This is a genomic window from Leisingera sp. McT4-56 (assembly GCF_020514995.1).
In the GTDB taxonomy this organism is placed as follows: Bacteria; Pseudomonadota; Alphaproteobacteria; order Rhodobacterales; family Rhodobacteraceae; genus Leisingera; species Leisingera aquaemixtae_A.
Genome location: NZ_JAJALF010000027.1, coordinates 1 through 56,623, shown reverse-complemented (window position 1 = coordinate 56,623; position 56,623 = coordinate 1). Strand labels below are relative to the sequence as shown.

51 protein-coding genes (1 of these 51 cut by a window edge) are annotated in these 56,623 nt (G+C 64.0%); 25 read left to right on the top strand and 26 right to left on the bottom strand.

The genetic code is table 11. From position 1 onward, the window contains the following. The 4 genes from LHL23_RS21010 to LHL23_RS20995 form a co-directional block, all read right to left on the bottom strand. Positions 1–743, bottom strand: the 5' portion of a protein-coding gene (locus LHL23_RS21010; protein ID WP_226431432.1) for a CmpA/NrtA family ABC transporter substrate-binding protein. Its footprint begins 625 nt before the window's first position; 743 of the gene's 1,368 nt are visible here — the first part of the coding sequence; its start codon is at positions 741–743; its stop codon lies beyond the left edge, outside the window. Between the two features lie 266 nt (positions 744–1,009). Beyond that, positions 1,010–2,188: a CmpA/NrtA family ABC transporter substrate-binding protein gene (locus tag LHL23_RS21005; RefSeq protein ID WP_226431431.1), complete on the bottom strand. Its 1,179-nt coding sequence runs from the start codon at positions 2,186–2,188 to the stop codon at positions 1,010–1,012. Then, entirely contained in the window at positions 2,185–2,769 is a 585-nt protein-coding gene (locus LHL23_RS21000; RefSeq protein WP_226431430.1) for an ANTAR domain-containing response regulator, read from the bottom strand. Before LHL23_RS21000 ends, LHL23_RS21005 begins: the two co-directional genes overlap by 4 nt. Positions 2,770–2,894: 125 nt before the next feature. Continuing rightward, positions 2,895–3,857 carry a LysR family transcriptional regulator gene (locus LHL23_RS20995; protein WP_226431429.1) on the bottom strand — a complete coding sequence of 321 codons (963 nt, stop codon included), beginning with the start codon at positions 3,855–3,857 and terminating at the stop codon, positions 2,895–2,897. Between the two features lie 112 nt (positions 3,858–3,969). Here LHL23_RS20995 and LHL23_RS20990 point away from each other — a divergent pair, with 112 nt between their 5' ends. The 7 genes from LHL23_RS20990 to LHL23_RS20960 all read left to right on the top strand — a co-directional run bounded on the left by LHL23_RS20990 (position 3,970) and on the right by LHL23_RS20960 (position 9,958). Then, positions 3,970–4,440: a TRAP transporter small permease gene (locus tag LHL23_RS20990; protein ID WP_222480319.1), complete on the top strand. Its 471-nt coding sequence runs from the start codon at positions 3,970–3,972 to the stop codon at positions 4,438–4,440. Beyond that, entirely contained in the window at positions 4,437–5,735 is a 1,299-nt protein-coding gene (locus tag LHL23_RS20985) for a TRAP transporter large permease (RefSeq protein ID WP_222480317.1), read from the top strand. The genes LHL23_RS20990 and LHL23_RS20985 overlap by 4 nt, the downstream gene beginning before the upstream one ends. Positions 5,736–5,780: 45 nt before the next feature. Further along, positions 5,781–6,773, top strand: coding sequence for a TRAP transporter substrate-binding protein DctP (gene dctP / locus LHL23_RS20980; protein WP_222480315.1), 993 nt, complete (start codon positions 5,781–5,783; stop codon positions 6,771–6,773). 69 nt (positions 6,774–6,842) lie between these two features. Continuing rightward, positions 6,843–7,943: an NAD(P)/FAD-dependent oxidoreductase gene (locus LHL23_RS20975; RefSeq protein ID WP_226431428.1), complete on the top strand. Its 1,101-nt coding sequence runs from the start codon at positions 6,843–6,845 to the stop codon at positions 7,941–7,943. Then, positions 7,918–8,229, top strand: coding sequence for a (2Fe-2S)-binding protein (locus tag LHL23_RS20970; RefSeq protein ID WP_226431427.1), 312 nt, complete (start codon positions 7,918–7,920; stop codon positions 8,227–8,229). Before LHL23_RS20975 ends, LHL23_RS20970 begins: the two co-directional genes overlap by 26 nt. Further along, entirely contained in the window at positions 8,216–9,610 is a 1,395-nt protein-coding gene (locus LHL23_RS20965; protein ID WP_226431426.1) for an FAD/NAD(P)-dependent oxidoreductase, read from the top strand. Before LHL23_RS20970 ends, LHL23_RS20965 begins: the two co-directional genes overlap by 14 nt. Before the next feature lie 9 nt (positions 9,611–9,619). Continuing rightward, the gene (locus LHL23_RS20960) at positions 9,620–9,958 is read left to right on the top strand and encodes a RidA family protein (protein ID WP_226431425.1); all 339 of its coding nucleotides are present in this window, start codon (positions 9,620–9,622) and stop codon (positions 9,956–9,958) included. Positions 9,959–10,094: 136 nt separating this feature from the next. On the opposite strand, the gene LHL23_RS20955 is transcribed toward LHL23_RS20960, so the two are convergent. The 8 genes from LHL23_RS20955 to LHL23_RS20920 form a co-directional block, all read right to left on the bottom strand. Beyond that, complete coding sequence (locus tag LHL23_RS20955; protein WP_222480304.1) at positions 10,095–10,652, bottom strand: PqiC family protein; 558 nt, start codon at positions 10,650–10,652, stop codon at positions 10,095–10,097. 1 nt (position 10,653) lies between these two features. Next, entirely contained in the window at positions 10,654–12,738 is a 2,085-nt protein-coding gene (locus LHL23_RS20950; RefSeq protein ID WP_226431424.1) for an MlaD family protein, read from the bottom strand. After that, the gene (locus LHL23_RS20945) at positions 12,725–13,369 is read right to left on the bottom strand and encodes a paraquat-inducible protein A (RefSeq protein WP_226431423.1); all 645 of its coding nucleotides are present in this window, start codon (positions 13,367–13,369) and stop codon (positions 12,725–12,727) included. Before LHL23_RS20945 ends, LHL23_RS20950 begins: the two co-directional genes overlap by 14 nt. After that, entirely contained in the window at positions 13,336–13,953 is a 618-nt protein-coding gene (locus LHL23_RS20940; RefSeq protein WP_226431422.1) for a paraquat-inducible protein A, read from the bottom strand. Before LHL23_RS20940 ends, LHL23_RS20945 begins: the two co-directional genes overlap by 34 nt. Positions 13,954–14,181: 228 nt before the next feature. Beyond that, entirely contained in the window at positions 14,182–14,964 is a 783-nt protein-coding gene (locus tag LHL23_RS20935) for an arginine deiminase family protein (RefSeq protein WP_226431421.1), read from the bottom strand. 4 nt (positions 14,965–14,968) lie between these two features. Then, on the bottom strand, positions 14,969–16,573 hold the full coding sequence (locus tag LHL23_RS20930) for a 5-guanidino-2-oxopentanoate decarboxylase (RefSeq protein WP_226431420.1): 1,605 nt from the start codon (positions 16,571–16,573) through the stop codon (positions 14,969–14,971). Beyond that, a complete protein-coding gene (locus tag LHL23_RS20925; RefSeq protein ID WP_226431419.1) occupies positions 16,570–17,754 on the bottom strand; it encodes a pyridoxal phosphate-dependent aminotransferase in 1,185 nt (394 codons plus the stop codon). The genes LHL23_RS20930 and LHL23_RS20925 overlap by 4 nt, the downstream gene beginning before the upstream one ends. Continuing rightward, positions 17,754–18,395, bottom strand: a complete 642-nt coding sequence (locus LHL23_RS20920; RefSeq protein ID WP_226431418.1) for a TetR/AcrR family transcriptional regulator — start codon at positions 18,393–18,395, stop codon at positions 17,754–17,756. The genes LHL23_RS20925 and LHL23_RS20920 overlap by 1 nt, the downstream gene beginning before the upstream one ends. A 97-nt stretch (positions 18,396–18,492) precedes the next feature. On the opposite strand from LHL23_RS20920, the gene LHL23_RS20915 reads away from it, so the two are divergent. From LHL23_RS20915 to LHL23_RS20900, 4 genes are read left to right on the top strand one after another with little or no spacing between them, the layout of a single operon-like run. Then, the gene (locus LHL23_RS20915) at positions 18,493–19,290 is read left to right on the top strand and encodes an ABC transporter ATP-binding protein (protein WP_065267612.1); all 798 of its coding nucleotides are present in this window, start codon (positions 18,493–18,495) and stop codon (positions 19,288–19,290) included. A 39-nt stretch (positions 19,291–19,329) separates the two neighbouring features. Continuing rightward, entirely contained in the window at positions 19,330–20,094 is a 765-nt protein-coding gene (locus LHL23_RS20910; RefSeq protein WP_226431417.1) for a transporter substrate-binding domain-containing protein, read from the top strand. A gap of 9 nt (positions 20,095–20,103) precedes the next feature. Then, entirely contained in the window at positions 20,104–20,856 is a 753-nt protein-coding gene (locus tag LHL23_RS20905; RefSeq protein WP_226431416.1) for an ABC transporter permease, read from the top strand. Further along, entirely contained in the window at positions 20,853–21,614 is a 762-nt protein-coding gene (locus LHL23_RS20900) for an ABC transporter permease (RefSeq protein ID WP_226431415.1), read from the top strand. Before LHL23_RS20905 ends, LHL23_RS20900 begins: the two co-directional genes overlap by 4 nt. A 72-nt stretch (positions 21,615–21,686) precedes the next feature. On the opposite strand, the gene LHL23_RS20895 is transcribed toward LHL23_RS20900, so the two are convergent. Next, the gene (locus LHL23_RS20895; protein ID WP_226431414.1) at positions 21,687–22,028 is read right to left on the bottom strand and encodes a hypothetical protein; all 342 of its coding nucleotides are present in this window, start codon (positions 22,026–22,028) and stop codon (positions 21,687–21,689) included. A 179-nt stretch (positions 22,029–22,207) separates the two neighbouring features. Here LHL23_RS20895 and LHL23_RS20890 point away from each other — a divergent pair, with 179 nt between their 5' ends. The 6 genes from LHL23_RS20890 to LHL23_RS20865 are packed head-to-tail and all read left to right on the top strand — an operon-like array spanning position 22,208 to position 29,815. Beyond that, a complete protein-coding gene (locus LHL23_RS20890; protein WP_226431413.1) occupies positions 22,208–24,397 on the top strand; it encodes a NosR/NirI family protein in 2,190 nt (729 codons plus the stop codon). Between the two features lie 11 nt (positions 24,398–24,408). Next, a complete protein-coding gene (nosZ, locus tag LHL23_RS20885; RefSeq protein ID WP_019294814.1) occupies positions 24,409–26,316 on the top strand; it encodes a TAT-dependent nitrous-oxide reductase in 1,908 nt (635 codons plus the stop codon). A 2-nt stretch (positions 26,317–26,318) separates the two neighbouring features. Continuing rightward, complete coding sequence (locus tag LHL23_RS20880; protein ID WP_226431412.1) at positions 26,319–27,587, top strand: nitrous oxide reductase family maturation protein NosD; 1,269 nt, start codon at positions 26,319–26,321, stop codon at positions 27,585–27,587. Further along, positions 27,580–28,482: an ABC transporter ATP-binding protein gene (locus LHL23_RS20875; RefSeq protein WP_226431411.1), complete on the top strand. Its 903-nt coding sequence runs from the start codon at positions 27,580–27,582 to the stop codon at positions 28,480–28,482. The genes LHL23_RS20880 and LHL23_RS20875 overlap by 8 nt, the downstream gene beginning before the upstream one ends. Further along, the gene (locus tag LHL23_RS20870; protein ID WP_039186586.1) at positions 28,479–29,300 is read left to right on the top strand and encodes an ABC transporter permease; all 822 of its coding nucleotides are present in this window, start codon (positions 28,479–28,481) and stop codon (positions 29,298–29,300) included. The genes LHL23_RS20875 and LHL23_RS20870 overlap by 4 nt, the downstream gene beginning before the upstream one ends. Further along, entirely contained in the window at positions 29,297–29,815 is a 519-nt protein-coding gene (locus LHL23_RS20865) for a nitrous oxide reductase accessory protein NosL (RefSeq protein ID WP_226431410.1), read from the top strand. The genes LHL23_RS20870 and LHL23_RS20865 overlap by 4 nt, the downstream gene beginning before the upstream one ends. Before the next feature lie 13 nt (positions 29,816–29,828). Here LHL23_RS20865 and hisD read toward each other — a convergent pair whose 3' ends face one another. Both hisD and LHL23_RS20855 read right to left on the bottom strand, forming a co-directional pair. After that, positions 29,829–31,106 carry a histidinol dehydrogenase gene (gene hisD / locus LHL23_RS20860; RefSeq protein WP_226431409.1) on the bottom strand — a complete coding sequence of 426 codons (1,278 nt, stop codon included), beginning with the start codon at positions 31,104–31,106 and terminating at the stop codon, positions 29,829–29,831. 154 nt (positions 31,107–31,260) lie between these two features. Beyond that, positions 31,261–32,232 carry a LysR family transcriptional regulator gene (locus LHL23_RS20855; RefSeq protein WP_226431408.1) on the bottom strand — a complete coding sequence of 324 codons (972 nt, stop codon included), beginning with the start codon at positions 32,230–32,232 and terminating at the stop codon, positions 31,261–31,263. Between the two features lie 207 nt (positions 32,233–32,439). On the opposite strand from LHL23_RS20855, the gene LHL23_RS20850 reads away from it, so the two are divergent. The 3 genes from LHL23_RS20850 to LHL23_RS20840 all read left to right on the top strand — a co-directional run bounded on the left by LHL23_RS20850 (position 32,440) and on the right by LHL23_RS20840 (position 35,604). Beyond that, the gene (locus LHL23_RS20850) at positions 32,440–33,435 is read left to right on the top strand and encodes a taurine ABC transporter substrate-binding protein (protein WP_222480262.1); all 996 of its coding nucleotides are present in this window, start codon (positions 32,440–32,442) and stop codon (positions 33,433–33,435) included. Positions 33,436–33,535: 100 nt separating this feature from the next. After that, positions 33,536–34,342: a taurine ABC transporter ATP-binding protein gene (locus LHL23_RS20845; protein ID WP_174145832.1), complete on the top strand. Its 807-nt coding sequence runs from the start codon at positions 33,536–33,538 to the stop codon at positions 34,340–34,342. Next, entirely contained in the window at positions 34,339–35,604 is a 1,266-nt protein-coding gene (locus tag LHL23_RS20840) for an ABC transporter permease (protein WP_226431407.1), read from the top strand. Before LHL23_RS20845 ends, LHL23_RS20840 begins: the two co-directional genes overlap by 4 nt. A 70-nt stretch (positions 35,605–35,674) precedes the next feature. Here the strand turns inward: LHL23_RS20840 and LHL23_RS20835 are convergent, their stop codons facing one another. Beyond that, positions 35,675–38,110, bottom strand: coding sequence for a GcvT family protein (locus LHL23_RS20835; RefSeq protein ID WP_226431406.1), 2,436 nt, complete (start codon positions 38,108–38,110; stop codon positions 35,675–35,677). Between the two features lie 669 nt (positions 38,111–38,779). Between LHL23_RS20835 and LHL23_RS20830 the strand changes: the two genes are divergently transcribed. From LHL23_RS20830 to LHL23_RS20815, 4 genes are all read left to right on the top strand, one after another. Next, entirely contained in the window at positions 38,780–39,904 is a 1,125-nt protein-coding gene (locus LHL23_RS20830; protein ID WP_226431405.1) for an extracellular solute-binding protein, read from the top strand. A gap of 153 nt (positions 39,905–40,057) precedes the next feature. Beyond that, a complete protein-coding gene (locus LHL23_RS20825) occupies positions 40,058–41,170 on the top strand; it encodes an ABC transporter ATP-binding protein (protein ID WP_226431404.1) in 1,113 nt (370 codons plus the stop codon). Between the two features lie 12 nt (positions 41,171–41,182). After that, positions 41,183–42,103 (top strand): ABC transporter permease, encoded by a 921-nt coding sequence (locus tag LHL23_RS20820; protein ID WP_222480251.1) that lies wholly within the window; start codon positions 41,183–41,185, stop codon positions 42,101–42,103. Then, the gene (locus tag LHL23_RS20815; RefSeq protein ID WP_226431403.1) at positions 42,100–43,395 is read left to right on the top strand and encodes an ABC transporter permease; all 1,296 of its coding nucleotides are present in this window, start codon (positions 42,100–42,102) and stop codon (positions 43,393–43,395) included. The genes LHL23_RS20820 and LHL23_RS20815 overlap by 4 nt, the downstream gene beginning before the upstream one ends. Before the next feature lie 69 nt (positions 43,396–43,464). On the opposite strand, the gene LHL23_RS20810 is transcribed toward LHL23_RS20815, so the two are convergent. From LHL23_RS20810 to lpdA, 7 genes are all read right to left on the bottom strand, one after another. Next, entirely contained in the window at positions 43,465–44,469 is a 1,005-nt protein-coding gene (locus LHL23_RS20810; RefSeq protein WP_226431402.1) for a helix-turn-helix domain-containing protein, read from the bottom strand. A gap of 106 nt (positions 44,470–44,575) precedes the next feature. Beyond that, positions 44,576–47,428, bottom strand: coding sequence for an aminomethyl-transferring glycine dehydrogenase (gene gcvP, locus LHL23_RS20805; RefSeq protein ID WP_226431401.1), 2,853 nt, complete (start codon positions 47,426–47,428; stop codon positions 44,576–44,578). Between the two features lie 61 nt (positions 47,429–47,489). Then, entirely contained in the window at positions 47,490–47,855 is a 366-nt protein-coding gene (gcvH, locus tag LHL23_RS20800) for a glycine cleavage system protein GcvH (protein ID WP_222480243.1), read from the bottom strand. A gap of 21 nt (positions 47,856–47,876) precedes the next feature. Then, a complete protein-coding gene (gcvT, locus tag LHL23_RS20795) occupies positions 47,877–48,974 on the bottom strand; it encodes a glycine cleavage system aminomethyltransferase GcvT (protein ID WP_226431400.1) in 1,098 nt (365 codons plus the stop codon). A gap of 68 nt (positions 48,975–49,042) precedes the next feature. Further along, positions 49,043–50,413, bottom strand: coding sequence for an alanine/glycine:cation symporter family protein (locus LHL23_RS20790; protein WP_226431399.1), 1,371 nt, complete (start codon positions 50,411–50,413; stop codon positions 49,043–49,045). A 25-nt stretch (positions 50,414–50,438) separates the two neighbouring features. Continuing rightward, positions 50,439–51,383, bottom strand: coding sequence for a lipoyl synthase (gene lipA / locus LHL23_RS20785; RefSeq protein ID WP_226431398.1), 945 nt, complete (start codon positions 51,381–51,383; stop codon positions 50,439–50,441). 16 nt (positions 51,384–51,399) lie between these two features. Then, the gene (gene lpdA / locus LHL23_RS20780) at positions 51,400–52,782 is read right to left on the bottom strand and encodes a dihydrolipoyl dehydrogenase (RefSeq protein WP_226431397.1); all 1,383 of its coding nucleotides are present in this window, start codon (positions 52,780–52,782) and stop codon (positions 51,400–51,402) included. 173 nt (positions 52,783–52,955) lie between these two features. Here lpdA and LHL23_RS20775 point away from each other — a divergent pair, with 173 nt between their 5' ends. Then, the gene (locus LHL23_RS20775) at positions 52,956–53,570 is read left to right on the top strand and encodes a helix-turn-helix domain-containing protein (RefSeq protein ID WP_222480232.1); all 615 of its coding nucleotides are present in this window, start codon (positions 52,956–52,958) and stop codon (positions 53,568–53,570) included. An 80-nt stretch (positions 53,571–53,650) separates the two neighbouring features. On the opposite strand, the gene LHL23_RS20770 is transcribed toward LHL23_RS20775, so the two are convergent. From LHL23_RS20770 to LHL23_RS20760, 3 genes are all read right to left on the bottom strand, one after another. Next, positions 53,651–54,742, bottom strand: coding sequence for a sensor histidine kinase (locus tag LHL23_RS20770; RefSeq protein ID WP_226431396.1), 1,092 nt, complete (start codon positions 54,740–54,742; stop codon positions 53,651–53,653). Continuing rightward, positions 54,714–55,205, bottom strand: a complete 492-nt coding sequence (locus tag LHL23_RS20765) for a response regulator (RefSeq protein ID WP_222480228.1) — start codon at positions 55,203–55,205, stop codon at positions 54,714–54,716. Before LHL23_RS20765 ends, LHL23_RS20770 begins: the two co-directional genes overlap by 29 nt. A gap of 109 nt (positions 55,206–55,314) precedes the next feature. Further along, on the bottom strand, positions 55,315–56,046 hold the full coding sequence (locus LHL23_RS20760; RefSeq protein ID WP_226431395.1) for a response regulator: 732 nt from the start codon (positions 56,044–56,046) through the stop codon (positions 55,315–55,317). Positions 56,047–56,623: the final 577 nt, after the last annotated feature.

Below are 56,623 nucleotides of genomic sequence, written 5' to 3'. Positions count from 1 at the left end.
TCGTAATCGGTGATGACCGGAACGCCGATGCCCTTGAACACCGCCTGCTGGTTCCACGGCTCCCCCACGCAGTAGCCGGAGATCGTGCCGGCTTCCAGCGTTGCGGGCATCTGCGGCGGCGGAGTCACCGACAGGAACGCCTCGGCGCCGATCTGCCCGGTCACGTTTTCGGGCGAGTAGTAGCCGGGGCTGATGCCGCCGGCCGCCAGCCAGTAGCGCAGTTCATAGTTGTGGGTGGAGACCGGGAACACCATGCCCATGTTGAAGGGCTTGCCCTTGGCGTTGAAGTCCTCGATCACCGGCTTCAGATGGGAGGCGGAGATCGGATGGGCGATCTTGCCGTCTGCGTCTGTGGGCAGGTTCGGCTTCATCATCTCCCATACTTCGTTCGAAAGCGTGATGCCGTTGCCGTTCAGGTCCATGGAAAACGGGGTGACGATATGCGCCTCGGTGCCATAGCCGATGGTTGCGGCCAGCGGCTGGCCTGCCAGCATGTGGGCGCCATCCAGGGTGCCGTCGATCACCCCATCCAGCAGAACTTTCCAGTTGGCCTGGGCTTCCAGGGTGACGAACAGCCCCTCGTCATCGAAGAATCCCTGCTCATAAGCCACCGCCAGCGGTGCCATGTCCGTCAGCTTGATGAAGCCGAAGGTCAGCACATCCTTTTCCAGCTCCAGGGTGGCCGCCAGTGCCGGTCCGGTCAGGGCAGTTGAGGCCGCAAGAGCCATCATCAGTTGTTTCATCGGGTTGGTTCCTTTTCCTAGCTGTGTCCGGCGGCGGGCGCCGGAACAGAAAAAAGCCGCTGACACGCACCGCCGGGAGGAGTGGCGGTGGGTCGAGCGGCTTTGCTCAGTAAAACCCGGTCTTCGGGAAAACTCTCAGTCAGGCTCCGTTGCCTGTCTGATCCCAGACTGCCGGAAGGCCCGTCCCGCACCAACGGTTTCTTTGCGGGTGCAGCAAAAAATTCTGCATTGCAGCGTTGCGGCGCGGAAAGCTGCCTGATTTTTCATCAGTCCGCGGCCAGGGGATCAAAAACGCGGCCATCAAAAAACCGGTTCTGCAGCAAGCTGACAGTTTCCGATTCCCCTGCGGCCTGCAGGCCGGCGGTGATCGCACCTTCCAGTTTCGAAGAGGCGCCCGGCAGCTTCGCCCCGGTTCCCCGCAGGGCGGCACGGTAAAGGTCGCTGCGGAAGACGGACCCGGCAGTTTCCAGCGCCGCTTGGCGGTCCAGGCCGTTCCGCTCGGCAAGCTGCAGGGCGATCCATTGGGCCTGGCTGCGCCAGGGGAAGCCTGCCGCGCCGTTGTGAAACCCGATGAAGTCGAGCGCGTCCCGCTGCAGGCCCTGAGCGGAAACCGTGAACTTCCCGGAAAGCGCGCGTTCGATGATTTCGGCGGGCAGATCGAGATACCGCCGGGACGACAGGATTTCCGCTGCCAGCCCGCGGGAGGCGGGGTCGGCCAGCCAGCGCCCAGCGCGCCACAGTGCCCGGATCAGGCGGCCGGACAGGCCGGGTTCTGTTTCTGCCCAGCCGCTGCGGACGGCCAGCACCTTTTCAGGTGCAAAGGACCAGATCGCCCTGCCGGGAAGCAGAAGCGTGCCTGAGCCTTGCTCGACGGCAATCGACCCCCAAGGCTCTCCGACGCAGAAGGCGTCGATTTCACCGCGTTTGATCGCCTCTGCCATCCGCGGCGGCGGCACCGTCAGGATGCTGATGCCCCGGGGCGTTTCCGGCCCCAGCCCGCGCAGCCAGTATGTCAGCAGTTCGGTATGCATGGAGAAGGGAAACGGGACGCCGATCCGCAGGTCCGGGCCGGCTGCGGCGATCAGGGCCTTGCCCGCTGTCACGGCATCATCAAAGGAAAACCTGTGCCCCGCTTCCGCCATTTTGCGAGACAGGCTGTTACTGACACCAATGACGGTTCCATTGACGGAGAGCACGGACAGAACTGAAAACGGCGCACTGGCGCCGCCCAGGCCAAGCGCCGCGGCAACCGGAACCGGTGCAAGCATCTGTGCAGCGTCGACCTTACCAAAGGCCAGCATGTCCCGCAGCGACGACCAGGAGGGCGCGCGGTGCAGATCCAGCGTCAGCCGCTCCTCGGCGGCAAAGCCCATTTCCTGGGCGGCAATCAGCGGCGCCGCATCTGTCAGCGGGAGATAGCCGGCAGGAATGCGTGTCATGCTCATGCCAGCAGCCCCGCAGCGGTGACCAGCGCCTGCGCAACCTCGGCGACGCGCTTGTTCTGATCCATCGCGGCTTTGCGCAGCAGCGCGTAGGCTTCGTCCTCGCCAATGCCCCGGGCTTTCATGACCATCCCCTTGGCACGGTCGATGACCTTGCGCTCTTCCAGGGCGCGTTTGGCTTCGGCGAGCTCCGTGCGCATGCGCTGAAACAGCCGGAACCGGGCAATGGCGGCGTCCAGAACCGGTTTCAGCCGGGCCGGCTGCAGCCCGTCGACCACATAGGCCGAGACACCCGCCTCCACAGCGGCAGCGGACAGCCCGGCCCCGCTGCGGTCGGCGAACATCGCCACCGGCCGTTCCTTGGGTCCGGATGCCAGCGTCAGTTCCTCCAGCACGTCGCGGGAGGGGTTGGCGATGTCGATCAGGACGACGTCCGGGTCGCGCACCTGTATCTGGCGGGCAAGGCCCGAAGGCTCGGAGATGACCTGAATGTCGAAGTCCCCGGCACTGCGCAGCCCGTCCACGATCATGAACGCACGCTCACGGTCGGGTTCGACGACGATTATGGACAGGGCGTCTGGCATACGGCAGAGCATGATCTGTGCTAGCAAAACCTGTAAAGCCCGGCAGGCAGGCGCGGCCGGGAGGAAAGCTCGCCGTGCACAGAAAATGAGCGCTCCGTCCAATTCTTTTGCACTGGGCGAGGGTGCTAATGCGGCGGCACTAGGGGAACCCCGGCCTGCTGGCCGAGGCAGGTTTCCATTTCCGCCTGCATGTTTTCGATGGAGCTGCACAGCTGCGCCGTGAACGCCTTGGAGGTCAGCGACTGCGTTGCGTAGCCCGGGGTCAGAATCGATACGCCCGTCCCGATTCGCGGACGGAACCGGCGAATCGCCAGTTCAGTTTTGGTCTGGCGCTGCTGAAGACTGCTGTAGGCGGTGATCATGTCGCAAATCATGTAGCACATGCCCGCAGCAACGAATTGCAGGCCGGGTGCCCAGGTGCGCAGCTCCAGCCGCTTGTGGAACCCGCAGCCGCTTCTGTGAAAAGCGGCCTCTGTCTGGACTGTCAGGGGGTGCTTTTCGAACAGCACCGCCATCGGCTTGCCGTCCAGATCCTGCGGTGTGATTTCCGCGGCCTGCGCAAGCGGGTCGCTGGCCGGGACCACGCAGACGCATTCGAGATCGAAATCCATCTGCCGGACGGAGGGGCGCGGAGCCGGGGTTTCAGCAAAGCCGATGTCGAATTGCTGCGAGGCAATCAAGTCCTCGATCACGTCCGAGGACCGCATGATGAGAGAGACCTCAAGCTCATCCTTGCCTTGCAGAAAATCCGTTAGAATCCGCGGCATGAACAGCCCGGACGCCGCCGGGTGGCAGGCGACACGCAGCTTGCCGGCCTCGTGGCTGCGGATCTTGCTCACCGTGCGCTCGATCCGCTCGATGCGCTCCAGCACGGTTTCGCACTCCTCGAGAAAGAACCGGGCCTCCGGGGTTGGGATGAGTTTGCCCTGCTCACGGACGAACAGGCTGAAGCCCAGTTCGCCTTCCAGTGTCGAGATCATCGTGCTGACCGCCGGCTGGGTGCGCCCGACAGTGCGCGCGGCCTGGGAAATGGAGCCGCTGCGCATGACCTCTCGGAAGGTGAAGATTTGGCGGATTGAGAAGTTCATGTCAGGGGCATCAATTCAGTTTATGGAGTCACAGATATTTTGAAATTGATCTTATGGGGCTTGTCCAGCCAAATCCACCAAACCCGGCGAGGGGACGCCGGAAGGAGGACAGATGGACAAATTCTCAAAATATCTGCTGACAGGGCTGATCTGCCTGGTGGCCCTGGGCCAGTTCGTCCAGGTGGTCACACGCTATCTGCTGCAGATCCCGGTGATGGGGCTGGAGGAGACCATGCTCTACCCGACCATCTGGCTCTACATCCTTGGCGCCGTGAACGCCTCGCGCGAGGACACCCACATCCGCGCCAACGTGCTGGAAATCGCCATCAAGACAGAGCGCGGCCACACCGTGCTGGCGATCATCGGTGAAATCATCAGCCTGGCCGTCGGCCTGTGGCTGCTGAGCTGGGCCTGGGAGTACACCCAGTACGCCTGGCGGGTCTGGAAAGAGAGCCCGACGCTCTACCTGCCGACGTTCTATTCCGAAGTGGCTCTGGCGGCCGGACTGGCGCTGATGATGCTCTACACCGCGGTGCACCTGCTGCGCCATATCAATTCCCTGCGCGCCGGAGCCGCAAAATGATCGAGATCGCCCTTCTTGCCATCGCCGTCCTGGTGCTGACCCTGACCCTTGGCGTGCCGCTGCCCTACTGCTTCGGGGCCGCCCTGATGATCATGTATTTCCTGGGCGATGTGACCATGAAAGGCATGATGCTGTGGGGTTCCCAGCAGCTGGGCAACCCGGTGCTGCTGGCCATTCCGCTGTTCGTGCTGGCTGGCACCATCATGTCGGCCAGCGGCATTGCTGCCTCGCTTTTGAACTTCGTCAACGCCTTCATCGGCCATGTCCGCGGCGGCCTGGGCGTTGTGGCCGCGGTCAGCTGCGCCATCATCGGCGCGATCTCCGGCTCCGGACTGACCGGCATCGCCGCCATCGGCCCGCTGCTGATCCCCGAGATGGAAAAGCGCGGCTACCCGCGGGAATACGCAACGGCGCTGATTGCCAACTCCTCCATCCTGGGGCTGCTGATCCCGCCGTCTGTCACCATGATCGTCTATGGCTGGGTGACCGATACCTCGATCCTCGCCTGCTTCCTGGCGACCCTGGGGCCGGGCCTGCTGATCATGTTCAACTTTTCGGCCATGAACCTGTGGATGAGCCGCAAGTTCGACCTGGTGCTGGATGACGCGCCGAGCTTCTCGGAGCTGGCAGGCGATGTGGCGAAGAAGGGTTTCAACGCGACCCCGGCGCTCCTGATGCCGGTGATCATCCTGGGTGGCATTTACGGCGGCATCATGACCCCGACCGAAGCCGCCGCGCTGTCGGTGATCTATGCGCTGCCGGTCGGGTTCTTCATCTACAAGGGCCTGAAATGGGACAGCTTCCTGGAGGCCGGCAAGGAGGCCGCGACCGCCGTGGGCGCGATCATGGTGATGATCCTGTTCTCGATGATCCTGAGCCAGATGTTCGTCTACGAGGCGATCCCGCAGAAAATGGTCAGCGCGATCTTCGAGGTTACCGAGAACAAGGTGCTGCTGCTGATCTTCATCAATATCCTGCTGTTCCTGGTCGGCATGGTCGTGAACGACGTCACCGCCATCATCCTGATCGCGCCGCTGCTGCTGCCGCTGATGCAGGCGATCGGTGTCACCCCGGTGCAGTTTGCCGCGATCATGGGCGTCAACACCGCGATGGGCGGCGTCACCCCGCCCTATGCCTCGATCCTCTACCTCGGCGCGCGGATCGGCAATGTGAAGGTCACCAAGGTGATCCCGCCCGCAATGATCCTGATCCTGACGGGCTACGTGCCGGTGGTCTTCCTGACCTCGCTGTGGCCCGACCTGTCGCTCTTTCTGCCGCGTTTCTTCGGCTACTGACCCCACCCCTGACAAACACCAGACACCCTACGGAGGAGACTACCCATGAAACACTTTCTGACCGGCACCGCTGCTGCTGCCCTGATGTCGCTGGCGGGCCTCGCCTCGGCCGCGGACCTGAAGATGAGCCACGTGCGCCCCCAGGACACCACCATCGACAAGGAGCTGCGCGCCTTTGCAGCCCAGGTGGATGAGGCTACCGGCGGCGACGTGTCGATCAACATCTTCCCGGCCTCAGCGCTCGGCGATTACACCACCGTTCAGGAACGCATCAGCGTCGGCGCCATCGACATGGCGACCCAGCCCGCAGCCGCCGCGGCGGACCGCCGGATGCAGATCAGCTCGTTCCCCTATCTGGCCAACAACTGGGATGAGGCACGCAAGATCTACGGCCCCGGCGGCGCGGTGCGCAACGTGATGGCAGAGCTTTATGCCAAGCAGGACATCACCATGCTGGCGGCCTACCCGGTTTATTTCGGCGGCATTGCGCTGAACACCGACGCGGTCAACCCGGGCGACCCGTCGCAGTCCAACGGCATCAAGGTGCGGGTGCCCGGCATCAAGAGCTTCCAGCTGACCGGCGAGGCCCTGGGCTACATCCCGTCGCCGATCCCGTTCTCCGAGGCCTTTACCGCGATCCAGACCGGCGTGGTTGACGGCGTGATCGGCTCTGGTGCCGAAGGCTACTATGCCTCGTTCCGCGACGTGACCAAGGCTTATGTGCCCGCCAACACCCACTTTGAGGTCTGGTACATGATCATCTCCAACGGCTCGCTGGCTGAGCTGGACGCAGAAGATCAGGAAGCGCTGAAAGCCGCCGCGGCGGAGTTTGAAGCGCAGCGCTGGACTGTCGCCGAAGAGGACCAGGGCAAATGGGAGCAGCGTCTGGCCGATGAGCTGGGTGCCAAAGTAGTGGACCTCAGCGACGACGAACTGGCCGCGATGGCCGCCAAGGTGCGCGAGGACGTCTGGCCGGTGGTTCTGGAAGACGTTGGCGCCGACTGGGGTCAGGGCATTCTTGACCAGATCGGCAAGTAACCCCGTATCAAGGACCGGGGCGGCCGCGCGCCGCCCCGCACACAAAGCAATCCCCGGAGAATCGGCAGGATGGAAGCAGATTATGCAGTGATCGGCGGCGGCGTTGTCGGCCTGTCGGTGGCCTGGGGGCTGCTGAGGCGCGGCAAGAGCGTCACGGTGCTGGATGGCGATGACGGCGCCTTCCGGGCCAGCCGCGGCAACTTCGGCCTGGTCTGGGTCCAGTCCAAGGGCATGAAGCAGCCGCGCTATGCCAGCTGGAGCCAGCAGTCCGCCGCCGCCTGGGCAGGATTTGCTGCCGAACTGGAAGACGGCACCGGCCGCTCTGTCGGGCTGCAGCAGAACGGCGGCTATGACCTGCATTTCTCCGAGGAAACGCTTTACGCGACCGTTGCGCAATATGACACGCTGAAGGACAAGCTGGGCGGCAACTACCCCTACGAGGTGCTGGGCCGCAACGCGCTCAGCCGCGAGGAGCCGCATATCGGCCCCAAGGTGGCAGGCGCGATCCTGCATCACCAGGACGGCCACGCAAACCCGCTGCGGCTGCTGGTGTCACTGGCAGAGGACGTCCGGCGGCTGGGCGGCACGGTTCTGAACGGCAAGACCGTGACGTCGGTCGCTAAGCCGGATGCATTCAAGGTCCATTGCAGCGATGGCACCACTGTCACGGCCGGAAAGGTTGTGCTCTCGGCAGGCCTTGGCGCGATGGAGCTTGGCCCCAAGCTGGGCTTCAAGGCGCCGGTGCGGCCGCAGCGCGGCCAGGTGCTGATCACCGAGAAGCTGCCGAAGATGATCAACCGCCCCTCGCTGATTGCCCGCCAGGTGGACGAAGGCGGCATCCAGATCGGCGCCACCAACGAAGAGGTCGGGCTGGATGACGGGGTGACGCAGCCAGGCCTGTCCGGTTTGGCCGCCGAGGCGATCGCGGCCTATCCGGCGCTGGCCCGCGCGCAGCTGGTGCGCAGCTGGGGCGCCTTGCGCATCCTGTCGCCCGACGGGCTGCCGATCTATCAGGAAAGCCCCGAACTGCCGGGCGCCTACCTTGTCACCTGCCACAGCGGCATCACCCTGGCCGCGGCCCATGCGCTGTTCCTGCCCGACTGGCTCGAAGGCACTGCGGCCGCCCCTGATCTGGAGGTGTTCAGTGAAGACCGATTCCCCGTTTCTTGAGCTGGCAGGCGACGCGCCCCGGGTGCGGGTCTGGTTCGACGGGCAGCCGCTTGAGCTGCCCGCAGGCGCCAACCTGGCTGCCGCGCTGCTGGCCGCTGGCGTGCAGGTGTTCCGCCATACGCCGGTCTTCGGCGCGCCGCGGGCGCCGTTCTGCATGATGGGCGCCTGTTTCGAATGCCTGGTGGAGACCGGCGGCCGTGTGCAGCAGGCCTGTATGCTGGAAGTGGAAGAGGGCATGCGGATTGCCCGCCCGCATGAAGCGGAGGCTGGCAATGCAACAGTATGACTTGGCGATCATTGGCGCCGGCCCGGCTGGCATGGCCGCCGCAGCCGAGGCCGCGCAAACGGGCCTGAGCGTCACCCTTCTGGATGAGCAGAACCGCCCCGGCGGGCAGATCTACCGCGACGTGGACCGCGCGGCCGGACCGCGCGGTGCCATTCTGGGGCAGGAGTATCTGCACGGCGCAACCCTGACTGCGGGTCTGGGCCAATCGGGTGTCAGCCATTTGTCTGGCGCTGTTGTCTGGGCCATCGAGGACGGTTTTCGCATTTCCTTCACCCGGCATGGCCGGGCGGGGCAGGTGGAGGCGGAACGGATAATCCTGGCTACCGGCGCGCTGGAACGCCCGATGCCCGTCTCCGGCTGGACCCTGCCGGGCGTGATGACCGCAGGCGCCGCACAGATTCTCCTGAAGCAATCCGGCGTCCTGCCGCGCCGCGCCGTGCTGACCGGCAGCGGGCCGCTGCTCTATCTGATTGCAGCGCAGATGGTGCGTGCCGGCACGCCGCCGCTGGCCCTGGTAGAGACCCAGACCGCGGCCAGCCTAATGGCATCCGCCCGCCACCTGCCGGGTGCGCTGCGCGGCTGGCGCTATCTGGCCAAGGGCCTGAAAATGCTGGCGGAGATCAAACGAGCCGGCGTGCCGCGCTATACCGGTGCGGCAAGCATTGCGGTAACGGGCAGCACCCGGGCCGAAGCCGTGTCCTTCCGCAGCAAGGGGCAGGAGCACAGAATCGCGTGCGATACCGTCCTGCTGCATCACGGGGTGGTGCCGAACACCCAGGCCGCGCGTTCCATCGGGGTGCCGCATGCCTGGTCCGAAGCGCAGCAGTGCTTTGTGCCGGAAACCGGTACCTGGGGCGAGACCGGCAAAGACGGCGTCCTGATTGCCGGTGACGGTGCCGGCATCGGCGGCGCCATGGCCGCCGAATGTGCCGGGCGGATCGCCGCGCTGAAAGCGGTGGAAGAGCTGGGCCGGATCACCGTGCAGGAGCGCGACCGCCGGGCTGCCCCGCTGTTCAGCCAGCGCAGCCGGGAAACCGCAGTCCGGCCGTTTTTGGATGCGGCCTACCCGCCCTATGCAGGCGCCTTGCGGCCTGCGGACAGCACCATTGTCTGCCGCTGCGAGGAAGTCACTGCGGGCGATATCCGCAGCTATGCCAAGCTTGGCTGCCTGGGGCCGAACCAGGCCAAGGCCTTCGGCCGCGCCGGGATGGGGCCGTGCCAGGGCCGCTATTGCGGGCTGACGGTAACCGCACTGCTGGCCGAGGCCAACGGGCAGACGCCGGATGAAACCGGCTATTACCGGATCCGGCCGCCGATAAAACCCGTGACACTGGGTGAACTGGCTGCGATGGAAGACCCATCCGCCAATGCCGCTGAATAGGAGAAAATAATGATCGAACGGATCGACACCGGCACCCGCATGAGCAAGATCGTGAAGAACAACGGCGTAGCCTATTTGTGCGGCCAGGTTGGTGACGGGGCAGATGTGGCCGCGCAGACCCGCGCCTGCCTGTCCCGCGTCGAGGCGCTGCTGGAAAAGGCCGGGTCCTCGCCGAAGCAGATCCTGCAGGCGATTGTCTGGCTCGCCGACATGGAGGACTTTGCCGAAATGAACGCGGTCTGGGATGCCTGGGTGCCCGAAGGCCACGCCCCGGCCCGCGCCTGCGGCGAGGCCAAGCTGGCGCGGCCGGAACTGAAGGTGGAAATCATCGTGACAGCGGCCTGCTGATACGGGATTTCCAATGCTGTATTGATCAGCCTTGCGGCAGGCGCCCCCGCGGTCCGGAAACCGGACGGGGCGCCTGCTGGGCGCGCGGCCGCCCTTTAGGGGAGCCCCAGCGCCTGAACCTGTGCGGCAGCGGGCTCTAAAGGGACAGGGAGACCTGCCGGGCCAGTTCAGCCAGCGCATTGGCCAGCGCATCGGCGGTGGCAGACGGGCCCGTCCCGGTGACGGGTGTGTTGATATCAAACCGCTTCACAAGCTCCCGCACTGTGCCCTCTGGCGAGGAAACCGCGAACTGGCCGGACAGCTCGAAGATGCCGTCGGCGCGGGCATAGACCTGATCCACTCGCACATCCAGCCGCGCATCCGGGCCGGTGTTCAGCGGCCAGGGTTCAATGGCTGCGGCTGCGCCGGTGCGCTCGTTCAACCCGCGGGCCAGGGCAGCGGTCATGCCGCGGGCCGGGTCATCCGCCCATTGCGCGCCGTTCAGCGAAAAAAGTGCGCCGCCTTCACCCTCCGCGACGATGTCCGATGCCGCGGCGTAGGCGGGCAGGGAGACCAGCCGTACTTCGATCGTGCGGGAACGCAGGTTGGCGACGGTCTCGCCGGGGGCAGAGGAAATCAGATAGCGGGGATCGTTGCTCCCGGCGCAGGCCGCCAGAAGGGTAATGGGGAGCAGCAATTTCAGGGCTTTAATCATCTTATTTTCCAAACAGCAGGGAATTCGGGTCGCGTTCAATCTTGCGCGCCAGCTGGGAAACCGCACGGGCGGCAGTCCTGATCTCGCGCAACGCGTCCAGCGTTTCGGAGTTGAAGCTGGAGCGGGCGCCGTAGGAGGCGATCAGCGCCTCGGACTGGGCCACGAGGGCTTCCAGGCGGGCAGACAGCGCAGGCAGGCCTTCGGCGGCGGCGGCCACCGCGTCAGCCGCGCCGCGGGCAGAGGACATGGTGGCATTGGCGTTCTCGACCAGCCCGCCCTGGCGCATGTCTTCCAGCGTGGCCTGCATCTCCTCCAGCGCAGCGGTCAGGGCCGGGGGCAGGGCGCGGGCGCCCTCTGTGCCGATTACCGCATCGGCGCTGTCCATCAGCTGGCTGGCTGAGCGGATCAGTTCCTCGGCCTCCAGCGAATTCGCCTTGGCCGCCAGCGCCCGGAAATCGGCGACCAGCGCGGGCAGTTCATCCGACGCCGCGGCAAGGCTGGCGGCGGCCTGGCTGCCCTGGTCCAGGGCCGCGGTCAGTTTGGCCGCGGCCTTGCCCTGCTGCAGCTCTGTCAGCATTGCGCGCAGGTCAGCGACCGCGGCGTGCAATTCGCCGGGCAGGGCGCGGGTGCCGGGGTCGGTCACCAGGGCGCGGGCGTCTTCCAGCAAGGCGACGGCGGCCGCCGGGGTCTGGCGGGTGCTGTCGGCAGAGGCCAGGTTTTCGATGCTGGCCAGCGTCGCAATGACCTGCGCCATCAGCTCTTCGACCGGCAGCGCGTTGATGCGTTCCAGCATGCCTTCGGCGGTCGCGGTGAAATCCGGCAGGTTCGAGGGCGCGCTGGGCAGCTGCGGGAACGGTTCGGCGTTACGGGCAAATTGCGCGGGCGCCGCGTCTTCCAGCGTCACCAGCTCGACGATCAGCTCGGAGCTGAACAGGCTGGCAGAGGCCAGCCGGGCACGCAGGCCGCCTGTGACCGCCTGTTCCAGGAAATCGAGGGCCTCGGCCTCGCCGGAGCCGGGCGGCAGGCCCATCAGCGCGGGCTCAAGCAGCAGTTTGGCGATCAGCCGCACCTCAGTCTCGTCGCTGCCGCTCTGGATGGCGGCGTTGAGGCTGCTGACCTCGCCGACCCGGACGCCGCGCAGCTTGACCGCGGCGCCGCTGGCCAGACCCGCCACCGACTCGTCAAAGGCGACTGAGACGGCAACCCCGCCGGACAAGGTGCGGGCAAAGGCAGTGCGGCGGGCCGCGGCCTCGTCGGCGTGGATGTCGAAGACGGTGCCGGGACCAACCGCCTGCCCACCATCGAAAACGGAGTCGAACTCGATCCCGCCAGCCACCAGGGAGGCGATGCTGTCAACGTCCAGCGACAGCCCGCTGGGGCCGATCGAAACCGAGAAGCCGGAGCTGTCCCAGAACCGGGTGGCGGAATTGATGCGCCGGTCGTGGGGCGCGTCGATGAAGGCATCGACGACGATGCTGTCGCCGCTGACGGTCAGGCGCGGCTTTTCCAGCCGGCCGACCTCAATGCCGCGGAACAGCACCGGCGCTCCTTCGGAAATCATCCGTCCGTCATCGGTGCGCAGGGTAATTCGCCGGCCGCCACGGCCGGGCTGCGCCAGAGGCGGCCGGTCGGCGCCTTCAAAACTGGTTTGCGCAAGACCGGGGTTCTGGTCCCAGCTGCCTTCGATGTAGACGCCCGACAGCACCGTGCTGAGCCCCGAAATGCCGCGTGCTGACACTTCCGGCCGCACCACCCAGAAGGCGGCATCCGCATCCAGGTAGGGGGCGATGTCCTTGTCGATGCGGGCCTGAACGGAGACCTTGCTCAGGTCGCCGGCAAAGCCGACTTTTTCCACCCGGCCGATCACCACGTCGCGGTAGCGCACAGTGGTTTCATTGGCGGCGATGCCGGACGCGTTTTCAAAGCTGATGGTGATCAGCACGCCGCGGTCGGAATAGGCTTTCCAGGCTACCCCGAGGGAAACCGCCAGCGCCACCAGCGGCACCAGCCAGACCAGCGACAAATTGCGCCAGGGCGAGGGCCGCCGGGCGGAGATTTTCATCGGGGCGGGGTCAGGCGTGGTCATTCAAATTCTCGCTTTCCGCGTTCCAGATCAGGCGCGGATCAAAACTCTGGGCTGCCAGCATGGTGAAGGCAACCGACAAGGCAAAACTGACCGCAGCAGCGCCCGGCGCCACGGCGGCGGCAAAATCAAGCTGGACGAGGGCGGTCAGGATCGCCACCACAAAGACATCTATCATCGACCAGCGTCCGATAAATTCAACCACTTCATAAAGCACCAGGCGGCTATGGCTGCCAAGGGCTGCGGGCCTGCGGACGGAGATCGCGAGATAGGCGATGGCCAGGAATTTGGCCACCGGGATCACGATACTGGCAAAGAAAACAATCAGCGCAACGCCGTATGAGCCGTGGCTGAACAGCTCGGCAATGCCGCCGATCAGCGTGTTTTCGGAAGAACGGCCAAAAGTTGTCGTGCGCAGCATCGGGTAGAGATTTGCCGGAACATAGGCGATCATCCCCGCCGCCAGCCAGGCCCAGACGCGCTGCAGGCTGGCGTGGCCGGCGGGCTCCAGCGGGCTGCCGCAGCAGGCGCAGGCCCGGGCACCGCCGGGGTTGGCAGTGCCGCAGGCGCGGCAGCCGGTCAGCCCGGCGGCGGCGGCAGTCAGGAACGGCCGCGGGTTTTCAGCGTCTTCCATACGGTCAGCCTGCAAATGGAATTGTCGGTCAGGATGGTCACAATCAGCAGCGCGGCAAAGGCCCAGAAGGCCGGCCCCAGCCCGACCCGAGCCAAGCCGGAGACTTTGACCAGGGCCACCGCCACGCCGATGATGAATATCTCGGCCATCGCCCAGGGCTTCAGCCGCTCTGCCCAGCGGTAGGCCGCAGCGGCGTGCGGCGCCGGGTGCCAGCCCAGGGCCATCGGCGCCAGAGTGTAGATCAACGCGCAAAAGCGTGCCGCAGGCAGCAGCACGATCAGCAGGCCGGTTGCCAGCGACAGCGGTGCCATCGGTCCGCGTGAAAAGGCAAGCACCGCATCCAGCACCGAGGCCTGGTGCGACAGCCCCTGGGCCTTCAGTTCAAGAAACGGGAAGCCGGCCGCTGCGGCGAGCAGGATCAGCGCGGTCAGCGACAGCATCGCGATCCGGGTCATGGCGCCCGATTTCGGCGCCGCCAGCACCGTGCCGCAGCGGGCGCAGCGGGCCACTGTATGGGCCTTTACTTCCTGGTCGCGGTTCAGAACGTCACAGGTCGGGCAGGCAATAAGCTGATCTGGATCCATGTCTCTGAAGTCCGCTTTCACCGCTTGGAGCGCTGCGGCGCGAGGGCGCAGCCGCTGGCGCTCATGATCATGATAATGCGGATCATGGCAATCGGAACATGGCCTTCGTGCAGCGGGACAGGCCGCGGCGATCAAGGATAGGGGGCAGGCGGCGCTGGGGCGGGCTGCGTCAGAACGCAGGGCTAGGGGGCCGCGCAGCTGTGGTGCGGCTGCGCGGCAGAGCCAGGGTCAGAACCGCAGCGACAGGCAGGACATGCCGCCGTCCAGCTTGGCGCAGTCGGTGTTGTCGATCTCGACGATCTCGTACCCGGCATTGTCCAGCAATTCCGCCGTGCGCGGGAAGCCCGCCGCCATAAGGACAAGGTTGTTAAAACGGATGGCGTTGGCGGCCGCTTCCTCGCCGTCGGCCACATGCAGCACCCGGTAGCCTTCGAAACAGCCGGAGGCATCAAGGCGCTTGGTCGACAGAATCGTCTCGGCATCCATCAGCGAGCAGTCGGTCTTGAAATGCAGCACGCCCTCGGGGGTGAAAACTTCGCGCAGCGAATGGCCCCATTCGGCGGCAATTTCTGCCAGTTCGGCCACGCCTTCGGCGTCGGTGCGGTCGGAGCGGCCGACCAGGATCTCCTTGCCGGTCACCAGAATGTCGCCGCCCTCGATATGGCCGGGGCCGACGATTTCGCGGACGTCATCGTAGCAGGCGCGCAGGGTGGTGGCCATTTCCGCCACCTCACCCAGCCGAGACGGCGCGCCGGGACGCATCAGGATCGCCCCTTGCGGCAAGCAAAGGGCAGTGTCCTCGACGAACTGGGCATCGGGGAAAGCCACCAGCGGATCCAGTTCGATCACCTCGGCGCCGGTGCTGCGCAGCGCAGCGACATAGGCAGCGTGGGCAGCCAGCATGCTGTCGAGGCTGGGGTTGCCGATATCCTCGGCGCGCAGGCCCTTGGCGACGGTGGGGGCGGGGCGGCGGGTGATGGCGCGGGTGAACTCGAAGGTTGGGTTTCGCATTGGGTTACTCCTGGCCCTGAGAGGGGCCGGTTACGTCGATTTCGAGGATGGATGGGGTGCCGCGATTGCTGGCTTCCCGGAGCGCGGCGGCAATTGCCTGCGGTTCCATCGGCACGCGGGTGTAAGGGATGCCGAAAGAGGCGGCGGCGGGGCCGAACTCTGGCGGTGTGGGGTCGCAGCCGACCACGGGGACGTCCACGGCCTCCATTGAGGTTGCGATCTCGCCATAGCCGCGGTTGTTCCAGATCACGAAGGTGATGGGCAGGTTTTCGTCCACGGCGGCCATGATCTCCGGCAGCGAGAACTGGGCGCCGCCGTCGCCGGCAATGCAGATAACATGGGTCGAGGGATCGGCAATCGCGGCGCCGATCGCTGCGGGGATGCCATAGCCGAGCGCGCCATAGCCGGTAGCGGCATTGAACCAGCCGCCGGCTCGGTCGTGATCATAGTAGAGATTGCCGGCATAGATCGGCTGAGTGGAATCGCCGATCATCAAGGCGTTCGGCACCGCGTCGCGCATGGCGTTCAGCACCTCGACCTGCTGGCGGTATTCCGGGCCGATCTCTTCATACGCGGCGGCTCGGGTTCGGTTCGCGCGCTGGGCGCCCTGGCTTTGTTTGGGCGCAGCGGGCAGGGCTGCGAGCAGCGCGGCCGTAGCCTCGCCGGCGCGGGCGTGGATGGCGAGGTCTGTCTCGTGTCCGGCCAGCTGTTCGGCGCAGATGTCGACCCGGATCAGTCCGGCCATGTCAGCCATGCTGCCGGTGGCATACATGTCGTAGTCGGTCGGCCCGAGTTCGGTTCCCAGTGCCAGCACGCAATCGGCGTCTTGGATCAGCTCCCGGACCGCTTGCAGGCTGGGGCTTGCAGGAATGGTCAGCGGATGGCCGTGCATCAACCCGCGGGCGTTGACGGTTTGCACCACAGGCGCGTCGAGGCGTTCGGCCAGGGCCTGCAAGCCCCAGCCTGTGCACTTGGCACCCCCGCCAGCGAGGATGACAACTTTGGTAGCTCGTGACAGGCAGGCCGCTGCCTCGGCAATTTGGCCGCTGTCGAGGGGCGGCTGAGTGGAAGCCGGGGCGGGAAAGCCTTCCTGCGATGCTGTGCCTGCCACGTCCAGCGGGATCTGGATGTGGGTGGGGCCGGGGCGGCCAGCGGCAAAGGGGGCAAAGGCGCGGTCCATCGAGGCCTCCAGCTCATCGGGCCGGGCAACGTGTTCAGAGGCCAGCGCCACGGTCTTGGCCAGCGCGTGCTGATCCGGCAGCTCGTGCAGGTGGCCGTGGCCCTTGCCGAGCGTGGTGCTGGCGTTGACGCCGGAAACCACCAGCACCGGCACTGAATCCGCGCGGGCCTGGGCCATCGGGGTCAGTGTGTTCGTCAGGCCGGGGCCAGTGATGACAAAGGCCACGCCCGGCTGGCCGGAGACCCGTGCAAAACCGTCAGCCATGAAGCCCGCGCCTTGTTCGTGGCGGGGGGTGACATGACGGATGCCAGAGGCGGCCAGGCCGCGATAGAGCTCCACGGTGTGCACGCCAGGGATGCCGAACACGCAAGTGACGCCGCGTGCCTTCAGCCCGGCAACCAGGGCTTCGCCAACGGTTTTCGTGGTCATGCGGCGCCTCTTGCATTGCGGTTTGCGTGGGCGGCGATCCGGTCGAGCGCGGTGGCAAAACTGTTGTCGTCGATGGTGAGGGCGACCCGCACCCAGTTGCGAAGGCCGTCGCCGAAGGCGGAACCTGGCATTACCGCGACGCCGCTGTCCAGCAGGTCCCAGGAATAGGCGTCGCCGTCCATCCCGGTGGCGGAGACGTCGATCAGAGCAAACATGCCGGCTTCGGGCCGGTGGACGCGCAGGCGGGTCTCAGCGTGCAGGCGTTGTTCCAGCAGGGCGGCGCGGGCGGCAAAGCGGGCGGCCATCCCTGCGGCGACGGAAGAGCCCTCGCGCACCGCCTTTTCGGTCATGTCGGCGATAAAGGGCTGGTTGCCGAACAGCATGGTTTCCGAGACCGGCAGCAGGGCTGCACAGAAGTTGACAGGCCCGGCGCACCAGCCGCTGCGGAAGCCCGGCGCGGCGTGCGACTTGGAAATCGAGGAGACTGCAATCACCCGCTCCGCCAGGGCCGGATCGGAGAGAGGGGAGACAAATTCCGCGCCCTCAAAGACCAGGTGCTCATAAACTTCGTCGGAGATGATCCAGAGATCGTGTTTCACCGCCAGCTCGCCGATTTCCCGCAGGTCCTGCGGTGTCAGGATGGCGCCGGTCGGGTTGTGCGGGGTCGTCAGCAGGATGGCGCGGCTGCGCGGGGTGATGCGGGCGGCGATGTCGCTGGCCTGCATCCGGAAGCCGGCCTCGGGCCGCAGCGGCACCGGCACCATGCCGGCGCCGGACGCGCGGATCACGCCTTCGTAGGTGGCATACATCGGCTCGCCGACCAGCACCTCGGTGCCGGGTTCGGCCACGCCTTGCAGCACAGCATAAAGCGCGGTCTGGGTGCCGGGAAAGCAGAGGATGTTTTCCGGCCCGAAATCCCGCCCGCGGGTGGCGGTATAGGCCTCGGCCAGAGCAGCGCGCAGATGCGCCTCGCCGCGGCCGTCGGAATACCCGGTGCGGCCCGCGTGCATGGATTGCGCGGCGGCCTCGACCAGTTCCGGCGGGGTCGGCACGTCGGGTTCTCCGATGGTCATCTCCACCAGGTCGGCGCCGGCTGCTGCCAGTTGCCGTGCCCTTGCGTGCACTTCCCATTTGCCGCCGCCAAGCCCGGCCAGCCGTTCGGTGATTGCTGTCAGCCTCATCAGGTTTCAGCCTCCTGCTTCAAATCCAATCCAGTAATGGCGGCAACCGATTGCCGTCCGATTTCAACCAGTTCGCCAGCTGCGAAGGCATCCGGCAGGGCGCCGCCCTCCAGCCACAGCCCGTCGATCACCGCGTTGCAGGCAATCGCGAGCTGGCGCAGCCGGGCCGCCGGGGCGGGGCGCCCGGCCTCTTCCAGCGCGGCGGCGATCAGCGCCTCCAGCCGGTCGCGGAAGTAGGCATAGGTACGCTGGTGGGTTTCCTTCATCTGCGGATCGTTCTGCACCTTGTTGAGGAAGCTGGCCCAGAGCGCCAGCGCGCGCGGATCGACCACCGGCGGGGTCAGCGAGCCGTCGACAAAAGCCCTGAGACGCGCCCGGGCGCTGCCTGCCGCTGCCCCGGGTGCAAAGGTCAGGTCCGTCATCTGGTTCATATGGTGTTCATAGGCCGCGATGATCAGCTCTTCCTTGGAGCTGAAGTAATGCCGGATCAGCCCCTGTGTGACGTCGGCACGCTCGGCAATGCCCCGCACCGTGGCGCCGCGCACACCGTTCTCTGCCACCAGTTCCAGCGTGGCGAGAATCAGCGCTTCCTTCCGGGCTTCGGCGGATTCGCGTTTGAATTTGCGGCGCTCGTCGGTCACCTCAGCTCCTGTTTTTGTGCTGGCGGAGAAATTATACACTTGCATAATTACGCGAGTCGCGGCTTACTGCAATCGGAAAATTCGGGAAGACGCAAAGATGGACACAGCCGCAGCAGCCGCATCCTCGCCGGAGACAGACACGCGCCGGGAGGCAATCCGGGTCGAGGATCTGCACAAATCCTTCGGCAATCTGGAAGTGCTGAAGGGCGTGGATCTGACCGCCCATCAAGGGGATGTGGTGGCGATCATCGGCGGCTCCGGCTCCGGCAAGTCCACGATGCTGCGCTGCATCAATTTTCTGGAGACGCCGAGCTCAGGAAAAATCGTGATCGGCGGCGAGGAAGTGGCGATGCGGGGCGACGGCAGCCCGGCCAATCAGAAGCAGATCGAACGAATCCGGACCAAGCTGGCGATGGTTTTCCAGCAGTTCAACCTGTGGACCCATCGGACGCTGCTGGAAAACGTGATCGAGGTGCCGGTGCATGTGCTGAAGGTGCCCAAGGCCGAGGCTATCGCGCGGGCGCACGAACTGCTGAACCGGGTGGGGCTGGGCGGCAAGGAGGACACCTATCCTGCCTATCTGTCCGGCGGGCAGCAGCAGCGGGCGGCGATTGCGCGGGCGCTCGCGGTAGACCCGTCGGCGATGCTGTTTGACGAACCGACCTCGGCGCTGGACCCGGAACTGGTGGGTGAGGTGCTGACGGTGATCCGCGACCTGGCCGCCGAGGGGCGCACCATGCTGCTGGTGACCCATGAGATGAAATTCGCCCGCGAAGTCGCAAACCACGTTGTCTATCTGTACCAGGGCCGCATCGAAGAGCAGGGGCCGCCTGCCGAGGTCTTTGGCAATCCGCAATCAGACCGTCTGAAGCAATTTCTGAGCTCGGTCGCCTGATCCACTACCACCAAAATAAAAACCAACTGGGAGAATAATATGAAACTGAAAGCACTGCTTGCCGCGGCAACCGCGGCTGCCGCTCTGTCCGCTGGTGCGGCTGCTGCCGAACAGGTGAAAATCGGCATCGCCGCGGAACCCTACCCGCCGTTTGCCTCGCTCGACAGCTCCGGCAACTGGGTCGGCTGGGAGGTCGAGGTGATCGGCGCGGTCTGCGCCGCGGCTGAACTGGACTGCGTGATCACGCCGGTGGCCTGGGACGGCATCATTCCGTCGCTGACCGGCCAGCAGATTGACGCCATCATGGCTTCCATGTCGATCACCGAGGAGCGGATGAAGACAATCGATTTCTCCGATCCCTATTACAACACCCCGGCGGTGATCGTGGCCGACAAGTCGATGGACATCGCGCCGACGCCGGAATCGCTGGCGGGTAAAATTGTCGGCATCCAGGCCTCGACCATCCACCAGGCCTATGCGCAGGAATACTTCAAGGATGCCGAGCTGAAGGTTTACCAGACCCAGGATGAAGCCAACCAGGATCTGTTTGCGGGCCGCATCGATGCGACCCAGGCGGACAGCATCGCGATGGCGGATTTCGTCGGGTCCGACACCGGCAGCTGCTGCGAGATCAAGGGCGCGGTGGCGGATGACCCGGCGATCCTGGGCCGCGGTGTGGGTGCAGGCGTGCGCAAGGGCGACGACGCGCTGCGCGAGGCGCTGAACAAGGGCATCGCGGCGATCCTGGCCGACGGCACCCACGAGAAGATCACTGCCAAATACTTCACCACCAGCATCTACTAAGGTGCTGCCGTGACCGGACTGTTCGAACTACTGGGCCTCGGCGCCAGCGCAGAGCTGCTGTCGCTGTCAGGCTGGGGAGGCAACCTGTTGCGCGGGCTTGCCAACTCCCTGCAGATCGCCTTTGGCGCTTTTGGGCTGGGGCTGGGGCTGGTGATCGGGCTGTTCGGGGCCTATGGCAAACTCTACGGCGGGAAGGTCACGCGTGATCTTCTCGCCATCTACACCACGGTGATCCGGGCGGTGCCGGAACTGGTGCTGATCCTGATCCTCTATTACGTGGGCAGCGATATCATCAACAAGATCTCCGAGGCGATGGGCGGCGGCCGGGTCGAGATCAACGGCGTTGCGGCCGGCATCTGGGTGCTGGGAGTGGTGCAGGGGGCCTATGCAACCGAAGTCCTGCGCGGCGCCATCAAGGCAGTGCCGGTGGGGCAGATCGAGGCGGCGAAGTCCTATGGCATGCCGGCCTTTATGATCATGCGGCGGGTGACGATCCCGGCGATGATGAGCTTTGCGGTGCCGGGGCTGGCGAATCTGTGGCTGATTGCCACCAAGGACACGGCGCTGCTGGCGGTGGTCGGCTTCAATGAGCTGACGCTGGAAACCCGGCAGGCGGCGAGCAGCACGCGGGCCTATTTCACCTTCTTCCTGGCGGCCGGTTTCCTTTATCTGATGGTGACGCTGTGCTCCGGCGCGGTCTTTGCCCGGGTTGAGAAATGGGCACGGCGCGGCCAGCCCTCGCTGAAGGGGGGCGCGCGATGATCAGCCTGAAGGACCTGATGCAGCCGCACCGCATCGTGATGATGCTGGTGTTCGCGGGTATCGTGATCTGGTGCGCCATTGCGCTGCGCTGGGACTGGATTCCGAAATACGCGCCGCTGGCGCTGGAGGGGCTGTGGGCCACGGTGTGGATCCTGGCCGTCTCGACTTTATTCGGCTTCATGCTGGCGGTGCCGCTGGGATTGGCGCAGGCGGTGGGACCCTGGTACCTGTCGATCCCGGCGCGCACCTTCTGCACCATCATCCGTGGCACCCCGCTACTTTTGCAGATCTGGCTGCTTTATTACGGGTTGGGGTCGCTGTTCCCGCAGTTTCCCTGGATCCGCTCCTCCGAGCTGTGGCCCTACTTGCGGCAGGCCTGGCCCTATGCGGTGCTGGCGCTGACCCTGTCTTATGCGGGCTATGAGGGGGAGGTGATGCGCGGGGCGTTTTCCGGCGTTGCCAAGGGGCAGCTGGAGGCTGCGAAGTCCTTTGGCATGCCGCGCTTCACCATGTTCCGCCGGATCTGGCTGCCGCAGGCAGTGCGCAATGTGCTGCCGACCTTGGGCGGGGAGACTATCCTGCAGCTGAAGGCAACACCGCTGGTGGCGACAATCACGGTGATGGAAATTTATGCGGTTTCCTCGCGCGTGCGGGCCGATACTTTCATTGTCTATGAGCCGCTGTTGCTGCTGGCGCTGGTCTATATGGCGATAGCCGGCGTGATTGCCCTGGCCTTCCGCCGGCTTGAGAAAGGCTGAAGTGGCAAACATTTAACACGTTTTTCGGGCCGCTGGGAAATGGCCCGGAATTTCTGATTAATGTGACATACATCAAATAACGGCACTGAAGTTCCCTCTAGTGTCGGCGGCGAATGCAGCAAGAGAATCTTGTAACAGATGCCGCGCACCCTTTTCATATCCCCTGCTTGCCGCGCCGGCCTGTTCCGGCGGCTGGCGGGGCTGTGCGCGGTTTTCATGCTGGCACTGCAAGTGGCCTTTCCCGGTGCGGGGCAGGCGGCGAGCGGCGGTGAGTGGATAGAGATCTGCGGCGAGTTTGGCGTAGTAGAAATCCAGATCGCTGGCGAAGACAGCGAAGAGGGGCAGGATTGCCCCAAATGCAGCACCTGCGCCCTCTGCGCGGCTGAGACCGGGGCCGGGCCGGCAGACATTCATTCAGCTGGCATGAGCCGGGCGGCAGGCTGCACTGTGCTGCTGCCTGCGGGCACTGCGGTGCAGCCTAACCCGGCACAATACTGGCACGATGGCCGTGGGCCTCCGCTGGTCACTGAGATAGAATCCGAACGCGCATTCCGCGCGTCCGTGGCAGCCACTCAAAATAAGGGAGAGGCGCCATGGTCCTGACACGCGCCTTCCGGGGCTGGCTGACAGCCCTTGTGATAACGATCGCCGCCGTAATTGCCGCGGCGGCTGAGGCCGACAGCCTCGACAGCTTCCTGACAGAATTGACACCTGCAGACCTGGTGCCCGGCGCCGAGGCGTTTGGCCCGGTGCGCACGGATGTGCCGGTGGCACCGGTGCTGAAGGCGGGCGAGACCGTTGCCTATGCTTTCCTGACCTCCGATTTCGTCGGCACCACCGGCTACAGCGGCAAGCCGATCCATGTGGTGGCAGCAATTGACACCGATGCGGTGCTGACAGGCGTGAAGCTGGTCAAGCATTCAGAGCCGATCGTGCTGATCGGGATACCCAATTCCAAGATGGTCAAGCTGACCGAGAGCTATGCGGGTCTCGACCTGAAGGCCGAGGCGGCGGCGGGCGGCGATGCCCATGACCTCGACATCATCTCGGGTGCGACGGTGACGATCATGGTGATCGACGACAGCCTGGTGCGGGCGGGTATCAAGGTGGCCCGAGCGCTGGGGCTGGGCGGGCTGTCGCCGGTGCAGCCGGACGGGCCGAAGCGCGAGGTCGACATGGCCCGCGAGGAAGTCGCGGACTGGACCACGCTGGCGGGCGACGGGTCCGTGCGCCGGATGACGCTGGACGTGGGCCAGATCAACGCGGCCTTTGAGGCCACCGGCGATCAGCGCGCGATCAAGCGGCCGGAGCCGGGCGCGCCGGACGACACTTTCATCGACATGCATATGGCGCTGGTTTCCGTGCCCTCCATCGGCAAGTCGCTGCTGGGCGAGGCAGAGTATCAAAACCTGCGGTCCTGGCTGAAGGAAGGCGAGCAGGCCATCCTGGTGCTCGGGCGCGGCAGCTACAGCTTCAAGGGGTCCGGCTATGTGCGCGGCGGAATCTTCGACCGCATCCAGCTGATCCAGGGCGATGCCTCGGTGCGGTTCTTCGACCACCAGCACAAGCGGCTGGGGGAGCTCGCGACGGCGGACAGTCCCAGTTTCGGCGAGTTGGACCTGTTCAAGATCCCGGCAGATGCGGAGTTTGACCCGGCTGAACCGTTCCGCCTGCAATTGCTGGTGCAGCGGTCCGTCGGAGCGCTGGAGCGGGCATTCCTGACCTTTGACTTGGGTTACAATCTGCCCGAACAGTACCTGCTTCCCGCCGCGCTTGCGCCCAAAGTGGTGGAGGACGACACCGGCGAGGCAGCCGCCAAGGCCGCGCTGTGGCAACGGATCTGGAAGGACCGCACCCTCGAGATCGGGGTGCTGGGCGTGATGCTGCTGGTGCTGACCGGGGTGTTCTTCTTCCAGTTCCAGGCGACCGTGAACGCGCGCACCTTTTACTGGTTCCGCATCGGATACCTGACCGTCACCCTGGTGTTCCTGGGCTGGTACGCCAATGCGCAGCTGAGCGTGGTGAACCTGATGGCCCTGGCGGGCAGCTTGCGCGGCGGCTTTTCCTGGGACGCCTTCCTTCTGGACCCGCTGGTCTTCATCCAGTGGTTTGCGGTTGCTGCAGCGCTGTTGTTCTGGGGCCGCGGCGCCTATTGCGGCTGGTTGTGCCCGTTCGGCGCGCTGCAGGAGCTGACCAACAAGATCGCCCGAGCGTTCAAGGTGCCGCAGATCACCCTGCCTTGGGGCCTGCATGAGCGCCTTTGGCCTGCGAAATACATGATCTTCCTTGGCTTGTTCGGAATCTCAATGATCTCGATCCCGCTGGCCGAAACCTATGCCGAGGTTGAGCCGTTCAAGACCGCGATCATCCTGAAGTTCGTACGCGACTGGCCTTTCGTGGTCTTTGCCTTGGCGCTGCTGCTGGCGGGCCTGTTCATCGAACGGTTCTACTGCCGCTACTTGTGCCCGCTGGGCGCGGCGCTGGCGATCCCGGCGCGGGTGCGGATGTTCGACTGGCTGCGCCGCTACAAGGAATGCGGCAGCCCCTGCCAGACTTGTGCCAACGAGTGCCCCGTTCAGGCTATCCACCCAACCGGTGAGATCAACCCGAACGAATGTGTTGACTGCCTGCATTGCCAGGTTCTGTACCAATCCGAAGCCAAATGCCCGGTTGTGATCAAACAGCTGAAACGCCGGGCCAAGACCGGCAGCCCGGGTCCGGAGATTGCTCTGGGCAGGCCGCCTGCCAATCACCCCAACGCGAACAGGACAAAAGTTTCCTGAAGGAGGACGTTATGTCTGAAGAACTGAAAAACAAACTGCCCGTCACCCGCCGCGGCCTTCTGGGGGCCACCGCCTCCGGTGCCGTTCTGGCGGCCACTGGCGCCGGTTCCGCACTGCTGGGCGCGAAGCCCGCGCAGGCTGCCGGTTTCGGCCTGGAGCCGGGCGAACTGGATGAATACTACGGCTTCTGGTCGTCAGGCCAGACCGGGGAACTGCGCATCATGGGCGTTCCGTCCATGCGCGAGCTGATGCGGGTGCCGGTGTTCAACCGCTGCTCTGCAACCGGCTGGGGCCAGACTAATGAGTCCCTGAAAATCCTGACCGAAGGCCTGCTGCCGGAGACCAAGGAATTCCTGGCCGCCAACGGCAAGGTCACCTATGACAACGGCGACCTGCACCACCCGCATATGTCGTTCACTGACGGCACCTATGACGGCCGCTACCTGTTTATGAACGACAAGGCCAACACCCGCGTCGCCCGCGTACGCTGCGACGTGATGAAGTGCGACAAGATCATCGAGATCCCGAATGCCAAGGACATCCACGGCCTGCGTCCGCAGAAGTTCCCGCGCACCGGCTATGTCTTTGCCAACGGCGAGCACGAAGCGCCGCTGATCAACGATGGCCAGATCCTGGATGATCCGTCGCAATATGTGAACATCTTCTCTGCCATCGACGGCGACACCATGGAAGTCGCCTGGCAGGTGATCGTCTCGGGCAACCTGGACAACACCGACTGCGATTATCAGGGCAAATACGCCTTCTCGACCTCTTACAACTCGGAAATGGGCATGAACCTGGCCGAGATGACCGAGAGCGAGCTGGACCACGTTGTTGTCTTCAACATCAAGGCGATTGAAGAGGCAATTGCGGCGGGCGACTATCAGGAGCTGAACGGTGCCAAAGTCGTGGACGGGCGCAAGGAGTCCGGCAAGAACTTCACGCGCTACATCCCGATCCCGAACTCGCCGCACGGTGTGAACGCCGCACCCGACAAGAAGCACATCATGATCAACGGCAAGCTGTCGCCGACGGTTTCGGTCATTGATGTGGAGAAGGTCGACGCACTGTTCAGCGACAACGCCGATCCGCGCTCTGCCATTGTGGCAGAACCGCAGCTGGGCCTTGGCCCGCTTCACACCGCCTTCGACAACCGCGGCTATGCCTACACCACCCTGTTCCTGGACAGCCAGGTGGTGAAATGGGACATCGCCAAGGCGATCGAGGCCTATGCGGGTGCCGATGTGGATCCGATCATGGACAAGGTCGATGTGCAGTATCAGCCGGGCCACAACTCCACTTCCATGGGTGAAACTGCCGAGGCGGACGGCAAGTGGCTGATCTCGATGAACAAGTTCTCCAAGGACCGGTTCCTGAACGTGGGCCCCCTGAAGCCCGAGAACGAGCAGCTGATCGACATTTCCGGCGACAAGATGAAGGTGGTGCACGATGGCCCGACATTTGCCGAGCCGCATGACTCGATCCTTGTTCACCGTTCCAAGGTGAACCCGGCCAGCACCTGGCAGCGCAACGACCCGATGTGGGAAGACGCGCGCAAGCAGGCCGAGGCGGATGGTGTCGATCTGGACGACTATCAGGACACCATCATCCGCGACGGCGACAAGGTACGCGTCTACATGTCGAGCCAGGCGCCGAACTTCAGCCTGGAGAAGTTCACGGTGAAGCAAGGCGATGAGGTCACCGTCTATGTCACCAACCTGGACGACATCGACGACCTGACCCACGGCTTCTGCCTGTCGAACTTCGGCATCGCGATGGAGGTCGGCCCGCTGGCAACTGCCTCTGTCACCTTCAAGGCGGAGCGCCCGGGCGTGCACTGGTACTACTGCCAGTGGTTCTGCCACGCGCTGCACATGGAAATGCGCGGCCGGATGCTGGTCGAGCCGCGGAGCGCGTAACCATGAAACGGCTCCTGCCCATATCCCTGGTTGCGGCCCTTGCCGGCCTGGCGCCCGTCTGGGCGGCGGATTGGGATGTGCCCAACCGGGCAGGGGCCATCGCTGAAACACTGGCGCAGGCGGCGGATGGCGACACCCTCCGCCTCGCCCCCGGCGAATACGCCGAAACCCTGGTGCTGGACCGGCCTGTCATTCTGGACGGGCAGGGCCAGGCCACATTGGACGGGCAGGGCAAGGGATCGGTGATCACCGTGACCGGGCCGGGCGTGACCGTTCAGAACCTGACCGTTGTTGGCTCCGGCTCCTCGCATCAGGAGATCGACAGCGGCATCAAGCTGACCAAGACCGCAAAGGCGCCGCAGATCCTGAACAATGTGCTGCTGGGCAACCTTTACGGTGTGGATATTCACGGCGCCCGGGACAGCCTGGTGCAGGGCAACCGGATCGAGGGGCGTCTCGACCGGCACATGAACGCCCGCGGCAACGGGGTCTATGTCTGGAACGCGCCTGGCGCGGTGGTGGACGGCAACGACATCCGATTTGGCCGCGACGGGATCTTTGTGAACAGTTCCAAGAAGAACGCCTTCACCAACAACACTTTCCGCGACCTGCGGTTTGCCGTGCATTACATGTATGCCGACAATTCCGAAGTATCGGGCAATGTCTCGATCGGCAATCACCTGGGCTATGCGGTGATGTTCTCAAAGCGGGTCAAGGTGACCGGGAATGTGTCGCTGAACGACCGCGATCACGGGGTGATGCTGAACTATGCCAACCAGGGCGAGGTGCGCGGCAACTATGTGAAGGGCGCCAAGGACAAATGCACTTTCCTCTACAACGCGCACAAGAATGATTTCTCCGGCAACTGGTTCGAGGGCTGCGGCATCGGCATCCACTTTACCGCGGGCAGTGACGGCAACCGGATGGTCGGGAACGCTTTTGTCGGCAACCGGCACCAGGTGAAATTTGTCTCTACCAAATGGGTGGAGTGGAGCGAAGAAGGCCAGGGCAACTACTGGTCTGACTTTGCAGGTTTTGACGTCGACGGGAATGGTATCGCCGATGCGCCCTACCGTCCGAATGACAGCATGGACCATGTGCTGTGGACCCAGCCAGCGGCGAAACTGCTGATGGGATCGCCCGCGGTGCAGCTGGTGCGCTGGTCGCAGTCGGCGTTCCCGGCGCTGCTGCCCGGCGGGGTGATCGACAGCCACCCGCTGATGCGGCCAGAGCGGCCCGGGGCCGCCAGAAAGGTTGAACAAGATGGATAACGCAAACAGCCCGCTGCAGATCCGCGCGCTGGACAAGTTCCGCGGCAGAACCCAGGTGCTGCATGGCATCGACCTGGACATCGCACCGGGCGAGCGGCTGGCGCTCTTGGGCCACAACGGCGCGGGCAAGTCGACGATGATCAAGGCGGTGCTGGGCCTGATCCGGCATGAGGGCGGCAGCATCCGCATTTGCGGTGCGGCGCCCGGCAGCGCCGCGGCGCGGGCGGCCACTGCCTTTCTGCCAGAGGCGGTCAGTTTCCACCCGGCGCTCACCGGGCATGAACAGCTGGCGCTGTTTGCCCGCCTTTCCGGTGAACGCGCTGACATCGAGGGCCTCTTGGAACGGGTCGGGCTGGGCGAGGCAATGCACCGCCGCATCGGCGCTTATTCCAAGGGGATGCGGCAGCGGCTGGGGCTGGCACAGGTCCTGCTGGGCCGCCCGAAGCTGGCGCTGCTGGATGAACCCACCAGCGGCCTGGACCCGATCTCGCGCCAGGACCTCTATGCCATCATCAACGAGCTGGCGGAGCAGGGTGCGGCGGTGCTGATCGCCTCCCACGCGCTGACAGAAGTGGAGGCGCGCACCGACCGTATCGCCATTCTGCGCAAGGGTGTGAAGGTCGCGGATGACACGCTGGCGGGCCTGTCGGCCCAGGCCGGGCTGCCGGTCAAGCTGCGGGTGCAGGCCAGCGGCGCGCACGCCGACCGGATCGCAACAGAGACCGGCGGGCGGCGGATCAACGGCGCCTCGGTCGAGATCCTGTGCTCGCCGCAGCAAAAGATGGCCGAGCTGCGCAAGATCGCCGCCATGGGCGATGCGGTGGCCGATATCGACATGGTGCCGCCGCGGCTGGAAGACCTCTATCGCCATTACTCCGGGGAGGACCGCAAATGAGACGTGCCTTTGCCATTGCCCGCGCCGAGATGCTGATCCTGCGCCGCAACCGCTGGCTGTTCATGGCGACGCTGATAATGCTGGCCTTTGCGCTGGCGCTGTCCTTTGCCGGATCGGCGCCGACGGGAACGCTGGGGGTGGACATGCTGACGGTTTCGGTCGCCTCGATGACCACCCTGTCGGTCTACCTGGCGCCGCTCCTGGCGCTGATGATGGGGTTTGACGCGGTGGCAGGCGACCGCGACCGGGGCAGCCTTGCCCTGCTCCTGGCCTACCCCGCGGGGCGGGCCGAGATTCTGCTGGGCAAGCTGATGGCGCATCTGGCCGCCCTGGCTGTCGCCATGTGCATCGGATTTGGCGCGGCGGGGGCCGTTGCCGCATGGTTCGGCGGCGCGGGGGCGGAGAGCCTTATGGCGCTGGGTCGGCTGGTGCTGACATCGATCCTGCTGGGCGCCGTATTCCTGGTGCTGGGCTATGCGCTGTCGGCGCTCAGCAGCGGTGCAACAGCTGCCGCGGGTCTGTCTGCGGGAGTCTGGCTGGTGTTTGTGGTTCTTTATGACTTGGGACTGCTGGGGGCCGTGGTGATGGACAGCGGCGGGGTCTTTACCCAGAAGATTTTCCCCTGGGTGATGGTTGCCAATCCGGCAGATGCGTTCCGGTTGTGGAACGTGGCGGCCTCGGAAAGCGTGGCCCTGTCCAGCGGTATGGCAGGTGCAGCCAGTGCGCTGCCCGGCTGGGCCGCACCGCTGTCGCTGCTGCTGTGGCCCGCGCTGGGCTTTTTGCTGGCCTGTGCCGCATTCCGGAGGGTGGAGCCATGAAACGCCTTATCCTTGCGGCTGCGCTGGTCCTGTCCGCCTGCCAGGAGGAGGAGGCCAAGGCGCCGCCTGCACCGGTGGAGCTGACGGAGGCGGCGCTCAGCTACTTCTGCCAGATGAATGTCGCGGAGCACGGCGGACCCAAGGGACAGATCCATCTCAACGGTTTTCCGGCACCCCTGTTCTTTGCCCAGGTGCGCGATCTGGCGGCCTATGTGAAAAGCCCGGAACGGGATGCGGAGATCACCGCGATCTATGTGAGCGACATGGGCGCAGCGGCGAGCTGGGAACATCCCGGCACCGACAACTGGATTAACGCAAACGAAGCGCATTTCGTGGTCGGCTCCAACGTCGCGGGCGGCATGGGCGCGCCGGAGGTTGTGCCGTTCGCCTCGCCCGAGGCGGCCGCGCGGTTTTCGCAGCGCTATGGCGGCACCGTCGCCGGGTTCGAGGGTATACCTGACGAAGCCGTGCTGGGGCCGGTTGATCTGGACCAGCAGCTGGAGACCCCGTCCTGAGCGTGAAGCAGCTTCAGACAGTTTCGGGCTGCAGCCGCATCTCGGCGGCGATGGCGTGGCCTTCCATCCCTTCCATCCGGCTGATGCGGGCGGTGCGCTGGGCCAGTTCATGCGAGGCGGCGGCATTGCAGCGCTGCCAAGTCACGGTCTTGGTGAACTTGTGCACCGACAGCCCGCCGGTATAGCGCGCGGCACCGCTGGTCGGCAGCACGTGGTTCGGGCCTGAAGCCTTATCGCCGAAGGACACCGTGGTTTCCTTGCCCAGAAACAGCGAGCCATAGGCAGTGAGGCGCTCCAGCCACCAGTCCAGATCCTCTGCCTGCACCTGCAGATGTTCCGGCGCGTAACGGTCGGCCACCTGCGCGGCCTCTTCACGGCTGCCGCACAGGACGACCTCGGCGCGTTCGTGCCAGGCGCGATGAGCGGCAGAGAGATTGGGCTCGGGCAACTTATCAATCAGCGCCTGTGCGCGGGCCATGACGCCCTTGGCCAGCGGCTCGCTGGTGGTGACCAGCCAGACTGGGCTGTCGGCACCGTGTTCCGCCTGGCTGACCAGGTCCCAGGCGACCGTTTCAATGTCAGCCGTGTGATCGGCGATTAGAAGTGAATCGGTTGGGCCTGCAAACATGTCGATGCCGACCGGGCCGAACAGCATCCGCTTGGCCTCCGCCACGTAGGAGTTGCCGGGGCCGACCAGGATGTCGGCGGGCTGCGATCCGAACAGGCCCTGCGCCATGGCGGCAATGCCCTGCACCCCGCCCAGGTTCAGGATCAGGTCGGCACCGCTGAGGTCCATCGCATAGATGATCGCATCGGGGATGCCGGTGCCGGGGCGCGGTGGTGAGACGGCGGTGATATGGGGCACGCCAGCCACCTTGGCGGTGGTGATCGTCATCAGCGCGCTGGCGATATGGCTGTAGCGCCCGCCCGGCACATAGCAGCCGGCGCTGGACACCGGGATCTGCTTCTGGCCCGCAATCAGGCCAGGGATCACTTCTACCTCGCATTCGCCCATCGTGGCCTTCTGCGCCTCGGCAAAGCGGCGGATGTTGGCGTGCGCGAACCGGATGTCCTCCTTGAGCTGATCCGGCACCCGGTTGCAGGCGGCGCGGCGCTGGGCATGGCTCACCACGGCCGGGCCGGTCCAGCCGTCGAGCTTTTCGGCATAGCGGCGGGCCGCTTCCTCACCCTCCCGCTCGATATTGGCAAGCATCACGGCGACGGTGTCGCGGATGCCGCTGTTCTCGGCGGCGGGGCGGGGCTGGGCCTGTTTCAGATAGGTGATTGCCATTTGGGTCAGCTCATTTTCCGTTTGCGGGCCGCCGGATGTGCTGCAAGGGCACGGCGCGGGATGCGCCTAAAACAGCGCTCCAGCTGCCAAACCGTCAAGCTATGGCCGCCAGATTTCGAAAAACACGGATGTTTGTTTCTAATTGCCGGGGGGCCTAGGCGTCTTTGGCGGGCAGCGTCCGGAATTCTTCTCCCAGCCATGGGAAGCGCTGGCTGATCGGGTCGGTGAAGTGGAGGCGCAGGGATTTCTGCAGCGCCTCGTGGATCAGTTGCGAAGTGGCAGCGGGATAGACGCTGGTGGTGAACAGCGAGACCGTTCTGGCAAAGCTCTTGCCCGGAAAACGCACCACTTTGACCTTATCATGGAAACGCTGGGCGCGGTGGTAGCTGGCAGCGGTGGTGACAGTCCAGCCGCTGCCCTCGGACACCAGGCCGATGATCGACTGGTTGCATTCCAGCTCAAACCGGTTGGGCAGGGCGATCTTGAGGCGGCTCAGCTGGGTTTCGATCTGCTTGCCGATGGTGTGGTCGCGGGAATAGCGCAGGAAAGGCAAGGGCGCGTCTGCCTTGGTCAGCTCTTCGATGCTGCCGGTGTAGCCTGCCGGCACCACCAGGATGAACGGATCGCGCATCAGCGGGTACTCGATCAGATCGGGCAACAGCCCGGACGGGCGGGTGGCAACGCCTGCGTCCAGCTTCTGGGCCTGCAGCTTCTCGATGATCTCGTGGCTGGGGCGGGTGTAGTGGCGGAAGCTGCACCGGGGCAGCGCGGTGGAGAGGAACTGGAACAGCTCCGGGCCGACCTCATTGTCGAAATCATCCAGCAGCGCCATCCGCAGATCGGTGGCGTGCTGCCAGCTGCCGGAGCGGATTTCCGCCTCGCCGCGCCTCAGCGTCATCAGCCCGTCGTAGACATAGCGGGCAAAGACCACCCCGGCCGGCGTCAGCCCCATCGGGCGGCGGGTATGGTCCACCAGTTCTACGCCAAGGGCGTTTTCCAGACTGCGCAAGTGATTTGACACGGTGCTGATCGAAAGGCCGGTTTCCGCAGCGGCCTTCTGGATTGATCCCGACTTGGAGATCAGCTGGAATACCTCCAGCCAGCGCAGACTCAGCGTCTTTTGCATATGCCTTCCTCCCTTGCGGTTTGCATATGCTATCAGCAGCTGCACGCCATTACATCCGTAAAAAACGAAACTAAGTTTTACATTCGCCGGAAGAGTAACTTTATTCTACTGCCAAATTGCTTCCCGGATATGGTTTGCCGTGCAAAAATCCAAGCCTGAAGGCCCGCGGAGAACGGGTCCGGTGTATCAACTGGGAGAACTATTAATATGATCAAAAAGTATCTGCTTTCAACAGCCTGTGCAGCCGCGGCCGCGATTCCGGCGACCCAGGCTTCGGCACTCGACGAAATCACCGTGGCCTATTTTCTTGAGTGGCCGATGCCGTTCCAATTTGCCAAGGCCAATGGCACCTATGAAGAAGAGATGGGCGTCAAGATCAACTGGGTCTCCTTCGATACCGGCACCGCGATGTCGGCGGCGATGGCCTCAGGCGACGTGCAGATTGCCGTCAGCCAGGGCGTGCCGCCGTTCGTGGTTGCGACCTCTGCAGGGCAGGACATCCAGACCGTGGATGTGGCGGTCAGCTATTCGGACAATGACAACTGCGTTGTCGCCGAGGCGCTGGAGATCGACAAGGAAAACGCCGGTGAATTGAACGGCAAGAAGGTGGGCGTGCCCATCGGCACCGCTGCGCATTATGGCTTCCTATCGCAGATGGCGCATTTCGGGGTTGATGTCGGGTCGATGGAAATCGTCGACATGGCCCCCGCCGACGGTGCGGCGGCCTTTGCCCAGGGCAATCTGGACATGGTCTGCGGCTGGGGCGGCGCGCTGCGGCGGATGCTGGAGCACGGCAACGTTCTGCTGACCGGTGCCGAGAAGGAAGAGCTGGGCATTCTGGTGTTTGACGTGACCAGCGCGCCCGCGGGCTTCATCGCGGAGGAGGGCGCGCTTCTGAGCAAGTTCCTGAAAGTGACCGCAGATGCCAATGCAATGTGGAATGCGGGCGACAGCAAGGATGAGATGCTGCCGGTGATTGCCAAGGACGCAGGTATGGATCTGGCCGATGCCGAGGCCACCATCGCCACCTTCAGCTTCCCCTCGGCTGAGGACCAGCTGTCCGGGAAGTGGCTGGGCGGCGGCGCTCAGAGCTTCATGAAAGGCGTGGCGGATGTGTTCGTGAACGCGGGCAGCATCGAGGCAGCGCTCGACTCCTATGACGGTGCGGTGAACAGCGCGCCGCTGGAAGCTGCGCTGAACTGAGCTGGAAGAAACCGGCCATTCCGGACGGCCCGCCTGCCGGGCCGTCCGTTCCCGCGGTTGCAGCGCGGCTGCATACTGGCGCTAACAGGAAGGGGAAGCGATGTCGGGACTGGACATCAAGAGTGTCTCCATGCGTTTTGACCTGCCCAACGGCAGCTCGGTTCAGGCGCTGAAAGACGTTTCATTGAATTTGCAGGCGGGGGAGCTGCTGTCGGTGCTGGGCCCGTCAGGCTGCGGCAAGACCACGCTGCTGAACATTCTGGCCGGGTTCCTGGCCCCTACCGAAGGCGCGGTGGAGCTGAATGGCCATGTGGTGACCGGCCCCGATGCCGAACGCGGCATGGTGTTCCAGAAGGGCGCCTTGTTTGAATGGATGAACGTCCGCGACAATGTGGAATTCGGCCCCCGGATGAAGGGTATGGGCAAGGCGGAGCGGGAAAAAATCTCGGACCACTTGCTGGAAATCGTCGGGTTGCAGGACTTCAAGGAAAAGGCGGTTTATGAGCTGTCTGGCGGCATGCAGCAGCGTGTTGCGCTGGCCCGCTGCCTGGCGAATGAGCCGGACGTGATCCTGATGGACGAGCCGCTGGGCGCGCTTGACGCGCTGACACGGGAGAAAATGCAAGGCCTGGTGCTGAAGCTGTGGAAGGAGACCGGCAAGACCATCATCCTGATCACCCACTCGGTGGAGGAAGCGCTGCTGCTGGGCGAGCGGCTGATCGTGATGGCGCCGCGCCCGGGCCGCATTCACCGCGAATACCAGCTGCCCTTTGCTGAGCGCGGCGTGAATGCGGACCTGCGCGACGTCAAGAAATCCGAAGGCTTTGCCGAGACCCGCGATGAGATCCTCTCGATGATCTGGGAGATGGAAGAGGAGATCATGGGCCGGACGGAGCAAGTGGCATGAGCGTACTTCTGTTTTATATCGCGCTGTTTGCCGGCGCCTTTTTCCTGGTCCAGGTTATCCGCAAGGGGATGCAGTCGCGGCAGGACTTCACCAGCCTCAAGACCGTGACCTTCGGCGACGAAAGTGCGGTCACGCCGGACCGGGCGGCGTCGATCATATCGGTTCTGGTGATTTTCGTGATCTGGGCGGCGTTCACCGGCTCCAAGCTGTTCCCGATCCACGTCCCAGGGCCATTCACCGGTGAGACCACCTTCACCTACACGCTGGAAAACGCCGATGGCGCCACGGATGACGCCGATGTCACCGTGCGGGTCTTCGGGTTTGGCGAGGACGTCCAGAAGTTCGAGGTCGAGGGCGGCGGCGGCTTTGCCGCGAATGACGCGCTGGCGGCGCAAGCAGGGCGTTCGACCACGCTGCTGTTTGACAAGAACGACGAGGCCAAGCGCCGGGACGGCGCAAAGATCGTGGCGATCAACGGCGAGCCGATTGCGATTGGCGGCGCGGTCGACACCGGAGACGGCACCGTGACGCTGACTGGAAAGGGCGCGATCAGTTTTACCCCTGACAGCGGCATGCAGATGAACCCGATCTGGCTGCCGGCCCCGGAAACCGTGGTGTCGCGGTTCTTTGAGATCGCCAATGAGGGCTATCAGAACTTCTCGCTGTGGCAGCACCTGGGCTGGTCGCTGCTCAGGGTCGTGGCGGGCTTTGTGACTGGCGCCATCGTGGGCATCCCGCTGGGGTATGCCATGGGCCTGTCCGGCTGGTTCCGCGGCTGGTTCGACCCGATTGTCGAATTCATGCGGCCGGTACCTCCGCTCGCGCTGATCCCGCTGGTGATCATCTGGTTCGGTATCTGGGAGACGGGTAAGATCGTGCTGCTGTTCCTGGCAGCACTCTGGATCATGACCATTGCGGCGCGGGCCGGTGTGTCCGGAGTGAACATCTCGAAAATTCACGCGGCTTATTCGCTGGGCGCTTCCAAGTGGCAGATCATGCGCCATGTGATCGTGCCGAACTCGCTGCCGGAAATCTTCACCGGTGCACGGGTTGCGATGGGGGTTTGCTGGGGCACGGTTGTGGCCGCCGAACTGGTTGCGGCTCAAAAGGGCGCCGGCATGATGATCATCGCGGCCTCCAAGTTCCAGCTGACTGACATCGTGATCATGGGCATCGTGCTGATTGGCATCATCGGCTACGGCATCGATATTCTGATGCGCAAGGCAGAGAATTGGCTGGTGCCCTGGAAAGGCCGCAGCTGATCTGAGAGCAGCCGCAAAAGCAAAAAAGCGCCCGGGGAGTTCCCCGGGCGTTTTGCTGTTCAGGAAAGGATCAGCCGCGGATGCGGTCAAAGCCTGGATCGTATGGCGACGGGGCGATCACCTTAGCCGGGACCAGATCTCCGCAAAGGTCCAGCTGCATGGTGCTGCCGATTTCGGCCAGTTGCGGGTTCATAAACGCATAGGCAAGGTTCATACCCACCCGGTGCCCCCAGCCGCCGGAGGTGACGGTGCCCACAACCTTGTCGCCCTGCATCATCGAGGCGCCGCCATGGGCCGGGGAGTGGGTGGTGTCTACATTAAGGGTGACCAGCTTCTTGCGCGCACCTTCGGATTGGCGTTTCAGCAGAGCTTCCCTGCCGGTAAAATCACCCTTCTCCAGCTTCACGAACCGGTCCAAACCGGTCTCGAACGGGTCGAACTCGGTGATCAGATCAGCCTTCCAGTGCAGAAAGCCTTTTTCCATCCGCATCGAGTCCACCGCGCGGGCGCCGAAAAGCTTGAGGCCGTGTTCTTCCCCGGCTTTCCGCAGTGCCAAGTAGGCGGCGTAGAGCGAGGCGTTGGGGATGTGAATTTCATAGGCCAGCTCGCCGGAGAAGCTGACGCCCATCACTGTGGCAGGGGCAAAGCCGATGAAACATTCGCGCACTGACAGCCAGGGAAAGGCGTCACGGGACCAGTCTCCCCGGGCGCAGGCGGAGAGCACGTCCCGCGCCCGCGGGCCGGCCAGAACCAGAATGGTCTGGTCATTGGTGAGGGAGCGGAGCTGCACGTCTTCTCCAGGCCGGATGTGCTGGGCAAGCCAGTCCATGTCGTGGAATTCGCTGGCCGCGGCGGAGCCGTACCAGACCCGCTCCGGCCCGCGGTCGGTTGCGGGCAAGTTGGCCACCGTGGCCTCGCCCTTGACCATGCCGTGGTGGTTCAGAAGGTAGCCGAGGCCAACCCGGCCCGCACGTTTGATGACCGCGCCGCAGAACATCCGGTCGAGGAAGCTGTGGCGGTCTGCGCCGGTAATCTCGATCCGGTTGAAGCCGTTAACTTCACAGAGGCCCGCGTTGTTCTGAACGTTCTTCACTTCCGCCGCGACCACGTTGAAGGCCTCGTCGAAGCTGAAGGTGAGTGAAGGGTGAAAATCCGGCGCGGGCTTGATGTAGTCCACCCGCTCCCAGCCGTTCACCACGGTGAATTCAGCGCCCTCCGCGGCCATCACTGGCGTGAGCGGCGTGGTCTTGGCCGGGCGGCCTGCCGGCCGGTGCTCGTGCGGGAAATGGAAGCGGAATTCGTTCTGGTAGTCCTCGATGGCCTTCAGGGCGGACAGCTCCACGTTTGCGTGGCCCGTGAAACGGCGCGGGTCGATGCACCAGGTGTCATAGCAGGCCTCGCCATGCACGATCATCTGCGCCAAAAGCCAGCCATGGCCGCCGCCTTCGCCTAGGCCCGCGCGCAGGCCGATGGCGCAGAAGGCGTTGCGCTTGCCCGGGATCGGGCCAATGAGCGGAGCGCCGTCGATAGTATAGGTGATCGGGCCGTTCACGATGGCGCGGATGCCGGTTTCGCGCAGTGCGGGCATCCGCGCGAACGCACCCTCCAGCACATCCATCACCCGTTCCAGGTCGTCGGGGCACAGGGCGTTGACGAAATTCGGGTCGATCCCGTCCATGCCCCAGGTCTTGCAATCCTGTTCGTAGAAGCCGATCAGCAGGCCGTTCTTTTCCTGGCGGCAGTAATAGTCGGAGATCGGGCAGCGGATCAGCGGCATCCGGCGGCCGACCTCTATGATGCCGGGAATGTCTTCGGTCAGAAAATACTGATGCTCCATCGAGGCGACCGGGTGGTGCACCCCCATCATCGCGCCGACCTCGTTCACCCGGTAGCCGCAGGCGTTCACCACGATATCGCAGTCGATATCGCCGTGTTCCGTGTGAACGGTCCAGGTGTCGTCCTTGTGCTGGGTGAGGGCGGTGACCGGCGTGTTGCGGTAAACCTCGGCTCCGGCCTTGCGCGCGTGATAGGCCAGCGCCTGGCATAGCTGCGCCGGGTCGATGTCGCCATCCAGCGGGTCCCACAGCCCGCCCACCAGGTTGCCGGTTGAAATCAGCGGATGGCGGCGGGCGCATTCTGCCGCATCAATCACCTCGAAATGCACATCCATGCTGCGCGCCATGGAGGCGAAGTGGCGGTAGCCCTGCATCTGCGCCTCGGTGTTGGCAAGCCTTATGCCGCCGTCGCCGTGGTGGTAGTTGATCGGATACCCCGGGTCTTCGGCCAGTTTCTTGTAGAGCGCGATGGAATGGCTTTTCAGGCCGACCATGGTCTGGTTCATGCCGAAATTCGTCACCTGCGCTGCCGAGTGCCAGGTGGTGCCGCTGGTCAATTCGTTGCGTTCGACCAGAACAACATCGCTCCAGCCTTCCTGGGTGAGGTGGTAGAGGGTGGAGCAGCCGGCGATGCCGCCGCCGATCACCACAACCTTGGTGCGCGATTTCATGGATGGTCCCTCCCGCATAGATCCAGATTGACTAAGCGGCGTGGCGGCTGCGGCGGCAAGCCAGACAGGCGCATATTGCAGAAAATAGAAAGCAAGCTTGAACGAATTGCGAAGATGGAGCTGCAACGATCCGGCTTCGGGAGCAAGCGGCGGCAAAAAACACCGGGTCAGGTTGCGGTGCGGCTCGTCATTAGCGCAACTGGCACTCGGTCGCGGGTAAGACCGGAGAAGTCAGATAGCGCGTGAAATCCGGCGGCGGTTTCCGCTGCGGCAGGGACCGCGCCCGGCTTGCACCTGTCCATTTGTCAGGGCGCTCTGGCCCTGCTGGATGGCCCTTTTCCAGAGGCCCGTTTTCGTTAACCCCTGCCCGTGTCACGATGTTTTTACCTGCCTGTAGGAAACAGCTTTCTGCTGGCATGAGGCGCAGGAGCGTTGACGGCTTGCGCCTCGGCGCGCAAACTGCGCCCACAGCGATGGTTTCAGGTAAAGGTGCAGATGCCGTGGAGGATCTCTAAACGCGCCGAAACTGGCGCCATGCGAAGCGGATTGGCAAGTAAACTGGTCTTATCAATATCCAAAACTGTCACTGTCGAAGGCAGGCAAGCCTTTGCAAGGTTTCACAGTTGAAACAACAAGAACAATCAACAGTCCAATGGGAGAAGTTTAAGAATGACTGGAAAGAACACGGTTACCCGCCGCACTTTGCTGAAAAGCGCAGGCGCTGCAGCCCTGGCGGCACCGCTTTATTCCAAAAGCGCACTGGCGTCTTCGGGTGAAATCAACATTCTGATGTGGTCGGACTACCTGCCGCCGGAATTCATTTCGGGCTTTGAAGCCGCGACCGGCATCAAGGTGAATTACACCGGCATCGGGTCGAACGAAGAAATCATCAACAAGATGAAGGCCACCAAGGGCCAGGGCTTCGACATCGTGTCGCCGACCAACAACCGTTCGCTGCAGTGGGGGCCGCTGGAACTGCTGCGGCCTTTCGACATGAACAAGGTCAACATCGACGCAGTGAACCCGGCGATGGCCAAGATCGGCACCGACGCCTGGAACTTTGGCGGTGAAGGCGTGCACTGGCTGCCGCACATCTGGGGCACCGAGGGCATCGCCTACCGCACAGACCTGTGGCTGCCGGAAGGTGACGCGCCTTCCTACGGCGACGTCTGGTCGGAAGAGAATGCCGGCAAGACCATGGGCCGTGCGCATTCGATGATGCTGGGCGCGGGCCTCTACATGGAGCGCGCGGGCGAGATGGAGCCGGGCTCTATCTGGGCGGCCTACGACGACGAGGAAACCATGCGCAAGGTCTGGGGCCAGGTCACCGACTGGTGCGTCGCGCGCAAGGACCGGATCAAGCTGATCTGGAACGACGCCGACACCCAGAAAAACGGTCTCCTGAACGAAGGCGTGGTGGTTGGCCAGACCTGGGACGGCCCGCCGCTGGCGCTGAAGTCCGCGGGCGAGCCGGTGCACTACCAGGCGCCTGTCGAAGGTGCGATGGCCTGGGTCGACGGCATGTCGATGCCGGTCGGTGCCCAGAACGAAGAGCAGGTCTACGCCTTCATCGACTATGCCTACAAGCAGGAGCCGGCAGGCAAGGCGATTGACAGCCACGGCTACAACTCGCCGGTTCTCGGCGCGGACAGCTTCTCGGGCGATGTCTACAAGAAGAATTTTGCCGAAGCCTATCCGGGCGACTCGCTGGCCAACCTGAACCCCTGGCCGGCCGAGGCGCCGTGGTACGCCGATGTGCGCACCGAATTCGTCAACAAGTTCAAGAGCGCCTAAGCAGCGCGCTTGAGTAACCTGGCCCCCGGGGCACACCGGGGGCCAGCCGCGCATCTTGCGGCACCATTACATACGAACAGATACGGATAGCAGGTCTTGCGGGGCCGGTGGCGTGCCACCGGAATGGAGGTTTGCATCCTAGGGAGAAGCCAAATGAGTGCAGGGGTCGGCGTTGATCTCGAGAACCTCTGGATCCGCTTCGGTGACTTTGTCGCCGTGCGCGATGCCAATGTGAACATCAATGGGGGGGACTTCTTCTCCTTCCTGGGGCCTTCGGGCTGCGGTAAAACCACCATTCTGCGCGCGGTCTCGGGCTTCCTGGAGCCCAGCGACGGCAAGGTGCTGATCGGCGGCAACGACATGAAGGGGATCGGGCCGAACAAGCGCCCCACCGCGCTGATCTTCCAGAACCTGGCGCTGTTCCCGCTTATGAAGATCTGGGAGAACATCACCTTCTCGATGGAGATCAAGGGCGCCTCCGCCAAGGAGCGGCGCAAGCGTGCTGACGAGCTTCTGGACATGATCGCGCTGCCGGGGCAGGGCGACAAGCTGCCCTCCGAACTGTCGGGTGGCCAGCGCCAGCGGGTGGCCATTGCGCGCGCCTTGTGCGCCGAACCGGATGTGCTGCTGCTTGACGAGCCGCTGTCGGCCCTGGACCTGAAGCTGCGCCAGCACATGCGCACCGAGCTGCGCGAGATCCAGCAACGGGTCGGTATCACCTTCATCTATATCACCCACGACCAGGGCGAGGCGCTGACCATGTCCGACAACATCGCGGTGATGAAGGCGGGCGTGATCGACCAGATCGGCGACGGCAAGACTATCTACAATGACCCGTCCACCGCGTTTGCGGCGTCCTTTGTGGGCGAAAACAATGTCTTCCGCGGCAAGATCAAGCGGATCATGGGAGAGGAGGCGCTGATCCAGACCAACCGCTCCGGCGAGCTGGTGGCACGGATTTCCTCTGCCAACCAGGGCCGGATGAAGGAAGGCGACGCGGCCATGATGTTCATCCGCCCCGAAGCCTTTGCACTGGCGCCAGCGGGGGCATCGGGCGACCATTTCGTGACGGCCAAGGTCAATCACGAGGAATTCGAAGGCAATGTCTTCAACATCTTCATGGAAGGCGACGGCGGCAAGGAGCTGAAAGTCTCGATCCCCAACCTCGGCCAGTCCTTTGAGGATCACACCGGCCAGAACATCACCCTGGAATACGAGACGAAAAACGCCGTCATCGTGCCCGCGGGTGAGCTGGCCGCGGAATAAGGAGGCCACGCCATGCCAAGCTTCCTGAAGGAATTCTTCAAACGCAACGGCACCGGCATGGGCAGCCTGATGCTGGGCCTGGTCCTGTTCTGGACCATTGGCCTCATCATCCTGCCGCAGCTGTCGATGCTCGACTTCTCGTTCCGTCCCAACCTGCCGCCGCCAGAAATCGGCGGGCCCAAGGACGTCTACACGCTGGAGAACTACAAATACCTGATCTACGGCCCCGAGGGCGGCAGCCAGGACTATAACGCGGTGGACCTCAAGGTCTTCTTCCGCACCTTGGTGGCAGCGGTCTGCGTCACTGTCTTCAATCTGATCCTGTGCTACCCGATCGCCTATTACCTGGCCCAGACCAAGGGCAACCACATCCGCATCTTCGCGCTGATGCTGATCATCCCCTACTGGATCAACGAGATCCTGCGCGCCTTTGCGCTGCGCATCATCTTCGGCGAGACCGGGGTTCTGAACAACATGCTGGTGGGGCTGGGGATCTTCGACACGCCCTTCGACTTCATCCGCAATGACATCGCGCTCTATGCGGGCCTGGGCTACGCCTACATCCTGCTGATGATCTTCCCGATCTACAACGTGATCGAGAGCCTGGACCGCAACCAGATCGAGGCGGCGCGGGACATGGGGGCGAGCTGGACCAAGATCCACCGCCGGGTGGTCATCCCCTATGCCAAGCCGGGAATCTCCTCGGGCTGCACCATGGTGTTCATGCTGTCGGCAGGTGCTCTGGCGGCACCGCAGATCCTGGGCGGGCCGTCGTCCTTGTGGTTCACGCAGCTGATCTATCAGCAGTTCAATGACAACTCGGACTGGCCGCAGGGTGCCGCCTATGCGGTGGTGCTGCTGGTCACCTGTATCCTGCTGGTGCTGGCCGTCATGCGCCTGTTCAAGGTGAACATGGGGGATATCGGCAAATGAAGAACTTCACCTTTATGCGCCTGAGCCTCTGGGTCTACCTGGCGATCTTCTTTGCCTATCTGCTGGGCCCCCTGGTGATCATGTCGGCGACCGCCTTCAACTCGCCTTCGTTCCCGCGGATGACACCTTGGGAGTGCCTGACGTTTGAATGGTTCTCGGCGTTGTTCCAGGATGAGCGGATTTTGAACGGCATCTGGAACTCGATCCTGGTGGGGGCGGGCACGGTGGTGCTGTCGGTGGCGATGGGCCTGGCGGGGGCGCTGATGCTCACCCAGATCTGGCCTAAGCTTCGGGCGACCTACTATACCGTTATCATCGCACCGATCTTGATCCCCGGCGTCGTGCTCGGTATCTCGACCCTGGTGTTCTGGGACCGGATCAACCGGATGCTGGGACTTGGCGCCGATAGCTTCCTGTCGAACGGGCTGTTCCTGACCATCATCGGCCAGTCCACCTTTATCGCCAGCTACTGCATGCTGGTGCTGGTGGCGCGTCTGCAGCGCTATGACATCGCGCTGACCGAGGCGGCTCTGGATCTGGGTGCCACCCATGCCCAGGCCTTCCGCAAGGTGCTCTTGCCGTTCATGCGGCCGGCCCTTGCGAGCGCTGCGGTGCTGGCGTTCCTGGCAAGCTTCGAGAACTACAACACCACCACCTTCACCTTCGGCGAATACCCGACGCTGACCATCGAGCTGGCGCAGAAGGTCCGCTATGGCATCACGCCGGCGATTTCGGCGCTGGCCTTCATCATCGTGGTGCTGACGGTGTTTGCAGCGCTGTTCAATGAGGCCAGCATCCGCCGCAAGCAGCTGGTGGCCGAGGCACGCAAGAAGGCAACCGTGGAAGAGCTGGAAAGCGGCAAGCTGCGGCTGCCGGGCTTCCTCAGCTCCAATGCGGCGGCGGTGGCGCTGGTGGTCGTGGCCTGTGCGACGGTGGCGGTCGTTGGCACCGCGACGGTGTACAGCCCGGCGCAGTGCATTGCCGATGTTCAGGAGCAGAAACGCCTGGAGACCGAGGAGCGCATCCAGGAGCTGCGCCGCCAGCGCGAACTGCGCCGTCAGCAGCAGCTGGAAGAGCAGGGCGACGCCGCCCCGGCCCAAACCGCGCCCTCCACCGGCTCCGGCAACAACTCCGGCTTTGGCGGCGTGTTTGCCCCGGGCAGCCTGTCGGGCGACGGCGAGGCGGCGCCTGAAGCAGAGCAAGAGCCGCAAGGCAACAGCTCCGGCTTCGGCAATGTCTTTGACCCGAATGCCCTGTCGGGCGACGGCGAGGACAGCGGTTCCGGAAACTGAACTCCTCCGCCCTGAAACACCAAAGGCGGCCCGATGGGGCCGCCTTTTACGTTGCCGGGCTGGCTGCTGTCAGGCCAGGGAGCCAGCCGGATGGCGGTCTGCATAATACTGTTTGCGGAAGGCCTGCGGGCTGGTCTTGTACTCGCGCTTGAACCATTCCGTCAGGCTGCTGCGGGAGCCGAAGCCGGTGGCGGCGACGATCTCGGCCAGCGGCAGAGTGGTGTGCAGCAAGAGCTGGCGCGCCTTTTCAATGCGCAGCTTGCGGTAGGCCGCCAGCGGGCTGGTCTGCGCCTTCTGCTGGAACCGTCGCTCCAGCTTGCGCGGCGACACTCCGGCCTGCTGGGCGATGTCGCGGATCAGAAGCGGTTCTTCCAGGTTCTGCTGCATCAGGTCGAGGATCTTGACCACCAGCGCATCGCCGCCGGCGGTCTGGCGCAGCTGCAAGGAGACCTTCGACTGTTCCGAGGCCGGGCCAAAGGCGAGGCCCAGGTAATCGCAGACCGCATCTGCAATGAAGGCGCCGCGGTCGGTGCGCAGGAAATTGGCCAGCAGCCGCAGCGCGGCAAAGCTGCTGACGGCGGTGCTGATGCGGCCTGACGTGGTGGTCAGGGTGCCAGCCGGGGCGCAGATCATCTGCTCCTCTTCCGCAGCGGCAGCAAAGTTTGCATGCACCGCGGTCTCGACCGCGGCATTCAGGCCGGCTTCCGGCAGCAGGAAAATGGCGCTTCCAGCAAACAGGCAGCGATGCGCCTGGCGGCAGATCCGCTGCAGACTGGCTTTCTCGCCGGAGTTCAGCGGCCAGCGGCTGGAGATGCCGCCGAGGAAAATGACGGTCTGCGGCTTCCAGCCGTCCGGCACGGTGCGCATCTGTGACGCCAGATTGCGCACGGCGGTGCGGTAGCCGCTGTCGGGGAACAGATCGTTGGCGGCGCGGAAGACTTCGCAGATCATCTGGGCCGCGGCGGGCGAGTCCGGCTGCGGCAGAATGATTTCGACATCGTGAAAGCGGGCCAGGGCGGCGCTGTCAGCGGTTTGCCGGGAAGCTGGCACGGTCAGCGGTTCGAGACGGGACATCATTCTCTCCTCTGAGCGGGACATGCGGGGATGCAGCGGTAAAGTTAGGCTGCAGGGATGCCCCGCCGGACGCACCGGCGGGGCAGCAAGCCAGGACGTCCTGGGCTTACTCTTCTTCGTAGTCCGACATCGGCGGGCAGGTGCAGACCAGGTGGCGGTCGCCATAGGCGTTGTCCACCCGGTTCACCACCGGCCAGTATTTGTCGACGCCCAGGTTGCCCGGCGGGAAGCAGGCCTGCTCGCGGCTGTAGGGGCGGTCCCATTCGCCGACTAGGTCGCGCACCGTGTGCGGCGCGTGCTTGAGCGGGTTGTTGTCGGCGTCAATCTTGCCGTCGATGATGTCCTGTGCCTCCTGCCGGATCGACAGCATGGCATCGCAGAAGCGGTCCAGCTCATCCTTGGGCTCGGACTCGGTCGGCTCCACCATCAGCGTGCCGGCCACCGGCCAGGACATGGTCGGGGCGTGGAAGCCCGAGTCGACCAGGCGCTTGGCGATGTCGTCAACGGTGACTTTGCCTTCTTCGTCCAGCGGACGGGTGTCCAGGATGCACTCATGCGCCACACGGCCCGTTTCCGAGGTGTAGAGGATCTTGTAGGCATCCTTGAGACGGGCTGCGATGTAGTTCGCGTTCAGGATCGCAACCTTGGTCGCCTGGGTCAGTCCCGCGCCGCCCATCAGCAGGCAGTAGGCCCAGCTGACCGGCAGGATCGAGGGTGAGCCGAACGGAGCCGCCGAAACCGGACCCACAGCAGTGCCGTATTCCGGGTGGCCCGGCAGGTGCTCTTCCAGGTGTGCCTTGACGCCGATCGGACCCATGCCGGGGCCGCCGCCGCCATGCGGAATGCAGAAGGTCTTGTGCAGGTTCAGGTGCGAAACGTCGCCGCCGATCTTGCCCGGCTGGGCTAGGCCCACCATGGCGTTCATGTTGGCGCCGTCGATATAGACCTGGCCGCCGTGATCGTGGGTGATCTGGCAGACTTCCTGCACGGTTTCTTCAAAAACGCCGTGGGTCGACGGGTAGGTAATCATGCAGGCCGCCAGATTCGCGGAATGCTCGTCGGCTTTGGCGCGGAAGTCGGCGACGTCGATATTGCCGTTGTCGTCCGATTTCACCGGAACCACCCTGTAGCCCACCATCTGTGCCGACGCCGGGTTGGTGCCGTGCGCGGAGGTCGGGATAAGGCAGATGTTGCGGTGCGCTTCGCCCCGGGCCGCGTGGTAGTTGCGGATGGTCAGCAGGCCCGCGTATTCGCCCTGCGCACCGGAGTTCGGCTGCTGGGAAATCGCGTCATAGCCGGTGATCTGGCAAAGCTTGTCGTTCAGATCGGCGATCATCTGATGGTAGCCCTGCGCCTGGTCTTCCGGGCAGAAGGGGTGCAGGTTGCCGAATTCCGGCCAGGTGACCGGGATCATTTCGATGGTCGCGTTCAGCTTCATGGTGCAGGACCCCAGCGGGATCATTGCACGGTCCAGCGCCAGGTCGCGGTCGGCCAGGCGGCGCATGTAGCGGGTGATCTCTGCCTCGGCCCGGTTCTTGTGGAAAATCGGGTGGGTCAGATATTCGCTTTCACGCAGCGCATAGTCGGGCAGGCGGTAGGCGCGGTTCTTGACGCTGTCGTCTTTCTTCTCGATGCCAAAGGCACCCCAGACCGCTTCGATGGTTTCCGGGCGGGTCTGCTCGTCCAGCGAGATGCCGATGTGGCTGTCGCCGATCTTGCGCAGGTTCACGCCGCGGGCAACCGCTGCTTCCATGACAGTCTTCTGCAGCGGGCCGACCTCGACGGTGATGGTGTCGAAGAAGACTTCGGGCTGCACCTTGAAGCCATGCTCCTCGAGGCCTGCGGCCAGGCGCGAGGTCTTGCGGTGCACCGACTGGGCAATTGCCTTGATGCCGTCGGGGCCGTGATAGACCGCGTACATCGACGCGATGACAGCCAGCAGCGCCTGTGCGGTACAGACGTTGGAGTTGGCTTTTTCGCGGCGGATGTGCTGCTCGCGGGTCTGCAGTGCCAGGCGGTAGGCCTTGTTGCCGCGGGCGTCGACCGATACGCCGATGATGCGGCCGGGCATGGCGCGCTTCAGCTTGTCGGTGGTTGCCATATAGGCCGCGTGCGGGCCGCCATAGCCCATCGGAACGCCAAAACGCTGTGTGGAGCCGATGGCAATGTCAGCGCCCATCTCACCGGGCGACTTCAGCAGCGCCAGCGCCAGGATGTCAGCAGCAACAACGGCGATGCCCTTGTGCTCGTGGATGGCTTCGATTTCCTGAGTGAAATCACGCACATGGCCGTAGGTGCCGGGATACTGGAAGATCGCGCCAAAGACCGCGCCCGGGTCCAGTTCGTCCGGATCGGCAACCACAACGTCGATGCCCAGGGGCTCGGCGCGGGTCTGGATCACGGCGACGGTCTGCGGGTGGCAGTTCTTGTCGACGAAGAAGGCCGCGTTGTTCGCCTTGGAGCGCGAGCCGCGGTGCGCCATTGCCATGGCTTCGGCAGCAGCGGTGGCTTCGTCCAGCAGCGATGCGTTGGCGATGTCCAGGCCGGTCAGGTCGCTGACCATGGTCTGGAAGTTCAGCAGCGCCTCGAGACGGCCCTGGGAGATTTCCGGCTGGTAGGGGGTGTAGGCGGTGTACCAGGCCGGGTTTTCCAGGATGTTGCGCAGGATCGGCGCCGGGGTGGTGGTGCCGTAGTAGCCTTGGCCGATCAGCGAGGTCAGCACCTTGTTCTTGGAGGCCACCTGCTTCATGTGGAAGAGGGCGTCGCGCTCGGTCATTGCCGGACCCCAGTCCAGCGCCTCTTTCTGGCGGATGGCGGGCGGCACGGTGGCGTCGATCAGCTCGTCCAGGGTTTTAAAGCCGATCACCTGCAGCATATCGCGCATCTCGGTCGGAGACGGGCCGATATGGCGCCGGTTGGCGAAGTCATAAGCTTCGTAATCGGTAAGTTTGAAGGCCATGTCTATGGGTCCTTGTGAGGGGCAATGGACCCCGCCGGGCGGTCCGGCGGGGAAGGGGAGCTTAGCCGATCAGGGCCTTGTAGCCGTCCAGATCCATCAGATCGTCCAGCTGGGACGCGTCCGACAGCTTGATCTTGTAGATCCAGGCATCGCCTTCCGGGCTTTCGTTCAGGGCGCCGGGATTGTCGGCCAGGGCTTCGTTCACCTCGATCACTTCGCCGTCCAGCGGCGCATAGATCTCGGAGGCGGCCTTCACCGACTCGATGACGCCGATCTCGCCGCCCTTTTCGAACTCCTCACCCGCTTCGCGCTGCTCGACGAAGACAACTTCGCCCAGCTGGTCGGCGGCGTGCTGGGTGATGCCCAGGGTTGCCACGTCACCTTCGACGGTGATCCATTCATGCTCTTCAGAGTAATAGGTGGCCATGTTGACTCTCCTGATGATGTCTTAGCGTTTGTAGTTCTGAGTAACGAAGGGCAGGGCGACGATTTCTGCCGGCTGCGCCTTGCCGCGGATGATGAGGTTCACCTTGGTGCCTGCGGCGCTTTGATCTGCCGCAACGTAGCCCATGGCAACCGGGCCGCCGACGGTGGGGCCGAAGCTGCCAGAGGTGATGGCGCCCAGAGTATCGCCGCTTTCGCTTTGGATTTCCACGCCCTGGCGGGCGGGGGCGCGGCCTTCGGGCTTGATGCCGACCAGTTTCTTGGCGGCGCCTTCGGCCAGTTCCTTCTGGATGCGGGCAGCCCCGGGGAAGCCGCCTTCTTCTTTGCGGCGCTTCTGGATCGCCCAGGACAGCGACGCCTCGATCGGCGAAGTCGACTGGTCGATATCGTTGCCATAGAGGCAGAGGCCGGCTTCCAGGCGCAGGCTGTCGCGGGCGCCCAGGCCTGCGGGCTCGCAGTCGTCATGGGCCAGGAACAGTTTCGACACGCGGATCGCGTCGGCTTCCGGGATCGAGATCTCGTAGCCGTCCTCGCCGGTGTAGCCCAGGCGCGAGATGCGGCATTCGACGCCGCCGATCTCGGCAAGGGTGGTTTCCATGAACTTCAGCTCACGGGCGGCGGGGCACAGCTCGCCCACAACATCCTCGGCCTTGGGACCTTGCACGGCAACCAGCGCGCGGTCGAAGATCTCGGTCACTTCAACGCCGTCCAGGTTGGCCTGCATGTGCGGAATGTCCTGGTGTCGCAGGGCGGCGTTCACCACGACAAAGTAGTGGTCGCCGGCGTTGGAGACGATCAGGTCGTCCATGATGCCGCCGTCCTCGTTGGTGAAGAAGCCGTAGCGCGCCTTGCCTTCTTTAAGACCGGCATAGGCCTGCGGGCAGAGCGTTTCCAGCTTCTCGCCCACGTTTTCACCGCACAGGATCACCTGGCCCATGTGGGAGACATCGAACAGCGCGGCCTTTTCGCGGCACTGCTTGTGCTCGCCCATGATGCCCATGGGATACTGGACCGGCATTTCCCAGCCGGCGAAGTCGACCATCTTGCCGCCAAGCTCGACGTGCAGGTCATAAAGCGGGGTGCGTTTGGGTGCGTCGGTCATCCTGTGCAGCCTTTGAATTGTATGGTTTCGGGGTGGAGGAGGGCGCAGGACGCGCCCTCCCGGAGAGCTTATTCAGCAGCGTGGCTGGCTTCTTCCGATTTCCCGCCGGTGGCAAAGAACTCTTTTGTCACCTTGAAGACGATCGGGCTCAGCAGGGCCAGGGCGATCAGGTTCGGGATGGCCATCATCGCGTTCAGCGTGTCAGCCAGCAGCCAGATGAAGCCCAGGTCGGCGGTGGCACCGAAGTAGATCGCGACGATCCACAGGATGCGGTAGGGCAGCATGACCTTCACACCGAACAGGAACTCCATGCACTTCTCGCCATAATAGGACCAACCCAGGATGGTGGTGAAGGCAAAGATCGACAACGCGATGGCGATCAGGTAGCCGCCAAAGCCGGGCAGCGAAGTCTCGAAGGCCAGCGAGGTCAGCGCCGCACCGGATTCACCCGAGGTCCAGGCGCCGGAGGCGATGATCGCCAGGCCGGTGATCGAGCAGACGATGATGGTGTCGATGAAGGTGCCCAGCATCGCGATCAGGCCCTGGTTGACCGGACCTTTGGTCTCAGCCGCTGCGTGGGCGATCGGGGCGGAACCCAGGCCTGCTTCGTTGGAGAAGACGCCGCGGGCCACACCAAAGCGGATTGCCGCCCAGACTGCCGCACCGGCAAAACCGCCTTCGGCTGCCGATGGGGTGAAGGCATGGGTGAAGACCAGGCCGAACGCGGAGCCGATGGCGTCAGCGTTGACGACCAGCACGATCAGGCCTGCAATGATGTAGCTGACCGCCATGAACGGAACCAGCTTGCCTGCCACCGCGCCGATGCGGGTGATGCCGCCCAGGATCACGGCGCCGGTCAGCACCATCAGCACCACGCCGGTGACAGAGGTGTTGAAGCCGAAGTTGGTTTCCAGCACTTGCGCCACGCCGTTGGCCTGCACACCGTTGCCGATGCCGAAGGCCGCGATGGAGCCGAATACGGCAAAGGCAACGCCCAGCCAGGCCCATTTCGCGCCGAGGCCGTTCTTGATGTAGTACATCGGGCCGCCGACATAGTTGCCCTCTTCGTCGCGCTCGCGGTATTTCACGGCGCAGACGGCCTCGGAATATTTGGTGGCCATGCCGACCAGCGCGGTCATCCACATCCAGAACAGCGCGCCGGGGCCGCCGAGGAACACGGCGGTGGCGACGCCTGCGATGTTGCCGGTGCCGATGGTGGCCGACAGCGCGGTCATCAGCGCGTTGAACGGGCTGATCTGGCCTTCGCCTTGGCCTTCACGGCCTTTGAACAGCAGGCCAAAGCCCATGCCCAGTTTCAAGATCGGCATGAACTTCAGGCCGACCTGAAGGAAGAAGCCGACGCCCAAAATCAGGGCCAGCATGGGTACGCCCCACACAATCCCGTTTATGTCACCGACAAAGTTTGTTAACGCTTCCATGGGTCTCCTCCCGCTTGCGTTAAGGTTATTTGCCCTTTGCCAAGGCCATCTGACGGGCCTCTTTCAGGGCGGCAAAATCTTCATCCGCGTGGAACGAAGAGCGGGTCAGCGGTGTCGCTGACACATGCAAAAAGCCCTTGGAACGCGCGATCTGTTCCAATTGCGCAAATTCCTCCGGCGACCAGAAACGGTCGATCGGGTGGTGTTTGGGGGTGGGCTGCAAATACTGGCCGACGGTCAGGAAATCGACCTGGGCCGCGCGCAGGTCGTCCATCACCTGGCGCACGTCTTCCAGTGTTTCGCCGAGGCCGACCATGATGCCGGACTTGGTGAACAGCTGCGGATTGGCGCGCTTGGCGTCATCCAAGAGCCGCAGCGAGGTGTAATAGCGCGCGCCGGGGCGCACGCGTGGATAAAGCCGCGGCACGGTTTCCAGATTGTGGTTGAACACATCCGGCGCCGCCTCGAACACCGTCTGCGCCGCCTCGCCCTTGCCCAGGAAATCCGGGGTCAGCACCTCGATGGTGGTGCCCGGGTTCTGGTGGCGGGTGGCGCGGATCGTCTGGGCGATATGCTCCGCCCCGCCGTCCGCCAGATCATCGCGGTCTACGGAGGTGATCACAACATGGCGCAGGCCCAGCTTCTTGACCGCCGCTGCCACCCGGCCCGGCTCAAACGCATCCAGAGTGTCCGGCTTGCCGGTGGTCACGTTGCAGAAAGAGCAGCCGCGGGTGCAGATCTCGCCCATGATCATCATGGTGGCGTGGCGCTTCGACCAGCACTCGCCGATGTTGGGGCAGGCGGCCTCTTCGCAGACAGTGGCCAGATCATGTTCCCGCATCAGTTTGCGGGTCTCATAGTATTCCGCGCTTTCGATCTTTTTCTTGCGGATCCACTGGGGTTTGCGCGGGATGGCGCTGTCGGCCTTGTGGGCCTTTTCCGGGTGGCGGGGGCGCAGCTGGATCGTCATCTGGCGGACCTCCGGATCAGGCGTGAATGGCGCGGCCAAGCGCGTCGAGGCAGGCTTCCTTCACCGCTTCGCCCATCGCAGGGTGCGCGTGGCAGGTTCGTGCAACTTCCTCGATGGTAGCGCCTTTGGTCATTGCCAGCACCAGCTCGGCAATCAGGTCGCCGCCATGTGCGCCGCAGATATGGGCGCCGAGGATCTTGCCCTCCGGCGTTGCCAGCACCTTCACCGCACCGTCAGTTTCACCGGTCGAGCGGGCGCGGGAGTTGGCCATGAAGGCAAATTTGCCGGAGATGTATTCGGTGCCCGCCTCTTTCAGCGCTTCCTCGGTCTGGCCGACGGAGGCAACCTCCGGATCGGTGTAAACCACGCCTGGGACGGTGTTGTAATCCACATGGCCGCGTTCGCCTGCCAGAATCTCGACACAGGCAACGCCGTCTTCCTCGGCCTTGTGCGCCAGCATCGGGCCGGGCACGCAGTCGCCGATGGCATAGATTCCGGGCGCCGAGGTTTGGAAGGTTTCATCCACTTCGATGAAGCCGCGTGCGTTGATCGAGACCCCCAGGCCTTCCAGGCCGAGGCCGCGGGTCACCGGGCGGCGGCCGATGGCAACCAGCACCTTGTCCGCCTCGATCTGCTCCTGGCTGTCCTTACCGACGCGGTCCACGGTCAGGGTCAGGCCGTTTTCGCCTTTTTCGACAGCTTTCAGCGCGCGGCCCAGCTGGAACTTCAGACCGCGCTTGCTCAGTGCGCGCTGGGACAGTTTGGCGATCTCGCCATCAATGCCGGGCAGGATGCGGTCAAGGTATTCCACCACCGTCACCTTGGAACCAAGGCGTGACCAGACCTGACCGAGTTCAAGCCCGATCACGCCGGCGCCGATCACCACCAGATGCTCCGGCGCGGCTTCCAGCGCCAGCGCTCCGGTGCTGCTCAGCACGTCCACCTCGTCGATCTCCACGCCAGGGAGGGGGCTGGGTTCCGATCCGGTGGCAATCAGAATGTTCTTGGCTGTGTAGGTATCGTCCCCCACTTGCACCTGGCCGGGTGCTGGGATGCTGGCCCAGCCTTCGATGTGGTCGACGCCGTTCTTCTTGAACAGGAAGGCGATGCCCTTGGTCAGGTCACCGACAATCTTGTCCTTCCGGGCCATCAGCACGCCCAGATCCAGGGTGGCGCCCTCAACCGCAATGCCATGCGCGGCAAGGTGGGACAATTCGGCATATTTGCCCGAGGAAGTCAGCAGCGCCTTGGAGGGAATGCAGCCGACGTTCAGGCAGGTGCCGCCCAGAGAGCCGCGGCCTTCGACGCAGGCAACCTTCAGGCCCAGCTGCGCCGCGCGGATCGCTGCGACATAACCGCCCGGACCGGCTCCGATCACGATCAGATCATATGCACTCATGTGGTTTCTCCTCCGAAAAGCGGTCCAGGACCGGCACGTGTCCCGTCGTATGCGACGCTGTGTTCCCTATAGGAAACTTTTTCCCTTTTGCAAACGAAAAGTATGATCGCGGAAATTTTGACCCGCAGATGCATCAAAGCTAAGGTATTTGCGGATCAGGAGATTTCGCATAAATGGAACCAATTCCCTCTGAAGAAACAGGACTGGGTCCCGACACTGCCGAGGCCCCGGACGGGGAAATTCTCGGCAAAATGATTCGCGACGCCCGCAAGGAGAAGGGGCTGACGCTGGAGGAAGCGGCCAAGGCTGCGGCCATCGGAAGGTCCACCTTGTCGAAGATCGAGAACAACCAGACCCGCCCAAGTTTCGAGATCATCCGCCGCCTGATGCAGACGCTGGAGCTGGAAACGCCGCAGCTGTTTGTGCAGTCCAGCCAGAGCGGTGTCACCGGGCGACGGGATTTCACCCGCACCGGCGAGGGTGAGCACAAGGAAACCACCACCTACGACCACGAGCTCTTGTGCAGCGAGCTGACCAGCAAACGCATGGTGCCCTATATCAGCACCATCAAGGCGCGGGATGTGACCGAGTTTGACAATTGGGTGCGTCACCAGGGGGAGGAGTTCATGTTCGTACTGAGCGGCGAGCTGATCCTCTACACCGAACACTACCGGCCTCTGCGCATGGGGCCGGGCGACTCGGTCTATTACGACAGCGGCATGGGCCATGGCTGTGTCTCGGTCAGCAAGGAAGACGCCAGGGTCCTCTGGGTGTCGCTGGAAGGGTAGGCGGCTGGTCCCTGAGGTGCGGGTGCGCCAGAGGCAGCGGGCCGCAGCGGGCCTCGGTCGGCCAAGACACGCCGCCGCAGTCAGGCAGGCTCACGGGCCTGACTGGTGTCCAGGCTGATCGTGAAACGGATTGTCGTGCCGTTTTCCCTTTGCAGGTCGCACCAGATCAGCCCCTTGTGGCGCTTGGCGATCTTGGCGCAAGTTGCCAGACCGAGGCCGGTGCCGGGCTGCTCGCTGCCGCGCTGCAGGCGTTTGAACGGCTCAAAGATCCTTTCCCGGTACTCCGGCGGCACGCCGATCCCGTTGTCTGCGACAGAGATCATCACGCCCGGATGGGCCGGTTCGGCGGTCACGGTGATTTCAGGTGTCCTGCCGCCGCTGTACTTGATGGCGTTGCCGATCAGGTTCTGCAGCAGCTGGACGATTTCCGGCGGAAAGCACAACACGCTCAGCCCGCCAGATTGCCAGTCGATCCGGGCGCCGGATGCCGCCAGGTCCTGCGCCAGAACCGCACGCAGGCTGTCGAACAGGCTGTCGACTGTGACACGCTCTGCCCGGCCTTCGCTGTGCGGGTTGATATGGCTGGCCAGGCGTTCGATCAGTTCTGAGGTTTTGTTCACGGATTTCTTCATCAGGTCGAACTGCCGGGCAACCTCGTCCAGGTCGCCTTCAAGGTACTCCTCCTGGATCTGATCGCTCAGGAACTTGATCGCCCGCAGCGGCGCCCGCATGTCGTGAACCAGCACGTCGGAGAACAGCCGCAGCTCATTTTGCTGTTCCTGGATCCGCCACCGCATGTCCGCGACTTTCAGCCCGTTTGCGATCATCCGCTTGAGCGCTTCCGCGCTGAGAGCCGATTTGGGGATGTAATCGCTGGCCCCGGCCAGGATGACGCTTTTTGCAATCTCCTCGTCTCCGTGGCCGGTGGTCATGAACAGAACCGCCCGCGGCCAGGTTTCATTGAGCCGGGCAATCAGATCAAGCCCGGTGCCGTCCGGCAGGAGGTAGTCCAGGAAGATCACGTCAGCCGGGCGCCCGGCACGGCTCAGCGCCTGTTCCCCGCTTTCAGCTTCGGTGATCCTTGCGTCCTGGTGCACCTGCTTCAGCAGCCTGCGCATCAGTTTCCGGTCACCGGCGTCATCGTCAACGATCAGGATGTTGAGAGCCGTCATCGGATACCTTCTTAATGTGAATTTCTGGCAGTTCGACAATGCGCCAGTAGCTGTCGAGTGTTGTCATGAGGTCGGAAAACATCTCGCCAGCCTTGGACTTGAGAATGTAGCCGGCGACATTGTTGGCGTAGGCGTCAGAGATATCGCGCTGGTCGTCCGAGGTCGTCAGCACAATGAACAGAATGTCGTGCAGAACCGGGTCGGCACGGATTTCCCGCAGCAGTTCGATACCGTTCTTGCGCGGCATGTTGATGTCGCTCAGCACCACAAAATGCGGCGGCGGAACCTGGCTCATCTCTCCGCGCAGGAAGGCCAGTGCCTCGACCCCGTCCACAAACCGGGTGATCGGATTGGCGATTTTCGCCCGCTCGAAAGCCCGGCGCAGGGCCTTTGCGTCGCCGTCGTCATCCTCCACCAGGATGATGTTCAGGGCGGGACGGGTGGCGGTAGGCGAACGTTGCATCTCTTTTCCATTGCTTGTTGCAGGCCGCTTCAGCGGCCTGGCCCGGCAGGGGGCTCCGGGCAAATCCTGCGGTGCTGCGGCCTGGCAGGCTGCCGGGAGCCGCAGGCCGCTATTGAAGCAGGTTCGGTGAAACGCGGGCGGTAACGTGCCGGGTGTCTTCGATCACGCTGTCCAGATCGTCCATGAACGCCACCAGGTCCTTGCAGCTGCGCTCAAGCATCGAGACATCCGACAGTACTGATGGCGGCACGCTGTCATCCTGCCGTGCCTGCGACTTGACCACACGGACCCCCGCAAGTGTCCGGCTCAGCAGCAGCCTGAGGTCGGGGCCGCAGCCAACGATGAAGCGCTGGAAGATCCGTTTCAGCTCCTTTTCCGATGCCCGCGCGCTGGACAGCTGGCCGTAAAGCGCCCGCCGTTCGATGGCCGAGGCAATGGATTTGATCAGGGCGTCCGTGGACAGTTCTTCCTTGACGATGTAATCCGCGCAGCCCCGCCGCATCGCCTCGACAGCAATGGAATAGCTGGTGACGCTGGTCAGCATGATGGGAACCGCTTGAACCTGCTCTTCATGGGTCAGCAGCAGCTTCAGCGCGTCCAGGCCGGTGTCCATGCCCAGGTTATGGTCCAGGAACACCAGGTCGAACTGCTCCCGGTCAAGCAGCAGGCTCATTTCATCCAGATTGGCAGCCTCAAAGAATTCAGCTTCCATCCCGGCCTTCCGGCACAGCTTCTTCAGGCGCAGCCTGTCAATCTCGTCGTCATCAACCGACAGGATGTTCAGGACGACGGGCTGCATGAACGGCGGTGCGGCCACGTCCGTAAAATGGTTGTTACTCATCCAGATACCCCTTTAAATTTGCACTGTTCCCGGATCCGGGATTAGACAGAGATATACACCTATAGGTAGTGTTTAGTCATGTGCATCTCTTTAAGGTTTATTATCTTAGGGGATTTACTTAAAGAAAACTAAGTAATTGCAGAGGCTTGCCTTATTTTGCGGTGCCTATGCGATGGCCCGCAGGAATTTGCGAAAACTTTATGTGGCGGGAGGCCGCCGGTCGCCACCGGTTCTGGCGCCGCCAGACTGTTGAAAATTTGTACTAAATGAAGGGGCGGAGCGGCTGCTCGTGCAGGACCAGACGGGGGCCCGGCCCGGGTTTTCTGCAGCTTTGCCATTTGGGGCGGCGTCGGGCAGTTTAGCTGCCCGCTGGCCGGTTCTCCCGCTGCAGGAATTGCCGCAACATCCATCGCCCCGTGCGAAACCTGCAGGGGCAGCGGTTTGGCGCCGGCGGACCGGCGCCCAACGGAGGCTGGCCTCAGAAGTCCTGCCAGAGATCGCGGGCGGCGTTGCCGTTCGCGGCGGCGGCGGGGGCCGGGCTGGCCTCGATCTGCCAGTCGTCCTCGCCGTGCGCCGA

Coding starts and splice junctions, on each gene's coding strand:
- LHL23_RS21005 (WP_226431431.1), bottom strand. CDS start 2,188: ATGAGCATGACACGCATTCCTGCCGGCTATCTCCCGCTGACAGATGCG.
- LHL23_RS21000 (WP_226431430.1), bottom strand. CDS start 2,769: ATGCCAGACGCCCTGTCCATAATCGTCGTCGAACCCGACCGTGAGCGT.
- LHL23_RS20995 (WP_226431429.1), bottom strand. CDS start 3,857: ATGAACTTCTCAATCCGCCAAATCTTCACCTTCCGAGAGGTCATGCGC.
- LHL23_RS20990 (WP_222480319.1), top strand. CDS start 3,970: ATGGACAAATTCTCAAAATATCTGCTGACAGGGCTGATCTGCCTGGTG.
- LHL23_RS20985 (WP_222480317.1), top strand. CDS start 4,437: ATGATCGAGATCGCCCTTCTTGCCATCGCCGTCCTGGTGCTGACCCTG.
- dctP (WP_222480315.1), top strand. CDS start 5,781: ATGAAACACTTTCTGACCGGCACCGCTGCTGCTGCCCTGATGTCGCTG.
- LHL23_RS20975 (WP_226431428.1), top strand. CDS start 6,843: ATGGAAGCAGATTATGCAGTGATCGGCGGCGGCGTTGTCGGCCTGTCG.
- LHL23_RS20965 (WP_226431426.1), top strand. CDS start 8,216: ATGCAACAGTATGACTTGGCGATCATTGGCGCCGGCCCGGCTGGCATG.
- LHL23_RS20960 (WP_226431425.1), top strand. CDS start 9,620: ATGATCGAACGGATCGACACCGGCACCCGCATGAGCAAGATCGTGAAG.
- LHL23_RS20955 (WP_222480304.1), bottom strand. CDS start 10,652: ATGATTAAAGCCCTGAAATTGCTGCTCCCCATTACCCTTCTGGCGGCC.
- LHL23_RS20950 (WP_226431424.1), bottom strand. CDS start 12,738: ATGACCACGCCTGACCCCGCCCCGATGAAAATCTCCGCCCGGCGGCCC.
- LHL23_RS20945 (WP_226431423.1), bottom strand. CDS start 13,369: ATGGAAGACGCTGAAAACCCGCGGCCGTTCCTGACTGCCGCCGCCGCC.
- LHL23_RS20940 (WP_226431422.1), bottom strand. CDS start 13,953: ATGGATCCAGATCAGCTTATTGCCTGCCCGACCTGTGACGTTCTGAAC.
- LHL23_RS20935 (WP_226431421.1), bottom strand. CDS start 14,964: ATGCGAAACCCAACCTTCGAGTTCACCCGCGCCATCACCCGCCGCCCC.
- LHL23_RS20930 (WP_226431420.1), bottom strand. CDS start 16,573: ATGACCACGAAAACCGTTGGCGAAGCCCTGGTTGCCGGGCTGAAGGCA.
- LHL23_RS20925 (WP_226431419.1), bottom strand. CDS start 17,754: ATGAGGCTGACAGCAATCACCGAACGGCTGGCCGGGCTTGGCGGCGGC.
- LHL23_RS20915 (WP_065267612.1), top strand. CDS start 18,493: ATGGACACAGCCGCAGCAGCCGCATCCTCGCCGGAGACAGACACGCGC.
- LHL23_RS20910 (WP_226431417.1), top strand. CDS start 19,330: ATGAAACTGAAAGCACTGCTTGCCGCGGCAACCGCGGCTGCCGCTCTG.
- LHL23_RS20900 (WP_226431415.1), top strand. CDS start 20,853: ATGATCAGCCTGAAGGACCTGATGCAGCCGCACCGCATCGTGATGATG.
- LHL23_RS20895 (WP_226431414.1), bottom strand. CDS start 22,028: ATGAATGTCTGCCGGCCCGGCCCCGGTCTCAGCCGCGCAGAGGGCGCA.
- LHL23_RS20890 (WP_226431413.1), top strand. CDS start 22,208: ATGGTCCTGACACGCGCCTTCCGGGGCTGGCTGACAGCCCTTGTGATA.
- nosZ (WP_019294814.1), top strand. CDS start 24,409: ATGTCTGAAGAACTGAAAAACAAACTGCCCGTCACCCGCCGCGGCCTT.
- LHL23_RS20880 (WP_226431412.1), top strand. CDS start 26,319: ATGAAACGGCTCCTGCCCATATCCCTGGTTGCGGCCCTTGCCGGCCTG.
- LHL23_RS20875 (WP_226431411.1), top strand. CDS start 27,580: ATGGATAACGCAAACAGCCCGCTGCAGATCCGCGCGCTGGACAAGTTC.
- LHL23_RS20870 (WP_039186586.1), top strand. CDS start 28,479: ATGAGACGTGCCTTTGCCATTGCCCGCGCCGAGATGCTGATCCTGCGC.
- LHL23_RS20865 (WP_226431410.1), top strand. CDS start 29,297: ATGAAACGCCTTATCCTTGCGGCTGCGCTGGTCCTGTCCGCCTGCCAG.
- hisD (WP_226431409.1), bottom strand. CDS start 31,106: ATGGCAATCACCTATCTGAAACAGGCCCAGCCCCGCCCCGCCGCCGAG.
- LHL23_RS20855 (WP_226431408.1), bottom strand. CDS start 32,232: ATGCAAAAGACGCTGAGTCTGCGCTGGCTGGAGGTATTCCAGCTGATC.
- LHL23_RS20850 (WP_222480262.1), top strand. CDS start 32,440: ATGATCAAAAAGTATCTGCTTTCAACAGCCTGTGCAGCCGCGGCCGCG.
- LHL23_RS20845 (WP_174145832.1), top strand. CDS start 33,536: ATGTCGGGACTGGACATCAAGAGTGTCTCCATGCGTTTTGACCTGCCC.
- LHL23_RS20840 (WP_226431407.1), top strand. CDS start 34,339: ATGAGCGTACTTCTGTTTTATATCGCGCTGTTTGCCGGCGCCTTTTTC.
- LHL23_RS20835 (WP_226431406.1), bottom strand. CDS start 38,110: ATGAAATCGCGCACCAAGGTTGTGGTGATCGGCGGCGGCATCGCCGGC.
- LHL23_RS20830 (WP_226431405.1), top strand. CDS start 38,780: ATGACTGGAAAGAACACGGTTACCCGCCGCACTTTGCTGAAAAGCGCA.
- LHL23_RS20825 (WP_226431404.1), top strand. CDS start 40,058: ATGAGTGCAGGGGTCGGCGTTGATCTCGAGAACCTCTGGATCCGCTTC.
- LHL23_RS20820 (WP_222480251.1), top strand. CDS start 41,183: ATGCCAAGCTTCCTGAAGGAATTCTTCAAACGCAACGGCACCGGCATG.
- LHL23_RS20815 (WP_226431403.1), top strand. CDS start 42,100: ATGAAGAACTTCACCTTTATGCGCCTGAGCCTCTGGGTCTACCTGGCG.
- LHL23_RS20810 (WP_226431402.1), bottom strand. CDS start 44,469: ATGTCCCGTCTCGAACCGCTGACCGTGCCAGCTTCCCGGCAAACCGCT.
- gcvP (WP_226431401.1), bottom strand. CDS start 47,428: ATGGCCTTCAAACTTACCGATTACGAAGCTTATGACTTCGCCAACCGG.
- gcvH (WP_222480243.1), bottom strand. CDS start 47,855: ATGGCCACCTATTACTCTGAAGAGCATGAATGGATCACCGTCGAAGGT.
- gcvT (WP_226431400.1), bottom strand. CDS start 48,974: ATGACCGACGCACCCAAACGCACCCCGCTTTATGACCTGCACGTCGAG.
- LHL23_RS20790 (WP_226431399.1), bottom strand. CDS start 50,413: ATGGAAGCGTTAACAAACTTTGTCGGTGACATAAACGGGATTGTGTGG.
- lipA (WP_226431398.1), bottom strand. CDS start 51,383: ATGACGATCCAGCTGCGCCCCCGCCACCCGGAAAAGGCCCACAAGGCC.
- lpdA (WP_226431397.1), bottom strand. CDS start 52,782: ATGAGTGCATATGATCTGATCGTGATCGGAGCCGGTCCGGGCGGTTAT.
- LHL23_RS20775 (WP_222480232.1), top strand. CDS start 52,956: ATGGAACCAATTCCCTCTGAAGAAACAGGACTGGGTCCCGACACTGCC.
- LHL23_RS20770 (WP_226431396.1), bottom strand. CDS start 54,742: ATGACGGCTCTCAACATCCTGATCGTTGACGATGACGCCGGTGACCGG.
- LHL23_RS20765 (WP_222480228.1), bottom strand. CDS start 55,205: ATGCAACGTTCGCCTACCGCCACCCGTCCCGCCCTGAACATCATCCTG.
- LHL23_RS20760 (WP_226431395.1), bottom strand. CDS start 56,046: ATGAGTAACAACCATTTTACGGACGTGGCCGCACCGCCGTTCATGCAG.